51 protein-coding genes, 5 tRNA genes and 1 riboswitch (2 of these 57 cut by a window edge) are annotated in these 56483 nt (G+C 71.4%); of the genes, 26 read left to right on the top strand and 30 right to left on the bottom strand.

What is annotated here, in order from left to right; all coding sequences use genetic code 11:
* Positions 1-247: the 3' end of an exonuclease domain-containing protein gene (locus tag OJ997_RS09005; protein WP_270024739.1), read on the top strand. The gene continues 1451 nt to the left of window position 1, outside the view; 247 of the gene's 1698 nt are visible here — the last part of the coding sequence; the start codon falls outside the window, past its left edge; its stop codon occupies positions 245-247.
* Positions 248-670: 423 nt separating this feature from the next.
* Here OJ997_RS09005 and OJ997_RS09000 read toward each other — a convergent pair whose 3' ends face one another.
* Positions 671-1267: a 3-keto-disaccharide hydrolase gene (locus OJ997_RS09000; RefSeq protein WP_270024738.1), complete on the bottom strand. Its 597-nt coding sequence runs from the start codon at positions 1265-1267 to the stop codon at positions 671-673.
* Entirely contained in the window at positions 1267-1617 is a 351-nt protein-coding gene (locus OJ997_RS08995) for a response regulator (protein ID WP_270024737.1), read from the bottom strand. The genes OJ997_RS09000 and OJ997_RS08995 overlap by 1 nt, the downstream gene beginning before the upstream one ends.
* 133 nt (positions 1618-1750) lie before the next feature.
* Here OJ997_RS08995 and OJ997_RS08990 point away from each other — a divergent pair, with 133 nt between their 5' ends.
* Positions 1751-2281 (top strand): RNA polymerase sigma factor, encoded by a 531-nt coding sequence (locus OJ997_RS08990; protein WP_270024736.1) that lies wholly within the window; start codon positions 1751-1753, stop codon positions 2279-2281.
* Entirely contained in the window at positions 2278-3063 is a 786-nt protein-coding gene (locus OJ997_RS08985) for a hypothetical protein (protein WP_270024735.1), read from the top strand. The genes OJ997_RS08990 and OJ997_RS08985 overlap by 4 nt, the downstream gene beginning before the upstream one ends.
* On the opposite strand, the gene OJ997_RS08980 is transcribed toward OJ997_RS08985, so the two are convergent.
* Genes OJ997_RS08980 through OJ997_RS08970 form a run of 3 tightly spaced genes read right to left on the bottom strand, consistent with a single transcriptional unit; the run spans position 3064 to position 4658 of the window.
* Positions 3064-3549, bottom strand: coding sequence for a hypothetical protein (locus OJ997_RS08980; RefSeq protein ID WP_270024734.1), 486 nt, complete (start codon positions 3547-3549; stop codon positions 3064-3066).
* A gap of 37 nt (positions 3550-3586) precedes the next feature.
* The gene (ygfZ, locus tag OJ997_RS08975; protein WP_270024733.1) at positions 3587-4465 is read right to left on the bottom strand and encodes a CAF17-like 4Fe-4S cluster assembly/insertion protein YgfZ; all 879 of its coding nucleotides are present in this window, start codon (positions 4463-4465) and stop codon (positions 3587-3589) included.
* A 10-nt stretch (positions 4466-4475) separates the two neighbouring features.
* Positions 4476-4658: a hypothetical protein gene (locus tag OJ997_RS08970; RefSeq protein WP_270024732.1), complete on the bottom strand. Its 183-nt coding sequence runs from the start codon at positions 4656-4658 to the stop codon at positions 4476-4478.
* 21 nt (positions 4659-4679) lie between these two features.
* Between OJ997_RS08970 and OJ997_RS08965 the strand changes: the two genes are divergently transcribed.
* Positions 4680-5039, top strand: coding sequence for a hypothetical protein (locus OJ997_RS08965; RefSeq protein WP_270024731.1), 360 nt, complete (start codon positions 4680-4682; stop codon positions 5037-5039).
* Here the strand turns inward: OJ997_RS08965 and OJ997_RS08960 are convergent.
* Entirely contained in the window at positions 5033-5584 is a 552-nt protein-coding gene (locus OJ997_RS08960) for a hypothetical protein (RefSeq protein ID WP_270024730.1), read from the bottom strand. The two genes, OJ997_RS08965 and OJ997_RS08960, sit on opposite strands and share 7 nt — an antisense overlap.
* A gap of 20 nt (positions 5585-5604) precedes the next feature.
* Here OJ997_RS08960 and OJ997_RS08955 point away from each other — a divergent pair, with 20 nt between their 5' ends.
* The 4 genes from OJ997_RS08955 (at position 5605) to OJ997_RS08940 (ending at position 9260) form a co-directional block, all read left to right on the top strand.
* Positions 5605-7266 carry an alkaline phosphatase D family protein gene (locus OJ997_RS08955; protein WP_270024729.1) on the top strand — a complete coding sequence of 554 codons (1662 nt, stop codon included), beginning with the start codon at positions 5605-5607 and terminating at the stop codon, positions 7264-7266.
* 63 nt (positions 7267-7329) lie between these two features.
* Positions 7330-7890, top strand: coding sequence for an RNA polymerase sigma factor (locus tag OJ997_RS08950; RefSeq protein WP_270024728.1), 561 nt, complete (start codon positions 7330-7332; stop codon positions 7888-7890).
* Positions 7891-7985: 95 nt separating this feature from the next.
* Positions 7986-8309: a winged helix-turn-helix transcriptional regulator gene (locus tag OJ997_RS08945; RefSeq protein WP_270024727.1), complete on the top strand. Its 324-nt coding sequence runs from the start codon at positions 7986-7988 to the stop codon at positions 8307-8309.
* Positions 8310-8327: 18 nt separating this feature from the next.
* Entirely contained in the window at positions 8328-9260 is a 933-nt protein-coding gene (locus OJ997_RS08940; protein ID WP_270024726.1) for a response regulator transcription factor, read from the top strand.
* Between the two features lie 39 nt (positions 9261-9299).
* On the opposite strand, the gene OJ997_RS08935 is transcribed toward OJ997_RS08940, so the two are convergent.
* The 9 genes from OJ997_RS08935 to OJ997_RS08895 all read right to left on the bottom strand — a co-directional run bounded on the left by OJ997_RS08935 (position 9300) and on the right by OJ997_RS08895 (position 22709).
* Positions 9300-12611 (bottom strand): carboxypeptidase-like regulatory domain-containing protein, encoded by a 3312-nt coding sequence (locus tag OJ997_RS08935; RefSeq protein ID WP_270024725.1) that lies wholly within the window; start codon positions 12609-12611, stop codon positions 9300-9302.
* A 77-nt stretch (positions 12612-12688) separates the two neighbouring features.
* Positions 12689-13882 carry a methyl-accepting chemotaxis protein gene (locus tag OJ997_RS37470; RefSeq protein ID WP_270024724.1) on the bottom strand — a complete coding sequence of 398 codons (1194 nt, stop codon included), beginning with the start codon at positions 13880-13882 and terminating at the stop codon, positions 12689-12691.
* A gap of 388 nt (positions 13883-14270) precedes the next feature.
* Complete coding sequence (locus OJ997_RS08925; protein WP_270024723.1) at positions 14271-14882, bottom strand: recombinase family protein; 612 nt, start codon at positions 14880-14882, stop codon at positions 14271-14273.
* A gap of 126 nt (positions 14883-15008) precedes the next feature.
* Positions 15009-15959: a sugar phosphate isomerase/epimerase family protein gene (locus OJ997_RS08920; RefSeq protein ID WP_270024722.1), complete on the bottom strand. Its 951-nt coding sequence runs from the start codon at positions 15957-15959 to the stop codon at positions 15009-15011.
* A gap of 57 nt (positions 15960-16016) precedes the next feature.
* Positions 16017-18527 carry a putative bifunctional diguanylate cyclase/phosphodiesterase gene (locus tag OJ997_RS37465; RefSeq protein ID WP_270024721.1) on the bottom strand — a complete coding sequence of 837 codons (2511 nt, stop codon included), beginning with the start codon at positions 18525-18527 and terminating at the stop codon, positions 16017-16019.
* 132 nt (positions 18528-18659) lie between these two features.
* Entirely contained in the window at positions 18660-20318 is a 1659-nt protein-coding gene (locus tag OJ997_RS08910; RefSeq protein ID WP_270024720.1) for a S8 family serine peptidase, read from the bottom strand.
* Between the two features lie 120 nt (positions 20319-20438).
* Positions 20439-21170 carry a coenzyme F420-0:L-glutamate ligase gene (gene cofE, locus OJ997_RS08905; RefSeq protein ID WP_270024719.1) on the bottom strand — a complete coding sequence of 244 codons (732 nt, stop codon included), beginning with the start codon at positions 21168-21170 and terminating at the stop codon, positions 20439-20441.
* Positions 21167-21808, bottom strand: a complete 642-nt coding sequence (gene cofC, locus OJ997_RS08900) for a 2-phospho-L-lactate guanylyltransferase (protein WP_270024718.1) — start codon at positions 21806-21808, stop codon at positions 21167-21169. Before cofC ends, cofE begins: the two co-directional genes overlap by 4 nt.
* 7 nt (positions 21809-21815) lie before the next feature.
* Positions 21816-22709 carry a 2-phospho-L-lactate transferase CofD family protein gene (locus OJ997_RS08895; RefSeq protein WP_270024717.1) on the bottom strand — a complete coding sequence of 298 codons (894 nt, stop codon included), beginning with the start codon at positions 22707-22709 and terminating at the stop codon, positions 21816-21818.
* Between OJ997_RS08895 and OJ997_RS08890 the strand changes: the two genes are divergently transcribed.
* From OJ997_RS08890 to OJ997_RS08875, 4 genes are all read left to right on the top strand, one after another.
* Complete coding sequence (locus OJ997_RS08890; RefSeq protein WP_270024716.1) at positions 22618-23730, top strand: UDP-N-acetylmuramate dehydrogenase; 1113 nt, start codon at positions 22618-22620, stop codon at positions 23728-23730. The two genes, OJ997_RS08895 and OJ997_RS08890, sit on opposite strands and share 92 nt — an antisense overlap.
* A gap of 100 nt (positions 23731-23830) precedes the next feature.
* Positions 23831-24715 (top strand): hypothetical protein, encoded by an 885-nt coding sequence (locus tag OJ997_RS08885; RefSeq protein WP_270024715.1) that lies wholly within the window; start codon positions 23831-23833, stop codon positions 24713-24715.
* The gene (locus OJ997_RS08880; RefSeq protein WP_270024714.1) at positions 24712-26232 is read left to right on the top strand and encodes a thrombospondin type 3 repeat-containing protein; all 1521 of its coding nucleotides are present in this window, start codon (positions 24712-24714) and stop codon (positions 26230-26232) included. The genes OJ997_RS08885 and OJ997_RS08880 overlap by 4 nt, the downstream gene beginning before the upstream one ends.
* Entirely contained in the window at positions 26229-27737 is a 1509-nt protein-coding gene (locus OJ997_RS08875; RefSeq protein WP_270024713.1) for a thrombospondin type 3 repeat-containing protein, read from the top strand. Before OJ997_RS08880 ends, OJ997_RS08875 begins: the two co-directional genes overlap by 4 nt.
* Positions 27738-27999: 262 nt before the next feature.
* Here OJ997_RS08875 and OJ997_RS08870 read toward each other — a convergent pair whose 3' ends face one another.
* Positions 28000-28770: an enoyl-CoA hydratase/isomerase family protein gene (locus OJ997_RS08870; RefSeq protein WP_270024712.1), complete on the bottom strand. Its 771-nt coding sequence runs from the start codon at positions 28768-28770 to the stop codon at positions 28000-28002.
* A gap of 14 nt (positions 28771-28784) precedes the next feature.
* Here OJ997_RS08870 and OJ997_RS08865 point away from each other — a divergent pair, with 14 nt between their 5' ends.
* The gene (locus OJ997_RS08865) at positions 28785-29672 is read left to right on the top strand and encodes a hypothetical protein (protein ID WP_270024711.1); all 888 of its coding nucleotides are present in this window, start codon (positions 28785-28787) and stop codon (positions 29670-29672) included.
* Here the strand turns inward: OJ997_RS08865 and OJ997_RS08860 are convergent.
* Both OJ997_RS08860 and OJ997_RS08855 read right to left on the bottom strand, forming a co-directional pair.
* Entirely contained in the window at positions 29669-32632 is a 2964-nt protein-coding gene (locus OJ997_RS08860; protein ID WP_270024710.1) for a hypothetical protein, read from the bottom strand. The genes OJ997_RS08865 and OJ997_RS08860 overlap by 4 nt on opposite strands.
* Positions 32633-32717: 85 nt before the next feature.
* Positions 32718-33788, bottom strand: coding sequence for an alpha-hydroxy acid oxidase (locus OJ997_RS08855; protein WP_270024709.1), 1071 nt, complete (start codon positions 33786-33788; stop codon positions 32718-32720).
* Between the two features lie 22 nt (positions 33789-33810).
* On the opposite strand from OJ997_RS08855, the gene OJ997_RS08850 reads away from it, so the two are divergent.
* The 3 genes from OJ997_RS08850 (at position 33811) to OJ997_RS08840 (ending at position 36303) form a co-directional block, all read left to right on the top strand.
* Complete coding sequence (locus OJ997_RS08850; protein WP_270024708.1) at positions 33811-35187, top strand: amidase; 1377 nt, start codon at positions 33811-33813, stop codon at positions 35185-35187.
* A gap of 79 nt (positions 35188-35266) precedes the next feature.
* Entirely contained in the window at positions 35267-36031 is a 765-nt protein-coding gene (locus OJ997_RS08845) for an inositol monophosphatase family protein (RefSeq protein WP_270024707.1), read from the top strand.
* A 29-nt stretch (positions 36032-36060) separates the two neighbouring features.
* On the top strand, positions 36061-36303 hold the full coding sequence (locus tag OJ997_RS08840; protein ID WP_270024706.1) for a DUF6411 family protein: 243 nt from the start codon (positions 36061-36063) through the stop codon (positions 36301-36303).
* Between the two features lie 37 nt (positions 36304-36340).
* On the opposite strand, the gene OJ997_RS08835 is transcribed toward OJ997_RS08840, so the two are convergent.
* From OJ997_RS08835 to OJ997_RS08815, 5 genes are all read right to left on the bottom strand, one after another.
* Positions 36341-36423: transfer RNA gene (locus tag OJ997_RS08835), tRNA-Leu, on the bottom strand.
* Between the two features lie 18 nt (positions 36424-36441).
* On the bottom strand, positions 36442-37593 hold the full coding sequence (locus OJ997_RS08830; RefSeq protein WP_270024705.1) for a multidrug effflux MFS transporter: 1152 nt from the start codon (positions 37591-37593) through the stop codon (positions 36442-36444).
* A 65-nt stretch (positions 37594-37658) separates the two neighbouring features.
* Positions 37659-38507 (bottom strand): helix-turn-helix transcriptional regulator, encoded by an 849-nt coding sequence (locus tag OJ997_RS37460; protein ID WP_270024704.1) that lies wholly within the window; start codon positions 38505-38507, stop codon positions 37659-37661.
* The gene (locus tag OJ997_RS08820) at positions 38488-38955 is read right to left on the bottom strand and encodes a hypothetical protein (RefSeq protein WP_270024703.1); all 468 of its coding nucleotides are present in this window, start codon (positions 38953-38955) and stop codon (positions 38488-38490) included. Before OJ997_RS08820 ends, OJ997_RS37460 begins: the two co-directional genes overlap by 20 nt.
* A gap of 147 nt (positions 38956-39102) precedes the next feature.
* A complete protein-coding gene (locus tag OJ997_RS08815) occupies positions 39103-40797 on the bottom strand; it encodes a S8 family serine peptidase (RefSeq protein WP_270024702.1) in 1695 nt (564 codons plus the stop codon).
* An 83-nt stretch (positions 40798-40880) separates the two neighbouring features.
* Positions 40881-40960: riboswitch (cyclic di-GMP riboswitch) on the bottom strand.
* 100 nt (positions 40961-41060) lie between these two features.
* Here OJ997_RS08815 and OJ997_RS08810 point away from each other — a divergent pair.
* The 4 genes from OJ997_RS08810 (at position 41061) to OJ997_RS08795 (ending at position 45499) form a co-directional block, all read left to right on the top strand.
* The gene (locus tag OJ997_RS08810) at positions 41061-41876 is read left to right on the top strand and encodes a DUF3592 domain-containing protein (protein WP_270024701.1); all 816 of its coding nucleotides are present in this window, start codon (positions 41061-41063) and stop codon (positions 41874-41876) included.
* A complete protein-coding gene (locus OJ997_RS08805) occupies positions 41873-42556 on the top strand; it encodes a suppressor of fused domain protein (protein WP_270024700.1) in 684 nt (227 codons plus the stop codon). The genes OJ997_RS08810 and OJ997_RS08805 overlap by 4 nt, the downstream gene beginning before the upstream one ends.
* A 117-nt stretch (positions 42557-42673) precedes the next feature.
* Positions 42674-44911: a glycerophosphodiester phosphodiesterase gene (locus tag OJ997_RS08800; protein ID WP_270024699.1), complete on the top strand. Its 2238-nt coding sequence runs from the start codon at positions 42674-42676 to the stop codon at positions 44909-44911.
* A 48-nt stretch (positions 44912-44959) separates the two neighbouring features.
* A complete protein-coding gene (locus OJ997_RS08795; protein WP_270024698.1) occupies positions 44960-45499 on the top strand; it encodes a cupin domain-containing protein in 540 nt (179 codons plus the stop codon).
* Between the two features lie 11 nt (positions 45500-45510).
* Here the strand turns inward: OJ997_RS08795 and OJ997_RS08790 are convergent.
* Positions 45511-45592: transfer RNA gene (locus OJ997_RS08790), tRNA-Leu, on the bottom strand.
* 20 nt (positions 45593-45612) lie between these two features.
* Positions 45613-46212, bottom strand: a complete 600-nt coding sequence (locus tag OJ997_RS08785) for a hypothetical protein (RefSeq protein WP_270024697.1) — start codon at positions 46210-46212, stop codon at positions 45613-45615.
* 73 nt (positions 46213-46285) lie between these two features.
* On the opposite strand from OJ997_RS08785, the gene OJ997_RS08780 reads away from it, so the two are divergent.
* A tRNA-Trp gene (locus OJ997_RS08780) sits at positions 46286-46356 on the top strand.
* Between the two features lie 56 nt (positions 46357-46412).
* Positions 46413-48473 (top strand): serine/threonine-protein kinase, encoded by a 2061-nt coding sequence (locus OJ997_RS08775; RefSeq protein WP_270024696.1) that lies wholly within the window; start codon positions 46413-46415, stop codon positions 48471-48473.
* Here OJ997_RS08775 and OJ997_RS37455 read toward each other — a convergent pair.
* Positions 48454-49137, bottom strand: coding sequence for an FHA domain-containing protein (locus tag OJ997_RS37455; protein WP_270024695.1), 684 nt, complete (start codon positions 49135-49137; stop codon positions 48454-48456). The two genes, OJ997_RS08775 and OJ997_RS37455, sit on opposite strands and share 20 nt — an antisense overlap.
* A 165-nt stretch (positions 49138-49302) precedes the next feature.
* On the opposite strand from OJ997_RS37455, the gene OJ997_RS08765 reads away from it, so the two are divergent.
* From OJ997_RS08765 to OJ997_RS08755, 3 genes are all read left to right on the top strand, one after another.
* A complete protein-coding gene (locus tag OJ997_RS08765) occupies positions 49303-51366 on the top strand; it encodes a hypothetical protein (protein WP_270024694.1) in 2064 nt (687 codons plus the stop codon).
* 311 nt (positions 51367-51677) lie between these two features.
* A tRNA-Gly gene (locus OJ997_RS08760) sits at positions 51678-51748 on the top strand.
* Between the two features lie 27 nt (positions 51749-51775).
* Positions 51776-51849 (top strand) — tRNA-Pro (locus tag OJ997_RS08755).
* A 414-nt stretch (positions 51850-52263) separates the two neighbouring features.
* On the opposite strand, the gene OJ997_RS08750 is transcribed toward OJ997_RS08755, so the two are convergent.
* Positions 52264-52914 (bottom strand): TetR/AcrR family transcriptional regulator, encoded by a 651-nt coding sequence (locus OJ997_RS08750; protein ID WP_270024693.1) that lies wholly within the window; start codon positions 52912-52914, stop codon positions 52264-52266.
* A gap of 137 nt (positions 52915-53051) precedes the next feature.
* Between OJ997_RS08750 and OJ997_RS08745 the strand changes: the two genes are divergently transcribed.
* Positions 53052-53996, top strand: a complete 945-nt coding sequence (locus OJ997_RS08745) for an NmrA/HSCARG family protein (RefSeq protein WP_270024692.1) — start codon at positions 53052-53054, stop codon at positions 53994-53996.
* A gap of 93 nt (positions 53997-54089) precedes the next feature.
* Here the strand turns inward: OJ997_RS08745 and OJ997_RS08740 are convergent, their stop codons facing one another.
* From OJ997_RS08740 to OJ997_RS08730, 3 genes are all read right to left on the bottom strand, one after another.
* Complete coding sequence (locus tag OJ997_RS08740; protein ID WP_270024691.1) at positions 54090-56033, bottom strand: MDR family MFS transporter; 1944 nt, start codon at positions 56031-56033, stop codon at positions 54090-54092.
* A 21-nt stretch (positions 56034-56054) separates the two neighbouring features.
* The gene (locus tag OJ997_RS08735) at positions 56055-56270 is read right to left on the bottom strand and encodes a hypothetical protein (RefSeq protein WP_270024690.1); all 216 of its coding nucleotides are present in this window, start codon (positions 56268-56270) and stop codon (positions 56055-56057) included.
* A gap of 104 nt (positions 56271-56374) precedes the next feature.
* Positions 56375-56483: the end of a SulP family inorganic anion transporter gene (locus tag OJ997_RS08730; protein ID WP_270024689.1), read on the bottom strand. 1613 nt of this gene lie beyond the right edge of the window; the window shows 109 of its 1722 coding nt (coding positions 1614-1722); its start codon lies beyond the right edge, outside the window; it ends in the stop codon at positions 56375-56377.

Below are 56483 nucleotides of genomic sequence, written 5' to 3'. Positions count from 1 at the left end.
GCTGGTCGAGCGGTCGGCTCGGGCGTTCAAGGCGGCGCCGCCCGTGGGGCGGCTCGGGGGGTGGCTGTCCGCCGATGCGGTGAGTGAGGCACGGCTCGTGGGGGCGTGGGTGGCGTTGAACTCGCCGCCGATGTTGGAGCTCGGGCCGCGCGTCGGTGGAGCTCAGCTCAGTCGGTTCTTGGGTGCGCACGGGGTCGTTCTGCACCGAGGGGAAGGGGAGCGGAGTTTCGCTCCCGTGGCGGGGTAGGAGCGGCTCCGAGCTCCGCGTGGCGGGGAAGAAGCGCCGTGCAGGCCTACCGTCAAGTTACGGTCATCGAAGATCGTCCCTCGGCCGCCCCGCCCGGGCTCGTCGTGACCGGTTTCCGGTCGACGAACGGGCGTGGGGAGGGGGTGTGTCCCGAAACTCCCGCTATGCGGGAGTTTGTGACCACACCCCCTTTGTTCGGAGCGCGGTCCTGCGCGACCTTGGTCGACCGGACGTGGAGCGGACGAAAGCAACCACAACCGCTCCTCGGCTTCTCCGGTGCCCGTAACTTGACGGTATCCCGGCACGCGGGCACGAGGGAACACCGCGCGGAGCCCGAGCGAGCGCCCACCGAAGCCAGCGCGGGCGGCGCTGCAGCTCCCTTCCCCCTCGGTGGCTGGTGTACCCGCCCCGCACCACCACTTACTAGGTCCGGATCTGCACGTCGCGGTACTCCACGACGTCCGAATCACCGTGGTTCTGCAGCCCGAAATAGCCACCGCCCACACGAGCGGGGTCCGGAGCGACGAGCGTGTTGACGACCACGCCGTTCAAGCGCACCACCACGCGCCGCCCGACCGTGATGTCGAACGTGTTCCACCCGTCCCGCAACGCACGGTCCCGCCGCGCGACCTCAGGCGCCTGCACCCCGTACAGAGCACCCGTCGTGTTCTCAGGCACGTCCGTCCTGTCGATCTGCACCTCATACCCGCGCGTAATCGCGACCTGCGGATCATCGCCCGCTCGCGGGAACCCGATGAACACGCCCGAGTTCGAGTCACCGACCATCCGCCAGGTCGCCCGCACGGTGTACGGCCGCCGCAGCTTCCGATCCCACCAGAGCAACCCCATCCCGCCGCGCGATCGCAGCCGGCACTTGGAGGTCAACTCGAACGACCCCGGGCCCGCCTGCTGCCAGCGGCGGAGCGACTGCGCGGTGCCGTCGAAGGCCATCCGGTAGCCACGGTCGGGCTCGCGCGGGGCTCCCGCGCAGGCCAGGGCGACCGCGGCCTCGACGAGCACTAGGCCGCGATGGCCGCCAGTGCCGAGCCGGAGAGCTCGGCCTTGGGGACGAAGCCGCGGGCGCCGCAGTGGTCGAAGTGCGGCGGGTAGTCGGAGGCGTCACGGCTGGAGGTCAGGACGACCATCGGACCGCCGCGTTGTGCGAGGCGGCGCGTGACTTCGATGCCGTCCACGTCCGGAAGGCCGATGTCGAGGAGGACGACATCGGGCCGGAGGCGCTCGGCGGCGGCGAGACCCTCGCCGCCGGTGGCGCTCTCGCCGACTACGCGGTAGCCGTCCGCCTCGAGCAGCGCTCGCGCCGCGGTGCGGAACCCGGCGTGGTCGTCGACGATGAGGACGGTCTGTGGCATTGCGATAACTATCCCCCGGAAGGGCGGTGCTCAAAAGCGCGGTAGCCCGTGTCGCCGGAGCGGGCAGCCGCACCAAGCACGTGGGAGTACCGCCAGTGTCACACTCGCACTGGCTGGTGCAACTGAGGGGCCGATGGACGTTGACGCTCTCTATCAGCGCCACCGGGACGCGTTGCTCGTGTTCCTGGTGCGCCGCACGGCGGACACGGAGGTCGCGCTCGACCTGTGGGCGGAGACGTTCGCGCAGGCCGTCGCCTCCAGCCGGCGCTACCACGGCAAGACGGACGCGGAGGCCGCGGGCTGGCTGTACGGGATCGCCAAGCGCCAGCTGGCGCTCTACTACCGCCGCGGCCACGCCGAGCAGCGGGCGCTTAGCAAGCTCGGCCTCGAACGCCCGCCCGCGAGCGACGCGCTGCTGCGCGAGGTGGAGGAGCGAGCTGCGCTCGCCGACCTGCGCAAAGACCTCGCCGAAGCGCTCAGCGCCCTCTCCGAGCCGATCAGAGACGCCGTGCAGCTGCGGATCGTCGACGAGCTGCCCTACGCGGACGTCGCCCGCTCGCTGCGGATCTCCGAACCCGCGGCCCGTGCGCGCGTCTCGCGCGGGCTGGCCGCCCTCGCCGACTTCCTCGACCCGATCGCCATCCGGGAGGCGACCCTCACATGAACCTCGACACCTTCATGGACGACTTCGGCCGCGACCTGACCCGCGCGGCGAAGACCCGCTCCCGCCGCCGCCGACGGCTCGCGCTGCGGCTCACGCCCGTGATCCCCGTGGGCGCCGCGCTCGCCCTCGCGTTGACGCTGCTCCCCGGCGGCGGTGGGAGCGTCGACGCGATCGCCGCCGCTCGCGCGGCGCTGGCCCCCGACGGCGAGATCGTCCACATGAAAGTCCAGATGGGCTTCGGTCGCGGCGGGAGCCTGCCGCCCGTCGAGCAGTGGTACGCGGCCGACCCGAAGCGCTGGCGGACCCGCACCGAGGCGCTCGCCGTCCCGGGCAAGGGCCGGCTCCGGCCCACGCAGTTCGAGACCGCGTTCTCCAACGACCGGGTGCGCTTCTACGACCAGCGCCGCGACGTCGTGACGATCTGGCGCGCCGACCAGCACCCGCGGACGTTCGGGCCCGGCCTGCTCGGCGGGGACCCGGCGACCGACCTGCGCGAGCAGCTCGGCAAGGGCGGCGTGCGTGACGACGGCGTCGTCACCGTCGACGGCAAGCGGGTGCGCCGGCTCGTGCAGGACTCCGAGCGGCAGCGGTTCGTCTACTACATGGACCCGGACACGTTCGCGCCGGTCTCGGGCCACATCAGCCTCAAGCGGCCGGACGGCAAGCGCTTTCGCGGCCCGCAGTTCACGGTCGTGCTCTACGAGCGCCTCCCGCTCAACGAGCAGACCGAGCAGCTCCTGAAGTTCGACAAGACGCCGGAGACGAGGTACGTCTGGCGGTAGCTACGAGTGGCGCCCGCCCCACGCCAGCACGCTGAGCGGCCCGAGCGGGGCCCGCTCGTGCGCCGGGGCGGGCGTCGTCTCCACGTGGTCCTCCGGATCGTGCGCGACCACGTGCAGGACGGACACGCCGGTGTAGCGCGCGACCGCGTGCGGGAGATCGGAGCGGATCCACTTCGACGACTGGCCCGGCAGCGTCGCCACGACCACCTCGTCGTGGCGCATCGGGTCCCACACCTCTGACAGGGCCTCGAGCGGGTGCGGGTCGCAGACCATCCCGTCGCACTGCGTGATCCCCGCGTTGCGCCAGGCCATCAGCGCGCCTTCGAGCCGTTCCCGGGCGACCTCGCGCTCCGCCGTTCCGGGGCCTCCCGCCGGCATCACGAGCGTCACCACGATCGACCCACGCTCGGCGCGGTGGGCCAGCGCCTCAATCAGCTCAGGCGCCGCGGCGGTGCGGTTGGCGAGCACGATCACGTGAGCGGCCATCGGGCGGCTCCCTTCATCGGGTGCGGATTGCTACAAGTTACCGCGCGAACGGGATGTCGACGATGAGCGCCGACGCTTCGTCGAGCTGCACCGTGTCGCCCGGGTTCGCCTCGCGCCGCACCAGCGCGAGCCCGATCGGCCCGTGCTCGGGGGAGACGACCACCGAGCCGAGCTTGCCGACAACCTTCTCGCCGAGTCGCAACTCGCTCCCGGAAGGCGCCGGCTCGTCGAGCTTGACGCCCAGCAGGCGCCGGTTCGGCTTGCCCCGGTAGTAGAGCCGCGCGACCGTCTCCTGGCCGACGTAACAGCCCTTGGTGAACGACACGGCCCGCTCGTTCAAACCGGCCTCCTGCGGGATGACGGAGTCGTCGAGGTCCACGCCGTAGCGCGGGCGCCCGGTCTCCACGCGGACCACCTCGGCCTGCGTCTCGTCGCCGTCGGGGAAGGGCAGCGCCGCGCGCACCGCTTCGCGGTCCTCGGCCCAGCAGAACAGGTCGACGCCCAGGTCCGTCTTCACCGCGACCACGGTCTTGCCGCCGAGCTCCACGCGCGCGTTGTCGTGCTCGTCCGGGCCGGTCAGCACGGGCGCTTCCGGGCCGATCACGGACAGCAGCGCCATCTGCAGCGTCCGCTTGTGCAGCTCCACGTCGCGTCCGAGCTGCGTGCGGTGCAGCAGGTTGAACAGCGCCTGCAGCGCGACCCGCTCGCAGTCGATCAGCAACTCGTCCCCGAGGTCGAAGACCCGCAGGTCGCCGAGCATCTTGCCCTTGTTGGTGAGAAAGGCGGCGTACGCGCCGTGCCCGGGCTCGAGCGCGACGATGTCGTTGGTCACCTGGCCATGCAGGAAGTCCTTGGCCTCGGCGCCCGTCAGCGCGAGCTTGCCGCGCTCGGATCGATCGACGACGAAGGTGGTCACTGACGAAACGTTAGCGCTCCTCGAGGCGGGCCAGCCGCCGGCGCACCTCGCGCTCGAGCTCCTCGAGCACGCGGTCGCGCGCATAGCCCGCCGCGAGCGCGCTCCGGACGACCGCCGCCTCCTCGGAGCCATCCAGCCGCTCGAGCAGCGCGAGCAGCCCGTCGAGGTCGTGGGGGAGTGGTGCAGACGCCATCGGTACGCTCTCTCCCAGATCATGCCGCTTGTCGACGACTTCCAAGAGATCCTCGACGCTCTGCCGTCGGACTGGACCGACCTCGAGCTCGACCTGCGCGTCGACGAGGACCACTACGTCGATGCCGCCACGCTGCTCGTGACGTGCAACGCCCAGCCGTACTCCAACCACGACTGGCACTTCCACCTGATCGTGGCGCACCACTTCGGCCACGCGGCCGCTCCGGAGGTCGTCCGCGGCACGCTGCGCCTGCTCGACAACCGCGGGATCGCCGGCGAGCTCATCCTGCGCGAGTCGCGCGCCGGCCGCGTCGAGGTCACCCAGATGTGGGGCCGGCCCGAGTCCGTGCGGCAAGAGTTCCGCCGGATTCGCTCTCAGTGATCCTCGGCGGCGTCCCGCGCCACTGAGGAATCGCGGCCGGGGCCGCGCTCGATCGCCCCGAAGTACGGCTGCCCGGCGGTCCACACCGGCGCAGCCTCGTCCAGCTCCGCCGCCAGCGCGTCCCGGTCTGCGTCCGGCACCTCGGCGGTGATCGCGCTCAGCGCCTCCTCGGGCTCCTTCTGCGCCTGCGTGTAGCCCCGCTGCAGGGCGCGGGCGACCGCGAGCACCTTCGCGCGGTCGTCCTGCAGGATCACCTCGTCCACGCACAGCACGAGCCTGTCGGGCGGCACGATCGCCAGCACGGTGATGCAGCCGGACGGCGGCCTGTCCGTGATCCGGAAGTCCGCGTCACCTTCCCTTGACACGAGGAGCTCGACCCCTTCGCCCTCGTCGTAGGTGCGGTAGGTGGCGAAGTAGACCCCCGCGTCGTCGGCGCTGAGACGCTCCGGCAAGACGATCGGGACCTCGCCGAACTGGCTGGCGCTCTGGGTGCTTCCGCAGCCGGCCAGGATGAGAGCGAGAAGTGGGATGAGGGCGCGCGTCACCCGGGTATGGTGGCGAATCCATGAATCTGCATTTAGGCCCGCTCCTGCGGCACACGACACAGGACGAGGCCACGATCTGGGTTCAGACCGACGGGCCATGCCGCGTCGAGGTACGCCCGGAGGGCGTCGAGCCCAGCTCCGAGCAGACGTTCACCGTCGAAGGCCACCACTACGCGCTCGTGCACGTGACCGGGCTCGAGCCCGGCAGCACGACGCCGTACGAGGTCGCGCTGGACGGCCGGGTCGTCTGGCCCGAGCCCGACACCGAGTTCCCGCCAAGCGTCATCCGCACGCAGACGCCGCAGGACAAGGTCAAGGTCGTGTTCGGCTCCTGCCGGGTGGCCGCGCCGCACGAGCCGCCGTACACGCTGCGCAAGGACGAGGACGAGAGCGGCCGTGAGGTCGACGCGCTGCGCGGCCTGGCGCTCGAGCTGATGCACCAGCCGCCCGAGGAGTGGCCGCACGCGCTGGTCCTGCTCGGCGACCAGGTCTACGCCGACGAGGTGCACCCCGAGGTCGAGGAGAAGCTCGACGGCGAGCACGTCGAGACCTACGACGACTACGTGGACCTCTACACGGCCTCGTGGGGCGAGCCCGTCATCCGCTGGCTGCTGAGCACCGTCTCCAGCGCGATGATCTTCGACGACCACGACGTCCACGACGACTGGAACACATCGGTGGAGTGGCTGGCCGAGATGCGCCAGAAGGGCTGGTGGCGGCGCCGGATCGTCGCCGCGTTCGAGAGCTACCTCGTCTACCAGCACCTCGGCAACCTCTCCTACGACGACCGCGCCGAGTACCAGCTCTACCAGGACCTCCAGCACGGGGACGAGCCCACGGAGCGGCTGCGCGAGTACGCCCGCCGCGCCGACGCGGAGGTCGAGGGCACGCGCTGGAGCTTCTGCCGCGACATCGGGCCGGCGCGGCTCGTGATGGTGGATTCGCGGGCCGGCCGGGTGCTGGACCCCGGTCACCGCTCGATGGTCGACGCCGACGAGTGGGACTGGATCACCGAGCACGCGACCGGCGACCACGAGCACCTGATGATCGGCACCTCGCTGCCGCTGATCATGGGCCCGGCGATGCACTGGCTCGAGGCCTGGAACGAGGTCACGGCCGACGGCGGCTGGGGCAAGCTCGTCAAGAAGCTGGCCGAGAAGCTGCGCCAGGAGCTCGACCTGGAGCACTGGCCCGCGTTCCAGACCTCGTTCCACGCCGTGATCGACCACCTGCGCGCGGTCGGGGCGGGCGAGCACGGCGAGCCGCCGACCACGATCACCGTGCTCAGCGGCGACGTGCACCACGCGTACCTGGCCGAGATCGGGTTCCCGCCGGGCAGTGGTGTGCAATCCGCGGTATGGCAAGCGGTCTGCTCGCCGTTCCGCAACCCGCTCGACGCCAACGAGCGGCGGGTCATCCTCGGCGCCTGGACGAAGGCCGCTGGGCGCTTCACGCGGCTGTTCGCCAAGGCCGCGGGCGTGAAGGACCCCGAGGTCCGCTGGCGCCTTGCGCACGACAAGCCGTGGTTCAACAACCAGGTCGCGTGGCTCGAGTTCGACGGTCCACGCGCCAAGTTCGTGCTGGTCAAGGCGCTCCCGCCGGAGGATGGAACCGGCGACCCCATCATGGAGCGCGTGTTCGAGCGCTCGATCGAACCCAACCGCGTCTTCGCGAGGACTTAAGACACACACTTCGTGCAGGGGTCATGATCAGGTAGCGAACCGCTGGGAGCCGCTACGCACCACGTGACCAGAACCGATGCCGATCTGCTCGCCGCTGCGAGACAGGATCCGGCCGCCTTCCGGGAGTTCTACGACCGGTACGCGGCGTGGGTGCACTCGTGGTTCTCCCGCCAGACCGGGTCAGACTCCGCCGCGCTGGATCTCACGGCGGAGACGTTCGCCCAGGCCTGGAACTCCAGTCGGCGCTTTCGCGACATGGCCGACGGCTCGGGGGCGCCGTGGCTGTTCGGGATCGCGCGCAACCTGCTGCGGCAGTACCACAAGCACAACCGCATCGAGAGCGCCGCTCGCGAGCGGATGGGCATGCCGACGGCGTGGGCCGAGTGCGAGGACTACGAGGCCGTCGACGAGCGGATGGTCGCTTCGTCGCTGGCCCCGCTGTTGCGCATGGCGGTCCGTGCGCTGCCGGCCGAGCAGCAGCGGGCGCTGGAGCTTCGCGTCGTACAGCAGCTGGACTATGAGGAGGTCGCGGGCGCTCTGGGCTGCACCCAGAACGCCGCGCGGCTGCGCGTGTCCCGCGCATTGAGGGCGCTGGGACTCAAGCTGAGGGGAGCACAGGCATGACCACGACCGCATCGCCCCCGGGCGACCATACCCGCGCCCGCCGAGTCACCGAGCGAACGCGCTCGGCACGGCTCATACGGGACTCGATCGGCCTCTTGAGCTCCAAGTGGTCCGTCGACGTCCTGCTCGCGCTGGGCGACGGCACCCGCCGCTACCACGAGCTGCTGGAAGACCTCGCGCCGATCTCGGAGAAGGTCCTGACCCAGACCCTGCGCGCGATGGAGCGCGACGGCCTGCTCATCCGCCGCGTGCACGCCGAGGTGCCGCCGCGCGTCGAGTACGCGCTGTCGTCGCTCGGTGCGACCATGGCGCCGCCGCTCAAAGCGCTCGGCTCCTGGTCGCTCACGCACGGCAAACGCGTCGAAGAGGCGCGTGACCGCTTCGACGCGCGTGCTGCCGCGCGGGTACGAGCCGCTTAGCCAAAATATGGCGCGCCTATGCGCGCTTCTACGTTGGACCGGCTGCTCAGCCTGCTCGGGGACGTCAACGGCCTCGGGGACCTCGAGGCGTTCCGGTCCGGCCTGCTGAACGCGCTCCAGCACGCGGTGCCGTCGCGGTTCGCGTCCTACAACGAGGTGGCGCCGGACGGCGTCCACGCGTTCTCGGAGCCGGAGCTGCCGCCGGAGGCGCCGAGCCGGTGGGCGGCGCTCGCCGACCAGCACCCGGTGCTGGTGCACATGCAGCGCACACGTGACGGGCGGCCGCGGCGCATCTCGGACCACCTGAACGCCGACGCCTTCCACTCGACCGAGCTCTACCAGCGCTTCTACGGGCCGCTCGGGATCGAGTCGCAGGTCGCGTTTGGGTTGCCGGCGGCGGCGCCGACGGTGATCGGCGTGGCGCTGAGCCGGGACGAGCGCGACTTCTCCGACGAGGACGTCGAGCTGCTCGCCCGCGCCCGGCCGCACCTGATCCAGGCCTACCGCGCCGCGCAGGCGGTGACCGAGCGCGAGCGGGTGCTGGCGGCGTTCGAACGCGGGCTGGAGAGCGTCGGCCGGCTCGCGGTGGCCGTCACGCGCGAGGGGGAGATCGTCCACGGGAGTGAGCGGGCGCGCGCGGCGGTGGCGGCCTCCGCGCCGGACGGCCGGCGCGTGCTGCGCGGACCCACGCCGGGCGACCTGGACGTCGTGCTGCTGGACGCCCAGGACGGCGGGCTCACCGTCGAGCGGCTGCGGACGCTCGGCCTGACGGCGAGGGAGGCGGAGGCGCTGCGCTGGATCGCGCTCGGCCGCACGGGCCCGGACGCGGCGGACGCCATGGGCATCGCGCCGCGCACCGTCGCCAAGCACCTGCAGTCGGTCTACGCGAAGCTCGGCGTCACGACGCGCTCTGAGGCGGCGAAGACCGCCTGGGCCGCGGTCGGAACCTAACGTGAGCCTAAGGATAACCTAAAGGCCCTGGGGCTTTATCTAACCGGCCGGCGCGCGCAGCTCGTAGCCTCCGTCCCAGCGGACGCGGTAGTTGGACTTTGACGTGAAGGTCGAGCCCGCCTCGATGAAGCGCACGGCGCGGGCCTCGCCGTCGGGCGCGAACTGGACGGGCGGCGTGGCCGAGCGGGTGAACTCGTTGACCTTGGCGGCGAAGCTGAAGCTGCCCTTGTTGACCCACGTGGCGGTCTCGGGGTGCATGAGGCCGACGACCGAGCTCGCGAAGTCCTTGTAGACCTTCAGGCGCTCGGGGTCGGTCAGCGGGCGCCCGTCGGCGTGGGTGATCTGGAGCAGGTCCATGTCGCCGGTGACCGAGCGCCACTTGCCCTTGTAGGCGAACTCGACGACCTGGAACTCGCCCTTGGCCTCGGAGGAGAGCCGCATCCGGTAGAGCGTCCAGTCGTTGCGGCCGACCGTCGGGTCCATCGCGTTGTCCCACAGGTTCCACTTCAGGCGGATCTCCCTGCCGCGCGTGGAGACGCCGCCGGCCTTCTTGCGCAGCCACTTCACGTAGCCCTCGGCGCCCTCGCCCTTGCGGTACTCCTTGATCCGCGCGGCGTAGCGCTCGAGGACCGCCTGGTGGTCGGGCGTGCCCGCCTCGATCCCCGCGGCCTTCAGCCGGGCGCGGACGAACTTCGCGGTCGGTGGCCTGGTCTTGATCACGATCCGGCCGATGTCGGCCTTGCGGTAGCCGAGGAACTCGACGTCGGTGTGGCTGACGGTCTTGAGCTTGATCGCCTCGTGCTTGAGCACCGCGCCGCGCTTGGTCAACCAGTCCACGGACTCGGCCGCACGGTCACGGGCGACGATCAGCAGCTTGTTGGTCTTCGCGTAGCGCTTCAGGAACGCGACCTGCTCGCTCGTGTAGCCGTACATCCGGCGCAGGTGCGCGTTGGTGAGCTGGAACCCCGGCTTGACCTCACTCTTGAGCAACGCGAGCGACTTCGCGTAGGAGATGACTTTGGTGCAGCAGCCGTTCAGCGCCTTCGTGACGGCGGCGGTGAGCTTCGCGTTGGCGCCCTCCATCAGCGCGCGGCCCTTGGCGAAGCGGGCGAGCACGCCCGGCGCGACGGCCAGGCCGAGCTCGGTGCTCTCGGCCGTGAACTCCTGCAGCGCCGCGCCGTAGTCGCCGGCGTACCAGCTCTTCCACAGCCGCTCGTAGTGCGCAAGCACCGCCGCGTTGACGTTCTTGAGCAGCTCGCCCGCGCGGGCCTTGAGCGCCGGGGCGGCGTCGAACGCGCGCTGCGCCTGGAGGTGGATGGTCGCGAGGAGCTCCTGCTGGGCGGCCGGGTCGCCGCGCAGCGCGTTCCACAGCTCGGCCTGGAAGCGCAGGTAGGCCCAGGCCATGCTCGGCGCCTGCTTGGCGACCTTCCAGGCCAGCACCGGCAGCTCGTAGAAGATCCCGCGCAGCGTGCCCGCGGTGAAGTTGTAGAGGCCCTGGAGCGCCCCGACGCTGAACGCGCCGTACGCGATCGGGTACGCGAACGGCGGCGGCTCGGGCGCGGAGTCGTCGACGCCGACGCGGTACTCCCGGTCGCCGCTGACCGCGAGATCGTCCGTGGTCAGCGCCGCGCCGTCGGAGTCGTCGCGGTTGAGCAGCCGGCCCGTCGGGTCCTTCAGGACCGCGCGCGACTGCGTGCCGCTGACCGCGCCCGGCGCGCTGTCCACCCATGCGTCGCTGCGCATGGTGCGCACGATCACCGACAGGGTCTTGGTCTCCCGCGGCTCGAGCTGCACGTAGGTGGAGCCGGACGCGGCGTCCATCGCCTCGATCGCGGGGACGGCGGCGTCCGAGAGCTGGACGTGCCCGTCGAGCGCGTTCCCGCGTAGGGCGACGTCGATCGGGTCGAGCACGACGCGTCGCGCGTACGAGCGGTTGGCGACCTTGACGTCCACCCGCCAGTGGTCGCCGCCGGCGACGAGCCCGCCCTTGCCGGTGGTCGGGACGAAGCCGCGCGTGTACTCGGCGGCGACGAACCGCCCGGTGATCTTGATCGTGCCCCGGCCGGGAAGCGCGAGCGAGCGGCCGTCGTCGAGCATGGCCTCGGCCATCGCGTCGAGCTCGTACTCGCCGTCGCCGCTCACGCGCACCGGGATCGTGGTCGACTGCTCGCCGCCGGGCGGGATCGCGCCGAGCTGCGTCCGTGCCGGCGGGCCGTCGGCCTTGACCGGGATGAGCGGGTACAGCGGCGTCTCCTTCGTCCCGATCTGCAGGCCCTCGAGCACGCGCACCGTCGTCGCCGTGATCGTCCCGCGGTTGCGCACGGTGACCTTGACCGGAACGACCTTCTCCTCGCCGGCGATGAGGTCGATCCGGGTGTCCGGCGCCTCGACGATCGTCTCCAGGTCGGCCGCCGTCGCCACCGCGTCCACGGTCAGCTCGCTGTCGGACGCTCGCGCCCGCTGGTGCTTGGTGCGGGTACATGGCGAGACGTCGCGCACGCAGGCGTAGTGCGGGAACGTGACGTCCCACTCGCCCGCTCGGACCGGCACGTCGTAGCGGCCAGCGGAGCCGGTCCGGGTGCTCCAGCTCAGCGCGTCGCCGTCCGTGCTCGTGCCGCTGACCTGGACCGGCACGTCGGGCATTGGCGCGCCGCCGGACGCCGACAGCACCTGACCGACGATGTGCGGGGAGCGCTCGACGAAGTCGACCGTCATGTCGCTGCGGTAGAGCGTCACCGCCCGGCTGGTCGCGCATCCGCTCGCGCCGGCCACGCAGAAGCCGCCGGGGCCGGTGACCGTGTAGTCGCCGGCCGGCAGGTTCGGGAACGTGACCTTGCCGGCCGAGTCCGTGTAGCGGTTCTGCACGCTCGGCCCGGTCAGCCTGACCTGCACGCCCGCCGCGGGTGTCCCGTCCGCGAGCTTGACCGTGCTGGTGATGACCGGGTCGGGGAAGATCGCCTTGGCTTCAAGCACCTGCCAGGCGCTCATGTAGAACGACGTGGGATCGCCACAGCCCTCAGGCGGGTGCCCGCCGCCGCCGACCGTCCCGTTGAACTGGTGCGTGCCGGCGGGCGCGTCCCACACCGCGTCTCCCACGGTGATGTGGTCCGAGAACGTGGAGGCCGAACTGCCGGACGGGGTGATCGTGAGCCCGCCGGAGTACTGGAACTTGCCCCGGTAGCCGATTGCGCCCTGAATCGGCGAGAAGCGGAACACCACCGCGAACCGGCACTCGTCCGCGTCGCTGTAGGTCAGCACCATCTTCGTGATGGGCAGATCGACCTCGTACGCCTTGGCCGAGGGGACGAGCAGCGCAAACGCGAGAAGGGTCGCGAACCAAAGTCGACGCATCGGTCCGCAACCCTATGTCCCGGTTTCGGTCCGGGTAGACCCTCGACGTTCCCTCTACGCGGGAACCGCGTAGACGCTCAGCGGCGGAAGTTCTCGACCAGTCCGGCGAGCGAGGTCGCCATCTCGGCGAGGTCGGAGCTGGACGCGGCGATCTGCTGCGTGGCGGCCGAGGACTGCTGGGTCGCGGCGGAGACGTCCGCGGTGGCGGAGCCGGCGTCGCGGGCGATCTGGCCGACTTCGCTGGTGGCGTCGGCCATGCGGTTGATGCAGGTGGAGACGCTCGTGATGCTCTGGGACAGGCCGTGGAAGGCGGCTTCGGTTTCGCGCACCGTGCCGTTGGAGGACTCGGCGAGCTTGCGGACCTCGTCGGCGACGACGGCGAAGCCGCGGCCACTTTCGCCCGCACGGGCGGCTTCGATGGCGGCGTTGAGGGCCAGCAGGTTGGTCTGGTCGGCGATCGCGGCGATCTGGGTCGTCAGCGACACGCCCTGGTCGGCGAGGTGGGCGGCGCGGGCGGCGAGCTCGACGGCTTCGCGGTTGATGGCCTCGGCGTCGGCGATGCTCTTGATCTGACGCTCGGCGCCCTCGGCGACGGTCGAGGAGAGGCGCGCGATGTCCTCGATCGCGGAGCCGGTCTCCATCGTGGTCGCGGACATCTCCTGCGAGGCGCCGGAGACGCGCTCGGCGGTCTCGCTGATGCCGCAGATGATCTGGGCGACGCCCTCGCGGGTCTGGTTGTAGAGCTCGAGGCCGCCCTGGGCCTGGCCGAGCATGACGTTGAAGGTCTCGCCGAGCGAGCCCAGGTTCTGGCCGCGAGCGGTCTCGAGCGGGGTCGTCGCCGGGTACACGGCCACGGTCAGGTCGCCCTGCGCCATCGCGCCGAGGCCGTCGCCGAGGCCGGTGAGGCAGTGCTCGGAGAGGCTGTTGAGGCGGTCCTGCAGGCCGTCGAGGCACGACTGGTCGCCGAGCGCGGAGCGCATCGTCTCGCGGACGCTGTTGTAGCCGACCAGCGCGGCCTGCGCCTTGTCCAGCATCGAGTTGAACAGGTCGACCAGCTCTTGCGTCTCAGGGTTGTCCGAGCGCGTCGTGATCGGCTTGGTCGCCGGATCGACGCGCACGGTCAAGTCCCCCTGGTTCATCGCGTCCAGGCCCGCGAGAAGGTTGGTCAGGCAGTGGTCGTGCATGCTGCGCAGGCGGGCGCGCAGCTCTTCCGCGGCCGCGTCTGGCGTGGCGACCGGGGTGGCGGAGGGAGTGCGACGAAAGGGGGACACATCCTTCATTTCGGCGCGACGGCGCTCCTGGTTAAGTCGACCGATCAAGAACTGCTCATCTCGGGAGCTTTGAGCCGGGAATGTCCGATTTGGCTCATCCGCCCAGTCATGGTCTGAACGCCGGCCGATGCCCGCGTGTGAGCCGCCCGGATCCGCGTAAACGCAGGATCTCGTCAGCGTTCTTCGGTTGTCGCCACGTCGTGGGTGTAATCGCCGGCGCTCCCGGCAATGCCAGAAGTGCACCAGAGACCGCGCGCCGAGGGGCAATGGCGCGCACCGCGCATCGACCGGATTACTGGGGAGCGATCCGGCTCGCGCGCTCCGCGAGTTTCCTTGCCGGCGCCGGACCCCCGGTACCCCCGCGATGGTCCGGCGCCCCGCGGAGCTGTCAGTTGAGCTTGATGCCGCGCGCGCCGGACGGCCGCCGGTAGCCCGTCGCGCGCTGGACGCTCGACGGCCGCCACAGGGCGCCTCCGCGGAGTGTCGGCACGCCGTCGTCGTTGAGCGTGTCCGCGATCGCTTGGAGCGTCATCCCGCGCTCGCGCATCCGCGCGATCCGGTCCTGGAGCTCCGGGATGTCCGCGACCGACGTGCGGCCGCGGTCGTGGACCCGCGCGTTGGCCAGCGCCACGAGCTGGCCGCCCTCGGTGGCCGTGTCGAGGGCCAGGTCCAGCGCGATCAGCCGCCGGTGCTCGTCGTTGAACCACGTCAGCAGCGGCCGCAGGTTCGCGGCGTTCGCGGACAGGTCGTGCAGCCGGACGAGCACGAGCACGTCGGCGCGATGCTCGGCGAGCTGCTCGAGCGCCCACACGAGCGACGGCCGCTGATCGCGGCCCTCGAGGTCCACGTCGTGGACGACCTGGGCCAGGTCGAGCCCGTGCTCGGAGCAGCAGCGTTTGATCGCCACCCGCTCCCGCGCGAGCTGATCGTCGCCGGCCCCCGTCGCGCACACGTAGCCGAGCGCACGTCCCTGCCCTTGCCGAGCCGCACTGCCTGCCATCACTGCCACTCCCACCATTCCGTCTCCAGCAACGCAACGCCTACCAGCGGCGCCGCGACGGATCAATGAGCCGTACGCAACGCCCGCTGGTGGGCGACATCCAATGTCAGACAGCTGACACAGGATTTAGAAGCGGATCCGGCTCAGGTACGAGAAGCCGACCTGGGCGGTGTTGAGCGCCACGGCGAGCGCGTCGTCGCGCTCGACGATGTACTCGTGCTCGCGCGGGTCGCCGGCCGCCCGGAAGATGCGCGCGAAGTCGATCACGCCGGTCCCCGGGTCGGTGAACGTGGCGACGTGGCCCGGGTTGAACTTCATGTCCTTGACGTGGAACTGCTTGACGCGGTCGCCGAGCATCGCGATCAGCTGCACCGGGTCGCGGTGCGCGTACCACGCCCAGTACAGGTCGAGCTCGAAGTGCACGAGCCGCGGGTCGGTGTCCGAGATCAGGAAGTCGAAGCCCACGAGCGGCGTGTCGTCCTGCAGCGCCCCGAACTCCCAGTTGTGGTTGTGGAAGCCGAACCGCAGCCCGTACTGGCGCGCCATGTACCCGGCCTGGTTGAGCGCGGCGGCGTAGGCCTTCCAGTCCGCGGCGGTCGTCAGCAGCGAGGTGCCACCGCCCGGGCCGAACGTGGCCGGGCTGACGGGCGTGACGATGTAGCGCTGGCCGACCGTCACCGCGTCCTGCAGCTGCGTGCGCCAGGCGGCGGCGTCGAACGGCCACGGGACCGACTGGTGGCCGGACGTCGCCTTGATCCCCGCCCGCCGCAGCGCCGCCTTGAACTCGGCCGCGGTGCGCCCGTGGAAGCCCGCGTGCTCGACCGTCCGGTACCCGATCCGGGCGAGCGCCCGCAACGTCCCGTCCAGGTCGGCGGCCAGCTGGTCACGGACCGTGTAGAGCTGGATGCTGATCTGCTCGCGGGGGATGCTGCCGCCTCCGCCGTGACCGTGGTCACCACCGCCCTTCGCGACGGCTCCCGGTACGCCGAGCGCGCCCAGTCCCATCGGCACCGCGGCGGCGCCGGCCGCTCCGAGCAGGAAGTCGCGCCGGCCGAGCCCGCGCTGTTCATCGGACATGAACTGCTCCTCTCTGGCTGGAGCCGGCTCTCCCGACCAGCTCCGACGAACCGGAAGCTACACCAGTGCGGCGGACGCCGGAGCGGCGTGCCAGTCCGCGTCAACGTCCATTGGCGCGGCGAAGTAGTAGCCCTGGCCGAGGTCGCAGCCGATCTCGCGCAGCATGTCGAGCTGGGCGCGGGTCTCGATGCCCTCGGCCACGACCTTCAGGCCGACCGTCTTGGCGAGGCCGACGATCAGGCGCACGAACGCCGCGTCGTGGTCGCTGAAGGCCAGGCCCTCGACGAACTCGCGCGCGATCTTCAGCGTGTCGAGCGGCAGGTTGCGCAGGTAGGAGAGGGAGCTGTAGCCCGTGCCGAAGTCGTCGAGCGCGAGCTGGACGCCGAGGTCACGCAGCTGCTGCAGGGTCTCGGCGCCGCGCTCGGCGTCCTTGACGAGCAGGGTCTCGGTCACTTCCAGGACGAGCCGCTCCGGGGCGATGCCGCTGCGCCGCAGCACGTCCTGGATCGTCGGGATCAGGTCGGGGTGCTCGAGCTCGATCGCGCTCAGGTTGACCTGCACCAGCAGCGTGTCCGAGCGCTCGACGACCGACTGGACGGCCTCCTCGAGCACATAGCGGCCGAGCGGCACGATCAGGCCCGTGTCCTCGGCGAGCGGGATGAACTCGACCGGCGGGATGCGGCCGCGCGAGGCGTGGTTCCAGCGCACGAGCGCCTCGACCGAGACCGTCTTGCCGGTCTCGATGTCCACGATCGGCTGGTACTGGACCATCAGCTCGCGCTGCTCGATCGCGCGGGCCAGCTCCTCCTTGAGACCATGGCGGCGGACGATCGAGTCGCGCATCGCGGGGGTGAACACCGCGTGGCGGCGCTTGCCGCCCTCCTTGGCCTCGTACATGGCCACGTCGGCGTCGCGCAGCAGCTCGTCGGTCGCGGTGCGGTTGTGCTGGGAGGCGGCGATGCCGATCGAGAGCGACACGTTGAGCGGCTTGTCGCCGGCCTGGACGGGCGCGAGGAACGCCTCGAGCGTGCGCTCGGCGAGCTCCGCGGCACCCAGCTCGACGTCCTGGTCGCGCTGCACGAGCACGGCGAACTCGTCGCCGCCGAGGCGCGCGACGACGTCCTCCTTGCGGACGGAGCGCACGAGCCGGGAGGCGACGCCGCGCAGCAGCTCGTCGCCGATCGCGTGGCCGAGCGTGTCGTTGACGCCCTTGAAGTCGTCGAGGTCGATGAACATCACGGCGACCTTGTCCGCGCCGCCCTTTTCGAGCGCCTCGCGCACGCGCTGGGAGAACAGCGTGCGGTTCGCGAGCCCGGTCAGCGGGTCGTGGTGCGCCTGGTGGGTGAGCTGGTCCTGCAGGTCGCGCAGCTCGGTCACGGCCTGCTCGAGGCGGTCGAACTGGAGCGCGGCGGACGCGTTCGCGGCCAGCGTCTCGAACAGCGCGCGGTCGCCGCCGGTGAAGCCGCGGGAGAGCCCGTAGCGGTTGGCCAGCATGAGCGTGCCGATCACGCGGTCCTCGCCGCGGAGCACGCCGAGCATGCCGTGGCGGACCCCGCGGTCGGCGAGGTAGGCGGCGATCGTGGCCGGGTACGGCTCGGCGAGCGCGAGCGCGACGTCGTTCTGCTCAGCCAGGTCGCGCAGGGCGACCGCGGCGGCGTGGTCCATCGGCGCCATCGCCTCGCGGGCGCTGCCCGGGCCGAGGCCGGTGCGCAGCGGCGCGCCGCCGTCGCCGGCGAAGAGGATGACCTCGGCCTGCTCGGCCCGGAAGGCGCCGAGCGCGCGCTCGAGCAGCCCCTCGAGCGCGATCGCGACCTCGGGCGACTCCGACAGCGTGCGGTTGGCCTCGTAGAGGAACTTGACCTTCTCGTGGCCCTGGCGCTCGTGCACGTAGGCGCGGTAGCCCATGAAGGCGACGAGGATCGGGAGCAGCAGCAGCGGCGCGGCCTCCGGGCGCTCGATCCAGAGGATCGAGGAGACGAGCGCCATCGTCGTGCCGGTGAGCGTCACGAAGAAGTCCATGCCGAACATCTGGCGCACCTGCTCGCGCGAGACGCTGCCCTCGGTGAGGACGATCGCGGCGAGGATCTGCGCGATCGTGAGCACGCCGCCGAGCTGCGTGGCGGCGAGGACGGCGGCCCACGCGAGCGGGCCGAAGTCGTCGTCGATCCCGGACGCGAGGTGCACCAGGACGAGCATCACGTTCGCCACGAGCGCGATCTGGGCGACGTTGAAGCAGAACTTGATCAGCGGCAGGCGGCGCAGCAGCAGCGCGACCAGCGAGCCGCCGACGATCGCCCAGAAGGCGTGCGAGCCGGTCGTGAAGACGAGCGCGACCGTGAGCGGGATGTCGGTCAGCGAGAACGAGTGCGAGCTGCGGCGGAACTCGAGCTCGACCGGGAAGCGCTCGGTGAGCAGCACGAGCACCGCGATGACGTACCACGCGATCTCGGGCGTCTGCATCGCGTGGAAGTCCCGGACGAACGCGAAGTAGAGCACGACCGAGATCGTCGAGAGAACGGCGATGAGGCCCCAGATCGGCTCGATCTTGCGGATGGCACGGATACCCACGTCCCCTTGATCGGCCGCGAACGTGCCGTTTTGAGCCGTTAAGCGCCGCGAGCGGCCCTGTTTGGCCGCTCGCGGTGTCATCTCTACGCCGGGGGGTTCACTTACCGCCCCAGGTGGCGCGTTCGTCGAGGCTCACCATTCGACGCTCGACCACGTGCTGCGGGACCACGTGGACTTGCTCCACGTCGACTTGCTCCAGGTGGACTTGGTCTGGTCGATCCCGTCGCCGGCGCTCTCGCACGCGGCGCAGGTCCAGGTGGCGCGGGCCCACGGGGCGGTCGTGCCGGTCGCGCCGGCGGTCCACGTGGCCTTGGTCCAGGTCGCGCGGGTCCAGGTCGCCTTGGTCCAGGTCGCCTTCGTCCACGTGGCCTTCGTCCAGGTGGCGCGGGTCGGGTCGATGCCGGACAGCGCCAGCGCGTTGGCGACGGAGGTGTTCGGCGTCAGGCCCTGGTTGGCGCCCTTGGCGGTCGGCTGCGCGGCGAGCGCGGCCGGGATGCTCAGCTCGCCGCCGGCGTTGGCGGTCGCGTTGACGTTGGTGGTCAGGAGCTGCTTGACCTGGTCCGGGTTCAGGTCCGGGCGGGCCTGGAGGATCAGGGCGGCGGCGCCGGCGACGACCGGGGCGGCCATCGAGGTGCCACCGATGCGGATGTACTGGCCACCCTCGAAGATGCTGGTCGCGGGGGCGAGCGTGGAGAACGCGGAGCCCGCGGCGAGCGGGGCGACGATCTTCGCGCCCGGGGCGACGACGTCCGGCTTGTTGAAGCCGTCGAGCGTGACGCCGCGGCTCGAGAAGGACGCGAGCGTGTCGTCGGCGGGGTTGGCCGTCTCGGTCTCGTCGGTCGCGCCGACGGAGATCACGTACGGGTCGTTGCCCGGCGCGTACTGGACGGCGTCGGCCGCGTCGCCGCGGTTGCCGGCGGCGGACACGACGACGATGCCGGCGTGCCAGGTGAACTCGACGGCCGCGTTGAGCGGGTCGGTCAGGTAGGAGCCCGGCGTGTCCGAGGACACCGACAGGTTCACGACCTTGATGTTGAGCTCGTCCTTGTGGTCGACGACGAACTGCAGCGCGTTGATGACGTCCACGACGGTGGACTCGCCGACGTCGTCGGACGTCTTGATCGCGATCAGGTCGGCTTCCGGCGCGATGCCGGTGTACTTGCCCGCGAGGCCGTCCGTGCGGAAGGACGAGTTGCCGCCGACGATGCCGGCGACGTGCGTGCCGTGGCCGACGGGGTCACCCGCGGTCGTGGCGCCCGGGTTCGAGATCACGTTCGTGACGCGCGAGGAGCCGTCGGCGTTCGTGAAGTCCGAGATGTCGCCGTTGATGCCGGAGTCGATGACGGCGACACCGACGCCCTTGCCGGTGATGCCCTGCGCCCACGCCTGGTCGGCGCCGGTCGTCTTCGGGAAGTTGGTGGCGAGCAGCTCCGGGGAGAAGCTGGTCGTCTTGACCTTGCTGTTGAGCGTGACGTTCAGGACGCCCTTGACGCTCTTGAGCGCCTTGGCCTGCTTGGCCGGGAGCTTGACGGCGTAGCCCTGGACGGCGGGAAGCTTGTCCGTGATCTTGCCCTTGTGCGCCTTGACGATCTGCTTCGCCTTGGCCTCGGACACCTTGAACTGGACGATCGCCGTGACCGACTGGTTCGGGGACTTCTTCGCCGTGGAGGCGAGGCGCGCGGCGGCATTCGGCGCGGCATTGGCGGCGGTCGCCGCGGTCAGGGGTACCGCTACAGCTACTAGAGCCGCTACGGCGCTCCGGCGCGCGCGGCTTGAAGTGAATTTCGACACTGTCAGGGCACCTCCGTGTGCCTTGATTGGGGAACTGCTTGCCCCCTACATCGGCAAGTAAACGTTCGGCAAGGGGCGACTGGACGCCTGTTCGACAGGGGGAGACCCCATGTCCCTTGATCAGCGGAACAGGTCGTCTTCTAACTTGCGCACGAGTGGAGCAACCCCGGGTCCGTCGTCCGTCGTGATGTGTCTCTGTAGGCCACGAACACGGACGGCGGGCTCGCGGGAGTCCTTGCCTCGGACCAGGTCCGCCGCCGCGGCCGCCTCGTCGGCGATCGCGATCACGGTCGCGTGCAGCTCACGGCCGGCCGTGTCGGGCAGGCCGCGCCAGTCCTCGAGCGGCTTGAGGCCGGCGACGCCGATCGCGACTTCGCACTGACCCGTGCGCCAGGCGCGCCCGAAGGAGTCGGTGATCACGACCGCGGGGTGGCCCGGGAGCGCGGCGCGCAGCGCGCGGGCGGATGCGTCGGGGTCGATCGGGAGCAGGATGAGCTGGTCCGGCTCGGCCGCGTTGGACTGGTCGACGCCCGCGTTCGCGCACACGAAGCCGTGGCGGGTGCGGCAGATGAGCCGGCCGCCGTCGGCGCGGACGAGCTGCGCGGCTTCACTCAGGACCACCTCGACGTGGCGCGGGTCCTTGCCGTGGTCGGCGGCGAGCTGGCGGGCACGGGGGCCAGGCGTGACGTCGGCGAGGTCGACGAGCCGGCCCTCGGCCTTCGAGACGACCTTGTGGGCGACGACGAGCGTGTCGGCGCTGGTGAGCTCGGTGCCGGTGGCGATGATCAGCTGCGCGAGGTCGTCGCCGGGGCGCACCTCGGGGAGGCCCGGCAGCGCGAGGAGCTCGATCAAGCTGCGACGGCTTCGTCGAGGAGCGCGCGGGTGCGGACGGCGCCGCCCGGGAAGGTCGCCAGCGCGCGCTTGAGCGCGGCGAAGTCGTCCGGCGTGTCGACGTCGAGGCCGAGCGTCCGCACGTCCGCGACCTCCGGCTCGGTGCCGGCGGTGCGCGCGAGCCGCGAGTGGCGCTCGAACGAGCCCTCGCCGAACGCGGGCGTCATCACGTCGGGCGGGCTGAGCAGGAGCGCGTTGGTGCCCGTGCCGTGGCGGTCGGGGACGATCACGACCGGCGCGGTGCGGGCGAGCAGCGCCTCCACCTCTTCGGGGTCGAGCGCGGGGCAGTCGCCGGGGACGAGCAGGACGCGCTGCGCTCCGTCCTCGAGGGCGGCGGCGATGCCGCGCGCGGCGGCGTCCGACTGGCCGGACTCCTCGGGGTCGTGCACGACGCGCGCCGCCATCCTGCCTGCGATGTCGGCGGCGATCGGCTCGGCGGTCACGACGATCACGCCGTCCAGCGACGGCACCGCGGCGAGCGCTTCGAGCACGTCGGCGACCATCGCGGCCGCGAGCGCGGGACGGTCAGGGAAGGCGTGGCCCAGGCGCTGCTTGGCCATGCCGAAGGACTTGACGGGGAGGAGGGCGACGGTCCGCATCGGGCCGTCACGCTAGCGCGGCGGCGAACTCCAGAACTTCGCTCGCGACGCGGCGGCGCGACTCGGCGTCGCTCAGCTCCACGTCCGTCTCGAGCGTGGCGACGAGGTCCGTCCGCTCGTCGGCCACGAGGCCGGCGATGAGGTCGCCGTAGTGGTCGGCGATGCCGTCCGAGTCCAGCGTCTGGCCGGCCCAGGTGAGGCAGTCGGCGGTCGGGCCCTTGAGCACGGCGCCGCGCACGAGCGGGGAGACCGCGACGACCGGCGCGGACGCCTCGCGGATCGCGTCGCCGAGCACGGCGAGGATCGGGTCGATCGAGAGCACGGGGTTGGAGGGCCCGACGATGATCGCGCTCGCCTCGCGGATCGCCTCCAGCGCCTCGGCCGTCGGCTCCGGCGTCTGCTCGACCCGGTACTCGACGTCCTCGAGCGGGCCCTTGACGCGGATCATGAACTCCTGGAACGCGTGCCAGGAGCCGCTGCTGCGGATGAACGTGCGCAGCGGCGCGTCCGTCGGCACGAGCACGCGGGCGGGCACGTCGAACGCGCGCCGCAGCTCGTCGATCGCGTGCGTGAGCCGGCCACCGGCCGCGAGTCGCTGCGCGCGGTGCAGGCCGATCGCGAGGTCGCGGTCGCCGAGGTTGAACCAGATCTCCTCGCCGAGGGCGCGCAGCTGGTCCATCGCGTGGAACGTGTCTTCGGCGAGGCCCCAGCCACGCTCGTCGATCTGGTCCGCAAGCCAGAACGTGATGAGATCGGGGTCGGGGCTGACGTGCGCGCCGTAGATCTCGACGTCGTCGCCGGTGTTGGCGATGACGACCAGTTCGGGCCCGAGCTCGTCCAGCAGGCCACGGGCCAGCTTCGCGCCTCCGGTACCCCCAGCCAGGAGGACGACAGGTGCCACTGGCGGAGCACCTTATAGCCTGAGGCGGCGCATGCGGCTCGCCGCCCTCACCACGCTGCGCCTGGGCGGCTCCGCCGAGCGGGTCGTCACCGTCGAAACCGAGCCGGAGCTCGTCGCCGCCGTGCGCGAGGACCCGACGCTCGTGCTCGCCGGCGGCTCGAACGTCGTCGTCGCCGACGCCGACCTTCCGGGCACGGTCGTGCTCGTGCGCACGAGCGGCGTGCAGGATGAGAACGGGCTGATGATCGTGCAGGCCGGTGAGCCGTGGGACGCCTTCGTCGCGCAGGCCGTCGCCGCGGGGCGCCAGGGCGTCGAGTGCCTCTCCGGCATCCCGGGCTCGACCGGCGCGACGCCGATCCAGAACGTCGGCGCCTACGGGCAGGACGTGTCCGGGACCATCGCCTGGGTGCGCGTGTACGACCGCGAGCGCGACGCGGTGCGGACCATGAGCGCGGCCGAGTGCGAGTTCGACTACCGGCGCAGCGTCTTCAAGTACCGGACGCGCTGGACCGTGCTCGCGGTCGCGTTCCGGCTGCCCGAGAGCGAAGAGTCGGGCCCGCTGACCTACGCGGAGCTGTGCCGGACGCTGGGCGTGCCGGTCGGCGGGCGGGCGCCGCTGGCCGACGTGCGCGAGGCGGTGCTGGGGCTCCGGCGCGGCAAGGGCATGGTCGTCGACGAGGGCGACCCGGACTCGGTCAGCGCCGGCTCGTTCTTCACCAACCCGATCCTCAGCCACGAGGAGTGGGCGCGGATCCCGGGCGATCCGCCGGGCTGGCCGGAGCCCGACGGCCGGATCAAGACGTCCGCGGCGTGGCTGATCGACCGGGCCGGGTTCCCGAAGGGGTACGGAGACGGACGTGCGGGCATCTCCAGCAAGCACACGTTGGCCTTGATCAACCGTGGCGAGGCGACCACGGCAGAGCTGATGGACTTGGCGCGGGAGATCGCCAACGGCGTGCAGAAGCGGTTCGGCGTCGCATTGCACCCGGAACCGGTGCTTGTCGGTCACTCCTGGGAGTGATTGACCTCAGCGGCTGAGTGTGTTCGAGTGCGGGGCGATGCGCATCGCCCCGTCTTTCCTCGCCGCCGCGTTGTCCCTCGCGGCTTTCGCTGCTCCGGCCGTGGCCGCACCGCCGCCGAACGACCCGTATCTCGCCTCCAGCCCGATCGACCGGGCCGAGTTCACCACCACGGTGGACACCACCGAGGCCACGACGCAGCCCGATCTGTTCAACCCGAGCCGTGACGGCCTGCCGCTCGGCGGGGGCACGACCGAGAACACGGCGTGCAAGGGCACGATCTTCGGCAAGACCGTCTGGTACGACCTGCCGCCGAAGTTCTCCGGCGGTGTCGAGCTGAGCGCGACCGCCGCCTTCCCGGTGGCCGTCGCCGTCTACGAGTGGAACGACGCCTCGCAGATCACGCGCATGGTCGACTGCACGACCGCCGCGGAGCCGCTCCGGCTCGTGCTCGCCGGCAAGCGCAACTACACGATCCAGGTCGGCGGCGTCGGTGCCGTCGGCGGGGCGATCGCGTTCAAGGCCGACGTGTTCTTCGACAAGGACGACGACGGGGTCCTGGACGAGCTCGACAAGTGCCCGGACGTGCCCGGCGTGGAGCGCTTCGGTGGCTGTGCGCCCGAGCTGAAGGTCGCGCCGAGCCTGAGCTGGACGCCGGCGGGCGGCGGCATCGAGATCTCGCGCCTGGCGATCGAGCGCGTGCCCAAGGGCGCCCGCGTCGTCGTCAAGTGCAAGGGCTGCGGCTCCCAAGTCGTGACGGCCAAGAAGACCGGCCGGCTCGTGCTGACCAAGCTCGCGGGCAAGACCGTGCGGGCGGGGTCGAACATCGAGCTGCGCGTGACGTTGGGCCGCACCGGCCGGGGCGACTACCAGTTCGGCGCGACCGGCAGCTACTTCAAGTGGCCGGTCAAGTCGAGCGGGCTCGGGGCGCGGCAGACGCGCTGCATCCAGGTCGGGACGGCGAGCAAGCTCGAGTCCTGCAAGTGAGGCTCGTAGTCCTCGCCGTCCTCGCCGCGCTGGCCTTCGCCGCGCCGGCGCAGGCGGCGCTGGCTCCGCCGCCGACGGTGCTCGACTTCGAGGCGTTGGACCCCGAGGCCGAGGCCGTCGACGGCGCGTTCTACCCGGGCGTGACCATGACGACGTCGCTGGACTGCACGTCGGGGGCGGCGTCGTTCGCCGCGCCCGAGCCGCTGGCGTGCGCGGGCATCGGGTCGGGGCACGCGAGCGAGCAGGGCCTGACGGTGTTCTTCGCCGACCTCGACGTCGCGTTCAGCCGCCCGCAGACGAGCGTCGCGTTCTGGCTCTCGATGGACACGTCGTCGGAGTCGAGCCTCGAGGTCACGGCGCGGTCGGGGGACGTCGTCGTCGACGAGGAGACGTTCTTCGGGACGGGAGCGTTCGGCCGTGCGGTCGTGCTGACCGGCGCGGACATCCGCTCGGTGACCATCTCGTGCGGGTGCGTCTTCCGGGTCGACGACATCGCCTACAGCGACGTCGAGCAGCCGGACACGGAGATCCTGTCGTTCGACGGCTCGCGGTTCGTGTTCGTCGGCAACCAACCCGACACGGGGTTCGTGTGCACGCTGGACGGCGCGTCGTCGCCGTGCCGGGCGCCGTTCGTCGCGGGCGGGTTGCCGGTCGGCGATCACACGTTCACGGTCGCCATGCGTGATCCGTACGGACGCGTCGACGCGACGCCCGCGACGTACGACTGGACCGTGGCGGCGCCGCCGTTGCCCCAACCCGCGCCGGTGGCTCCCGACGGTGACGGCGACGGCGTGCCGGATGCGCGGGACAACTGCGTCTCCGCGGCGAACGCCGGTCAGGCGGACGGGGACTCGGACGGCGTCGGCGACGCCTGCGAGGTGGGCCAGCCCGGGACGCTCGACCCGGTCGCGGGCGAGCGCGTGAACCTCGACGTGGTCTCCGGCGAGGTGTACGTGAAGCTGCCGTCGTCCTCGCGGTCCTTCAAGCAGGCCGGCGACGGCTTCGTGCCGCTCAAGGGCCAGGCGTCGGTGCCGGTCGGCTCGACCGTCGACACCCGCAAGGGCACGGTCGCGATGGCGTCCGAGCTCAACGGCCGCGGGGCCGAGCGCAGCGCGAAGCTCTCGGCCGGCATCTTCCAGATCCGCCAGCAGCGCGCCAAGCGCGGCACGAGCGCGTCGGTCTCCACCGACCTCGTCCTGCAGTCGGCGCCGGGCGCCGAGGCGGCCTGTGCCCGTTCCAGTCGCTCCGGCCCGATCAAGGGCCGCTCCCGCAACACCGTGCGCAGCCTCACCGCGACGACCGAGAAGGGCTTCTTCCGCGTGATCGGCGGCGCCGCGATCACCACCGCCCCGGACGCCACCTGGGCCACCCGTGACCGCTGCGACGGCACCCGGACCGACGTCGGCAAGGGCCGCGTCGCGGTGTACGACCGTGAGACCAAGCGGACCGTGCGCGTGCCGGCGGGGCGGTCCTACCTGGTGAAGGCACAGCTGTTCGCGGCGCGGTCGGCGCGATGAGCCGCGTCGTCGTGCTGGTCGTGGCGCTGCTCGGCGTGTTCGCCGCGCCCGCGGCTGCGCAGTCGCCGTACGTCATCAAGTTCAAGGGCGGCCAGAGCGGCTTCTTCGAGGAGGGCGGGGCGTCCGTCTCCAGCGAGTGCGGCGGCACCGGCGTGGCCGCCGGCGGCTGGGACGGCGGCGCGTTCATGCCGGTGAAGTGCGGCTATCCATACATCCAGTTCCAGGCGCCGCAGGCCATCGTCGAGTTCTTCGTCCGCCTGCCCGCGGGCAACGCCGTGACCTTCGGCGCCTGCCCGATGGAGAGCGCGTGCGCGATCCCGGAGCAGACGATCAAGGGGCCGACCACCGGTTGGGTGCCCGTCGTGCTCGCGGACTTCGACGGCAAGCCGACGATCTCGACGGTCTACGGCAACCCCGCCACCGGCAGCGAGGTCTACGAGCTCGACATCGACGACATCGCGTTTTCGACCGTGCGCCAGCCGGACACCTCGATCGCGTCCGTCTCCGGCTCGACCGTCACGTTCGCGTCGACCGTCGAGAACGCGTCCTACATGTGCGCGATCGACAAGGGCGAGTTCGCGCCCTGCAAGAACCCGTCCTCGTTCGCCGGGCTCGCGCCGGGTGCGCACTCGCTGGCCGTGTTCGCGGTCGACGTGTACGGCGCCGCGGACAACCGCTCCCCGGCGCGAGCGGACTTCGTCGTCGATGCTCCGCCGCCCCCGCCGGTGATCGACCGCGACGGCGACGGCGTGCCCGACGCCACCGACAACTGCCCGGACGTCGCCAACAGCGACCAGGCCGACGGTGACGCCGACGGCGTCGGCAACGTCTGCGACGTGCTGCCACCCGGCAACGTGCCGCCCAAGCCGGGGGAGACCAGCGTCGTCCAGGTCGTGGCCGGTGAAGTGTTCGTCAAGCTCCCGACCCGCACCGCGCTCGGCTTCAGCGGCCTCCGAGCGCCCTTCCAGACGGGCACGTTCATCCCGCTCAAGGGCTCCGCCGAGATCCCGCTCGGCTCCGAGGTCGACACCCGCAAGGGCACGGTCAAGATCGAGTCGGCGGCGAACAGCTTCGCGGCCAACGACCGCCGCGCCAAGCAGCAGTCGGCGCAGATGAAGGCCGCGATCTTCCGCATCAAGCAGCAGCGCGCGAAGGCCAAGGCCGCCGCGATCGCGACCGACGTCGCGCTGCTCACGCCCCCGGGCGCGGAGTCGCGGTGCGTGGGGAACCCGGCGAAGGGAACGGTCGTGCGGTCGATCTCGATGGTCGTCAAGGGCTACTACCGAGCGTTGGGCGCGGCGAGTGTGGGGACGGCTCGGTCCGCCACGTTCAACACGACGGATCGGTGTGACGGGACGCTGACCGAGGTGGGGCGAGGGACGGTGTCGCTGGCCGTGAAGGGTCGCAAGCAGCCGGTGAAGGTGAAGGCCGGGAGGGCGTACTTGGTCAAGGCGAAGTTGTTCGCCGCGCGGAAGGGGAAGCGCTCTCCGACGGCCGTTCGCTGAGCGCCGGCGAACGGCGGGCACCGAGGAGGGTGGGCGCGAACGTGGTCGATCGCGCATCGGCCGGAAACGAGCGCAAACCACCGTTCGAGTTGGCGCGTTGGTGGGGGTGTGTCCGGAAACTCCCGCTCAGCGGACGTTTCCGGACACACCCCCTGTCCCTCGCTCGCGAGTTCGACCATCGCGCGCCCCCTTCCCGGCCGCGAGGCCCGTCTCACCCCTATCGGTGCATGCCTTAAACGCCCCGCACCCAGACCAGGCCCACTTACTCGCCGCGCCAAACGGGCGCCCGCTTCTCCAACGCCGCCGCAACCCCTTCGCGCACGTCCGACGTGCGCACGCACAACTCCTGCGCCGCCACCTCGAGCTCCAACGTCGTCGACAAGGCGGGCCGGGCGCTCGCATCGATCAACCGCTTCGCCAACCCGACCGCCACGGGCGCGCACCCGAGCAGTTCGTCGACCAAACCGCTTGCCACCTGCATCCCACCCACCCGGTTGACGAGCCCGTACCGCTCCGCGTCGACCGCCCCGATCACGCGCGACGTCAGGATCAGCTCCTTCGCCCGCCCGACACCCACCACCTGAGGCAGCCGCGAGGACCCGCCGACGTCGGGCACGAGCCCTAGACGCGTCTCCGGGAGCCCGACGACCGCGTCCTCGGCCATCACGCGCAGGTCGCAGGCCAACGCCAGCTCCAGCGCGCCGCCGAGACACACCCCGTGGATGACGCACACCGTCGGCTTGGTCATCTCCTCGCACAGGTTCCAGACCGACAGGCAATCCCGCCGGAACTCACGCAACCGGGACGGCTCGGCGCCGACGCGGCCGAGGGTGGCGACGTCCATGCCGGCCGAGAAGACCGGGCCGTTGCCGCGGAGCACGACCACCCGGACTCCCGGGTCGTCGGCGGCGGCGCGGAGCGCGACGCCCAGCGCGAGGATCAGCTCCTCGTTGAAGGCGTTGCGCTTGTCGGGGCGGTTGAGGATGACGTGGCGGACCGCGTCGCGATCCTCGGTGAGCACGAGGTCGGGCATATAGGCTGATTCTGATGAGCCTGCGCGACTTGTTGCGGCCCCCGCCGCATCGCGGGCCCCTGATCGCCGCGGGTGGGGTGTCGCTGGCGGTCGGGATCACGCTCACCGTGCTGCGCCTGCAGGAGACGCTGCCGATCGGCGTCGACGCGGCGCTGCTGCTCGTTCCCGGCGCGTTGCTGTTCTGGCTCGGCGCGCAGGCGCCCAACGAGCAGGGGGAGCCGCCCGCGTACCAGTCGGTGCTGCTGTGCACGGGCCTGCCGCTGCTCTATGGCGGGCTGCTGGTCGCGCTCGGCGGCGCGCTGGACGAGATCCCGCCGACCTGGGTGCTGGTGACGGTCTCGATCGTCGCGGGCGGCCTCGCGTTGTGGCCCGCGTTCGCGCGCAACAGCGCCATCTCGCTGCTCGTGGCGGCGATCCTCGGTGGGGTCGCGATCGAGGCCGTGGCGGGGGCGACGTTCGCGCGCTGGCTGCTGCTCGCCTACGCCGGAGCGCTCGTGCTGGCGGCGCTCGCGCTCCGGCTGACGGCACGCCGGCACGCCGAGGTGCTGATCGACGCCGCCGGCCTCGCGATCGCGTGGCTCGCGATCGCGTCCGGGGACGGCTTGCCCGGGTTCTTCGAGGTCGTCGTGCTCGGCGCGGGCCTCGGCCTCGTCGCCTTCGGGGCGCTGGACCGCTCACCCGGCCCCGCCTACCTCGGCGCGGCCAACCTGATCCTGTTCATCGTCGCCGCAGCGCGCGGCGAGACGCTCTTCATCTGGCCGCTGATCCTGCTCGCGGGCGGTGTGCTGATGCTCGCCGCCGGCCTGCGCCCGCGCCGCCCGCTCCCGCCCGAGCCCGATCCGTACCGCGCGGGTGAGGCGCCGCTCGCGGCCCGCGCGGAGCCGCCCAGACGCAGCGGCTAACGCGCGACGAAGCGCGTCTTGCCCGCGCGCACGGTGACCGTCTTGCCGGTCTTGGCGTTCCACACCTTCACGCTGCCCGCGTAGACCTTCGTCAGCGTCCCGGCGCAGGTGTCGATCGTGATCCAGCGCGCGCTGCCACCGGTGACCGTCGAGGAGGAGGCGCGCCCGACCACGGTCACGTTCGCCGCCGTCGCGACCTTCAGCAGCCGCCGCGCGCAGCCCTTCGCGCCCTGGGTGCGCAGCGTGATCGCGTTCCCGTGCTCGAGCGTGAACTGCCCGCGTGAGACCGTGATCCGCTCACGGCCCGCGAGGATCCCGAGGAAGCCCTTCGTCGTGTCGACGATGGTCGTCTTGGTGAGCACGGTGCCGTCGCGGAACACGCCGCCGCCCTTGATCGTCACGCGCCCGCCCGTCTTCGCGCCGATCACCGCGTCCGTGGCCGGCTTGGCGACCGGCGGAGCGGGCGTCGGCGCGGGCGGCTCCGGCGTGGGCGTCGGGGCGACCGGTGGCTCCGGCGTCGGAGTGGGTGCCGGCGGCACCGGGGCCGTGTTGGTGAACACGCAGCGCACCTGGTCACCCAGGGCGATCGGCACGTTGACCGGGCCGGCACCCGTGCCCGAGGCGACGACGGCACCCGCACCGTCGTGGTCACGGCACGCGTAGCTCACGCCGTACGCGGACGCGCCGGTCTCGCTGATCACGTAGGTGTCCGGCTCGAGGGCATGCACACCCGTCGCGACCGCGCCGCCGTCGACCGTGAAGCCGAACGTCCCCGCGTCACCCGCGGTGGTCAGCCGCAGCCGGCCCGAGGGCAGCTCGACGCGCCCGTAGCCGTGGACGGAGAGCGCGTTCGCCGTGGTGAACGCGCCGCCGATGGCGACCGACGCGCCGACGCGCGCGATCGTCTGCACGGCGTCGGTGACGTTCGTGTCCCAGCTCGGGTCGAGCGCACCCGACGGCAGCAGGCGCGCGAGGTTCGCGCGGGTGGAGCCGCCGATCGACGTGTACACGCCACCCGCGAGCAGGCGACCCGCGCGGTCGCTGGAGAGCGCGGTGATCTCCGCGTCCGGGGCCGGCGCCCAGCTGCCGTCGACCACGCCGGTCGTGGCCGAGAGCTTCGCCAGGTTCACCACCGGAGTCGTGAACGAGCCGCCCACGTAGACGGCGGCGCCGACGACGTGGATCGCGTGGACCGTCTCGCCGTCGTTGGGGTTCGAGCTGCCGAGCGCGGGCGTCCACGACGCGTCGAGGGTGCCGTCGACCGCGGAGACGCGCACGAGGTGCACGGCCACGTTCGGGTCGCTGACCTGGAACTGGCCTCCGTAGTACACGTGGCCCCCGGCCACCGTGATCGCGCGGATCGGGTAGGTGCTGCCGCCGAGCGGCCCCGTCGGCGGGTTCCAGCCCGTGTCCACCGCACCGGAGCCGTCGACGTCGGCACGGGCGAGCTGACTGCGTGACGCACCGCCGACGGTCGTGAAGTTGCCCCCGAAGTAGACCTTGCCGCCCGCGGCCGTGACCGTGAGGACCACGCCGTTCGCGATCAGCGGGTTCCACGGCCGCACGCTGGCCGTGGCGGCGTCGAGCTTCGCGATCCGCTGCTGCGCCTGGCCGTCGAGCGTGAGGAACGTGCCGCCGATGAAGACGGCGTCTCCGGCCACGTCGACCGTGTTGATCGGTCCGTCCGCCGTCGGCGGGACCCAACCGGTGTCGAGCGTGCCGTCGGCCTTCAGGCGCGCGAGGCCTTCGCGCACCGCCAAGCCCGCGCCGGCCATCTCGAAGGTGCCGCCCGCGTACACCTTCGAGCCGTCCACGGCCACGGCGTACACGAGGTCCGACGTGTTGGGGTTCCAGCTGTCGAGGGCGCCGGTGGTGGTGTCCACCCGCGCGAGCCGATTCCGCGCCGTCCCTCCGACCGCCGGGAAGCGGCCGCCGATGTACAGCGAGCCGCCGTCGAGCGCGAGGGAGTAGACCCACTCGCTGACGTTCGCGTTCCAGCCCGGGTCGGCCACGCCGGTGATCGGATCGAGCTTGACGACGCGGTTGCGGGGCGCGCCGCCGACGTTGGTGAACTGGCCGCCGGCATACACCGCGCCGGAGTCGACCGCGAGCGCGCGCACGGTGTTGTCGGCGTTCGGGTTCCAGCTCGTGGCCGTGCCGCTCGGGTCGAGCGCGGCGATCCGGTTGCGCGTCTGGCCGCCGATGCTGGTGAACGCGCCGCCGGCGTACACGGTCGCGCCACTCACGCTGATGGCGAAGACGGAGCTGTTGGCGTTCGGGTTCCAGCTCGTGGCCAGGCCGGTGGTGGTGTCAAGTGCGGCGATCCGGTTGCGCGTCTGGCCGCCGACGGAGGTGAACGAGCCGCCGACATAGACGGTCGAGCCCGAGACCGTCAGCGTCTCGACGACGCCGTTGGCGCTCGGGTTCCAGCTCGTGGCCAGGCCGGTAGAGGTGTCGAGGGCGGCGATCCGGTTGCGCGTCTGGCCGCCGACGAGCGTGAACGCGCCGCCGACGTAGAGCCCGGTGCCGCTGAGCGCCAGCGACATCACATAGTTGTTCGGACTCGGATCGAACGCGGGGTCGACCGTGCCGTCGGCGAGGATGTGCGCGAGGTTGCGCCGCGGGACGCCGCCGACGTGCGTGAAGAGCCCGCCCACGTACCAGCCACCGCTGCCGTCCGCGACGACCGCGCGGATGTAGCTGCCGGTGACGTCCGCCGAGCGCAGGTCCGGCTGGTCGTCCGTCGTCGTCAGCGCGAGGCCGTGACCGACACGCGGCCCGACCATCGAGAAGCCGCCCGCGAGGTAGCGGCGGCCTTCGGCGTCGACGGCGATGTCAGTGACGGACCCATCGGTGATGGATTCGGTTTCAGCGATGGGTGCGGCGGCCTGCGCGGCGGGCGCGAGGCCCAGCAGCGCGAGCACGACGACGCACACGGTGGTGATGGTCGAGCGGCTCATGTCCGGGTGAATCGGACGCGGGTCCCCCACTTTGAGTGGGATCCATCACTTCCACCGATCGGACTAACGCGTTAGGCCGATCGGGCTAACGCGGCGGCGTGGCCCAATCGGCCCGAATCACGTGCGTTGCGGCGACTTCGCCGGCGCAGGTCACGCCGAGCAGCGCGAGTGTGCGCTCCGTCTCGACGCGCAGCCGCCGCAACGTCTCGACCAGCGCGTCCTCGCCGCCCGCCGCCAGCGAGAGGCACAGCGCACGGCCGATCAGCACGGCCCGCGCACCGAGCGCCAGCGCCTTGACGACGTCATTCCCCCGCACGAACCCGCCGTCCACCGCGACTTCCAGCGCGCCCGCCGCCTCGACCACCTCGGCCAGCACCTCGATCGCTCCGGGCTGCGGATCGAGCTGGCGTCCGCCGTGGTTGGAGACGACGATCGCCGCGGCGCCGGCCTCGATCGCCCGCGCGGCATCCCCCGGATGGGTGATGCCCTTGAGCACGAGCGGGAGCGCGGTCTCGTCGGCGAGCCACGCGACCTCGTCCCACGTCACCGCCGCCTGCAGCTCGCGCCGTGCGCCGACGAGGTTCGGCTGCGCCTGCGCGGCACCTCGGTCGAAGCGCAGGCGCAGCTCGCGCTCGCGCAGCCCGTCGACCGGGCTGTCCACGGTCAGGCACAGCGCCCGGTAGCCGGCCGCCTCCGCGCGCCGCACGAGCTCCAGCGTCCAGCCCCGGTCGCCGCGGATGTAGTGCTGGTAGACCAGCGCCGCGTCCGGGGCGGCCGCCGCGACCTCCTCGAGGCTCGGCGTGGAGAGGATGCTGATGAACGCGGCGCTCCCGGCGCGCGCGGCGGCGCGGGCACAGCTCGCCGCACCGCCGGAGTCGAAGAGCCCGATCGTCCCGATCGGCGCGAGCAGCACCGGCGACGCGAGCGGGATGCCCAGGAACGTCGTGTCCGTGCGCACGCTCGACACGTTGCGCAAGACGCGCCCCCTCAGCAGGAGCGCGTCCAGCGCCGCGCGGTTGCGGCGCAGCACGACCTCGGTCCCCGCGCCGCCGTTGACGTACTCCCAGACCTCGTCCGGGAGCGCGGCACGGGCGGCGTCGGTGACCTCGTCGGCGGTGGCGAACGTCGGCATGCGGGCGGCGATCTTCACAGACATCGGCGGATAAGGTGCGACGGGCATGGAGCACGCCGAACTCGCTTTCGCCGGACTGACCCGCCACGTCGAGCTGATCGCCGCGGGGGAGGTCAGCTCCCGGGAGCTGACGGAGCTCTTCCTGAGCCGGATCGCGCGCCTGGACCCGGTGCTGAACGCCTACCGCGTCGTGCTGGCCGAGCAGGCGCTGGCCGAGGCCGATGCCGCCGACGCGCGGCGCGGGCCGGACGCGCCGCCGCTCAACGGCGTCGTGCTGGCGATCAAGGACGACATGCACGTCGCGGGCCAGGTCACGGCCTACGGCTGCGACGGTGACCCTCAGCCTGAGCTTGAGGATTCCGAGGTGGTCGCTCGCCTGCGCGCCGCGGGCGCCGTGATCATCGGCAAGACGCACGTGCCGGAGCTGATGGCGACGCCGTTCACCGAGTCGCCGACGTTCGGCGTCACGCGCAACCCGTGGGACCCGCACCGCACGAGCGGTGGCTCCAGCGGCGGCTCCGCGACCGCCGTCGCAGCCGGGCTGGCCAGCGCCGCGCTCGGCTCGGACGGTGCCGGCTCGATCCGCATCCCGGCCGCGTGCACGGGGCTGTTCGGTTTGAAGCCGCAGCGGGGCCGCGTGCCCAGCGCGCCCGACGTCGACGCGCACCAGGGCATGGCGGTGTTCGGGCCGCTCACGCGCACGGTCGCCGACGCGGCTCGCCTCATGGACGTGATCGCCGACGGCGGCCCGTCCTTCGCGGACGCGGCGAGCGCGGATCCCGGGCGCCTGCGGATCGCGATCTCGACCGGGCTCCCGCCGATCGGCGTCAAGCCCGACGCCGAGCAGCTCGGCGCCGTGGAGGCGACCGCGGTCGCGCTGCGCGAGCTCGGCCACGAGGTCAGCGTGCGCGAGCTCGACTGGGGCATGACGATGGGCAACCGGATCCTCGCCCGCTTCGTGCGCGGGATCGGCGACATGGCGACGGAGATCGGCCACCGCGACCGGCTGTCGCCGCGAGCGCGCGGGCTGGCGCGGATCGGCACCGCGATCCCCGTGGCCGTCGCGCGGTCGGCGGCCGGCCAGGCCGCCGCGGACGCCGAGCAGCTCAACCGCGTCTTCGAACACGCGGACGTCGTGCTCACGCCGATGTTCACGCGCCGCCCGCCACGCGTGCGCGAGTACGATCGGCGCGGCGGCCTGCGTACGCTGATCGGCATGACGCGTCTCGCGCCCTACAACGCCGCCTTCAACCACACGGGCCAGCCCGCCGTGAGCGTGCCCGCCGGCCTCACCCCGGACGGGTTCCCGCTCGCCGCCCAGCTGGTCGGGCCGCCCGACGCCGAGGCGCTGCTGCTCTCGCTCGCCGCGCAGCTCGAGGGCGTGCGCGACTGGGCCGCCAATCGTCCGGAGGTCGCCGCATGACTCGCGCAGAGCGCTCGCATGCTCCGGTGGGAACTCGCCCAGGGGCTCCTTCCCACGCCGAGTTGAGCGGTGAAATCGCATGAGCGAGCTCCGCCTCCTGGCCGAAGGCATCGCGCGTGAAGCGGGCGCGCTGCTGCGCCAGTCGTTCCGCGACCCGGACCTGCGCGTCTCCGCGAAGTCCACGCCGACCGACCTCGTGAGCGAGGCCGACCACGCCGCCGAGCACCTCATCCGCACCCGGCTCTCCGAGGCGCGCCCGGACGACGGCGTGCTGGGGGAGGAGGGCGGCGACGTCGAGGGCACGAGCGGGATCCGCTGGGTCGTCGATCCGCTCGACGGCACCGTCAACTTCCTCTTCGGCGTGCCGCAGTGGGCCGTGTCGATCGCGGCCGAGGACGCCGACGGCACGGTCGTCGGCGTCGTCTACGACCCGGAGCGCGACGAGCTGTTCTCCGCCGTGCGCGGCGGTCCGGCCACGCTCGACGGGCGCGAGATCACCGGCTCGACCAAGCAGGACCTGCCGACGGCGCTGGTCGGCACCGGCTTCGGCTACGACAGCGAGGTGCGCCGGTCACAGGCTGTGGTCGTCGCCAAGCTGCTGCCTGAGGTGCGCGACATCCGCCGCTTCGGTGCCGCCGCGATCGACCTCGCGTGGACAGCCGCCGGGCGCCTGGACGCCTACTACGAGCACGGCCTGAACCCGTGGGACCTGGCCGCCGGCGGGCTCATCTGCGAGTGCGCGGGGCTCGAGGTGCGGCACGTGCCGCCGGTCGGTGTCAGCAATCCGGGCGTGATCGTCGGACCGCCAACGCTTGTTGACGCCCTGGCGGGCCACCTGGCCTGAACGCCGCGGGTGTTGGGTATGGCGACACCATGCTCATCGCCGGTGTAATCGCCCTCTGCGTCGTCATCCTGATCCTGGCTTTCCTGGCCCCGCGGCTGTCGCAGCACCCCCAACGCGGGTCTCAGAAGGTCTTCGGGATGGGGAGCCGCGGCGCGAGCAAGGCCCCTGGCCGTCTCGGCCGCTGGTTCAGCAAGCCCTTCAACTCCTCGAGCAAGGCCGTCGGCAAGTCCGGCGCCGCGGGCCGCAAGGGTCGCGGGAAGATGCCCTTCTAGAGACAGAACGGGCGCGCCTCGCGGCGCGCCCGTGTAGTGCCCAGGGCGGGACTCGAACCCGCACGCCCTTTCGGACAGAGGTTTTTGAGACCTCCACGTCTACCATTCCGCCACCTGGGCTTCAGCGGCGCGCCTATCTTAGGAGCGCCGCGCGCAGATCGCGGCAAACGTGACGAGTGCGGCGATCGTCACCGCCATCGGGACCGCGGTGTGCTCGCCCGCCAACCCGACCAGCGGAGCCGCCGCCGCGCCGAGCAGGAACTGGCTCGTGCCGAGCAGTGCTGAGGCCGCCCCCGCGTTGCGCGGATGATCGGCGAGCGCCAGCGCCGTCGCGTTCGGGCTCGTCAGCCCGATGCTGGACACGACGAGGAAGAGCGCGGCGAGCAACACGCCGACGGGTGCGTCGGCGAGCACCGCGGCCAGCAGCGTCGCCGCGCCAATCGCCCCCATCGCCACGCCGGCCGACAGCAGCTGCGCGGGCCGCACGCGACCGATCAGCCGGCGCGACGCGAACGACGCGCCGAGGATGCCGAGGCCGTTGACGGCGAACACGAGCGAGTACGCCTGCTCGCTCAGCCCGTGGATCGTCTGCAGCACGAACGGTGAGCCGGCGATGTAGGCGAACATCGCGGCCATCATCAGCCCGCTGCACAGCGCGAGCGCCACGAAGCGCCTGTCCCGCAGCAGCCCGCGCAGGTCGGCCCGTGCCCGCGGGCCGGGCGCGAGCGACTCCGGCAGCGCGATCGCCGCCGCGAGCAACAACAGCACGCCGACGACGGCCAGCACGACGAACACGCCCTGCCAGGTCGTGAACGCGAGCACCTGCGCGCCCCACACCGGCGCGAGGATCGGCGCGATCCCGCCGACGAGCATCAGCGACGAGAACAGCTTCGCCGCGGCGTCGCCGCTGTAGAGGTCCCGCACGACCGCGCGGCCGATCACGATCCCCGCCGCCCCACCGATCCCCTGCAGGAAGCGCAGCGTGATCAGCACGCCGATCGACGGCGCGAACACGCACGCCAGCGAGGCGGCCGCGAACAGCGCCGAGCCGATCAGGACGGGCGTGCGGCGGCCGACCCGGTCGCTGATCGGGCCCGCGGCGAGCTGCCCGAGCGCGAGCCCCGCCAGGCAGGCGGTCAGCGACAGCTGGGTCGCGGAGGCCGACGCGCTCAGGTCCCGCCCGAGCTCCGGCAGCCCCGGCAGGTACATGTCGAGCGACAGCGGCCCGACCGCGGACAGCCCGCCGAGCAGCAGCGCGAGGCTGAGCGTGGATCGCGTCTGCACGGACATCGCCCATCACTATCGGGACGCGCGCGGCAGGTTGGTATGGCGCGCCCGGACCGATGTATGGACTTTCAGCCGCGCTGCCGCGCGCGGTACGCCGTGGGCGCTTCTCCGTACGCGCGCCGGAACGTGCGCGAGAAGTACAGGCGGTCGTCGAACCCGGTGCGGAACGCGACCTCGCCGACCTCGAGGTCGCTGAAGCGCAGCAGCCGCGCGGCCTCCAGCAGCACCCGCTCGCGCACCAGCTCCTTCGTGCCCTTCCCGGTCACCGCCCGCAGCGCGCGGGTGAGCGTCCGTTGCGGAACGGCGAGCGCGTCCGCGTAGTGCACGGCGTCGTGGTGGCGGGCGAAGTCGCGCTCGAGCACGGTCGCGAAGCGCCGGAACAGCTCCGTGTCGGCGTCGTCGCGCTCCGCGGTGTCCGCGTCGTACCAGCGCTCGAGCCACAGCAGGAGCGTGAGCAGCAGGTGGCGGGTGATCTCGTCGCGGCGCGGATCGGGCGGGTGGCGCGTCTCGGCGGCGAGCGCGGCGACGACGGCGTCGACCGCGCCCGCGGCGTCCTCGGGCACGCCGATCGTGCGCGTGCCGCGCCGGGCGAGCAGCCAGCCCGGATCGGCGCGCGCGCCCGTGTGCAGCAGCTCGTCCCCGAAGCGCACGACCGCGCCGTGCAGGCCGACGGCGCGCTCGAAGACGTGGACCTGCCCGCGGCCGACGATCGTCACCGTGCCCGGCTGGACCGGGAACGGCTCGCCGTCGATCAGGTGGTGCCCGACACCCGCGTGCGTCCAGAACAGCTCGTGGAAGTCGTGCCGGTGCGGGTGGCGCGGGACCACGACGTTGTGGTCGTGGAAGCGCTCCACCTCGAGCGCGGACGGGCCGAGCGGGTCGAGGGCGATGCCGCGCTCAGACGGGCGCTGCTTCACGCCGGCGCTCGACCTCGACGTTCCACTGCTGGCGGAAGCCGATCATCGCGCTCAGCACCAGCGCGAGCTGCAGCGCCACGAGCAAGACGCACAGCAACCCGAGCACGTCCGAGGCGATCGCCGGGTCGGTGAAGCCGTCCTTCGCGCGGTCGAACCAGGCGGGGGCGGCGACCGTGCCGAAGATGCCGAGGATGATCGCGAGCGCCGCGATCATCGGCAGCGCGCCGCGGCTCCAGCGCGCGACGAACAGGGCGAAGACGACGTACAGGACGATGTAGAGGACCTGCACGGACTTCGCGCCCTCGATCGTGTCCCAGCCGCCGAGCGACACGATCAGCACCACCGCGGCGGAGACCAGCAGCAGCACGATGACCACGAGGCGGGCGAGCTGCGACGACGCCTTGCGGCGGTTGGGATGCTCGATGACCACGCGGTCTTCGTCGGCCATGACGGCGCGACCATAGCGCGAGGGGCGGGCGGCTTGCGCCGCCCGCCCCTCATGCGGTGGAGTTGGAGTTACGGAGCTACGGGCGCTGCTTGCGGCCCCAGCTGGCGCGGCTGCAGGAGCGCCAGGTGGCGCGGTTCATGGCGTTGCTCACTGGACCACCTCGGGAGCTTCGTCGGTGGTGGGCGTGGGTGCGGTCGCGTCGTCGGCGGGCAGCTCGGTGGCGTCGGTCGGGATCGGCGCGTCGAGCGAGCCGGTGTCCTCGGCCTCCTCGGCCGGCTGCACGTACTGCGCGGCCTCGGCGCTGGCGTCCTCACCCGCGCTGGACCAGGTGCTGCGGCTCCAGGTGGAGCGCTGCGGGTCGATCGCGCCGCCCATGGCGGTGCAGGTGCCGCACGACCAGGTGGAGCGAGCCCACGAGGCGCTGAACTGGCCGGGCGCCGAGCTCCAGGTGGAGCGGGTCCAGCGGCTGATGTCGACGCCCGCGCGGTTCGCGTAGTCGATCAGCAGGTTCTTCGCGAGCCGCACGTTGACCGCGGGGACCGCGTTGAGCTGCGTGTAGAGCGCGCGCTCGACGTCGATCAGGCCGGCCGTCGGGGCGTTGCCCGTGATCGGCTTGTCGGTGCCGGCGAGCAGCGCCTTGACCTGGTCGGGCGTGAGCGTCGGACGGGCCTGCAGGAGCAGTGCGACGGCGCCGGCGACGACCGGGGCGGCCATCGAGGTGCCGCCGGCCTTGAAGTACTGGCCGCCGAGCGAGCAGTTCGGGCACATGATCTGGAACGCGCTGCTCGGGGCGAGCACGGAGACCATGTGGGCGCCCGGGGCGACGACCTCCGGCTTGGCGATGCCGTCCTGCGTGACACCGGTCGAGGACCAGTCGGCGCGACCGCCGCGGCCGTTGTTGGCGCTCTCGTCGATGCCGCCGACGGAGATCACGAACGGGTCGTTGGCAGGGGCGTAGCGGACGGCGTCGGCAGCGGTGCCACGGTTGCCCGAGGCGACGACCACGACGATGCCCTTCTGCCACGCGTACTCGACGGCCGCGTCGAGCGGGTCCGTCTTGTAGGACTGCTGGGTGTCCGCGGCGAGCGACAGGTTCAGCACGCGGAGGTTGAACTGGTCCTTGTGGTCGACGGCGAACGCGATGCCGTTGATGACGTCCAGGACGGTGGAGTTGCCGGCGTCGTCGGAGGCCTTGATCGCGATCAGGTTCGCGCCCGGGGCCATGCCGACGTACTTGCCCTTGAACGGGTCGCCAACGGGACGGTGGCTGGAGTCGCCGGCGATGATGCCCGCGACGTGCGTGCCGTGGCCGAAGCCGTCGCCCGGCGTCTTGGCGCCCGGCGAGGTGATGACGTTGGCGACGATCCGCGAGTTGCCCGCGGCGTCCTTGAAGTCGGGCTGGTCACCGGCGATGCCGGTGTCGATCACGCCGACGCCGATGCCGGCGCCCGTGATCCCGCGCTGCCAGAGCTTGTCGGCGCGCGTGGTCTTCGGATAGCTCGTCGCGATGCGGTTCGCGTCGAGGCCGGTGCTGTGCACGCGCGAGTTGAGCGTGAGGCCGACGACGTGCGCGTCCTTCGCGAGGACCTTCGCCTGCTTGGCCGGCAGCTTGACGGCCAGGCCGTGGATGAACGGGACCTTGCTCGTGACCTTGCCGCCGTGGGCGCGGACCAGCTTCGTCGCCGCCTTCTCGCTGAAGGTCGGCTTGAACTGGACGATCGCGGTGACGGTGCGATTCGGCGTCTTGGACGCCGCGGTCGCGAGGCGCGCCTGGGCCGTCGGGACGGCGTGCGCGGCGGTGCTGACGACCGCGAACGGTAGGACTGCGGCAACTGCCGCCACTGCCCACCGGCCAGGCCGGCGGTACTGCATGAGTTGGGACATTCAGGGCACCTCCATGTGCCACTTTCAAAGTCAATTTGAAAGTTGGCGGCCGAGCTATCTCCCTCCGTGGAGACCTCTAGCTTTGCGTCCCCGCCTCGCGACGGGTTTGCCTTTATCAACCCTGTTGAACCGTGTTGTCGGCACGGGGGTGCTGCGACTTAGGCCGAATGGACAGTCGTTCTAGTCCTCCGATCGGTGTAGGGTCGCTCATCGGCTTCGAGATGGGACCCGGCCTGCTGCGTCGCGCCCCGCGTGGGTGGCTGCCGGCCCGTGCGATTTCGCTCAAGCACAGCGTTCGCTCCCACCACTACGGGAGCGAGGGTGCGCCGGAGATCGAGACGACGTTCGCGCTGAGAGTGCGCTGGCGGATCGAGGTGGCTGGGCGCGAGCCGTACGAGGTCGAGGAGCAGCGCGACGGTCCCGCCTGGCTCGCCGGCGGTGGGGTCGGCGGCGGCAACCGCTGGTACAAGGTGCGCGTCCGCCCGCAGTACGGGCTGATGAAGGACGTGCCGGTGCCGTGCTTCGTCAACCCGGCCGACCCGTCGGACCTGTGGATCGACTGGGACGCGGCGTACGACGCCCACGAGGGCGCGTGGGAGCGCGAGGCGCGGATCCGGCGCGCGGTCTCCGACGCCTCCAACCCGTACGACAAGGTGGTCGGACGCTTGACGAACCCGTTCGCCGGGCGCGTGCGAGCCGAGGATGAGGCCGCGGAGGCGGAGGCGCGGATTGAGCGCGAGAAGCCACCACCGCCGGCGGCGCCCGGTCCGCCCGGGCCGTTCGAGGTCAGGCTCGCCGAGCTGGGGCGCATCAAGGACACGGGCCGCAAGACGCGCGCGACCGTGATGGCCCACACGGCCACGCCACGCTCGATGTTCGGCATGCCCGTGGTCATGCTCACGTTCTTCGTCGAGGGCCGGACCGTGGAGTTCGAGCACTGCTACGGCCCCCGCCATCTCAAGCACTACAAGGTCGGCCGCGAGGTCGACGTGTGGATCGACCCCGACAACCCCGACGCGCTCTGCCCAGGACAATGACGGACATTCACCGCTACGACGACGTCGAACCCGACCACGGCCTGCGGGGCGACCCGCTGCACGTCGCGATCATCGAAGCGCACATCGACAAGCACTACGGGCCGGACTCGAAGGTGTGGCGGCACCCGGTCTCTGAGCGGGAGGGCTCGCCGCTCCACCTGCGGATCGTCGAACCGACGGCGGAGCGGCCCGCGATCACTGCGATCACCGTCGGCATGAGCGAGCGGCCGATGGTCACGCCGGACGGCGAGGAGCTCTCCTGCGAGCTCGTGCTCGTCTTCCCGCCTTCGTGGAGCTTCGACACGGAGATCGACACGTGGCCGCTGATGGCGCTGGACCAGCTCGCGCACTTCCCGCACGAGTACAGCACGGTGCTCGGCTTCGGCCACACGATCCAGAACCCGTTCCCGTGGAGCCCGAGCGGGCTCTCCGGGGCGCTGATCGGCGACCAGGTGCTCGCGCCGTCCGAGGAGGCGACGAGCCTCGAGTGGGAGGGCCGCACGATCCACTTCTACGGCGTGTGGTTCCTCTACGAGGACGAGCTGCAGGTCAAGCTCGACCACGGCGTCGAGCGCCTGTGGGACATGTGCGTGGATGCGGGTATCACGGAAGCCGTAGCCGCCGACCGGCCGAGCTTCGTCCCGCCGCGCAAGCGCCGCGGGCTCTTCCGCCGGCGATGACGACCTCGTAACGAGTCGGCGGCGCGGCGCGACTAGCTTCGCCCGCCGTCTGCCATCGACGAGGGGAACCAGTTGAGAAGATCCGCTCGCGCGCTCATCGCGGCGCTTGCTGTTGCCATGTCCCTGCCCGCCTCCGCACTCGCTGCCGACCCCGTCGTCGACGAGCACTTCGACGCCGGCGTCCTTCCCGCCGGCTGGACTGCGCGTGAGGGCACGTGGAGCGTCACCGACGGCCGCTTGGTCGGTCGTTCGACCTCCTCCGCCCAGATCTCGCGGCTGACCTTCGGGCCGCGGTTGGAGAACTACCGCTTCGAGGCGACGGTGCGCTTCGAGTCGCTGGTCAACGGAGACGGGACGCGCTGGACGGCGCTCGGCCTCGACATGCCGCTGGACGGCTCCACGCCGTGGTGGCACGCCGCCATGCGCTCGAACACGACCGCCGCGAACGGGACCGAGCTCGCGCAGCGCACCACCGCCAACGGCTGGAACGTGCCGTCGACCGCCGCCGCGCCGACCGCCGCCGGCACCGGGCGCGACGTGAAGGTCAAGATCGAGGTCTTCGGCGCGAAGGCGCGCTGGTTCTTCAACGGCGTGCTCGTGCAGGAGGCGAAGGTCCTGCAGCGCAGCGCCGACGGCCGCCTCGGCTTCGTGGTCAACGGCGCGGTCGTGTCCTTCGACGATGTCGTGGTCACGCCGCTGGACGCCGAGCCGCTCGTGCGCCCGAACGACCGCACGACGACGCCCGCGATCATCGCCCACCGCGGCTACTCGGCGATCACGCCCGAGAACACGCTGGTCGCGATGGACGCCGGCTCGCGCGCCGGCGCGGACTGGGTCGAGATCGACGTGGCCACGAGCACCGACGGCGTGCCCTACGTCCTGCACGACGACACCGTCGACCGCACCACGGCCGGCACCGGCGCGCTGAACACGTTGACGTCCTCCGTGCTCGACACGCTCGAGGCGGGCGAGTGGTTCTCCCCGGCGCACAAGGGCGAGCCGCTGCCGCGCTTCTCCGCCGCGCTCGACCAGACGCAGCGGATGGCCGCCGACCTGCTGCTGGAGGTCAAGGGCCCGGAGACCCGTGCCCAGATGGAGACGATCATCGGCATGATCAAGGCCCGCGGCCTCGTCGGGAAGGTCCTGCTGCAGAGCTTCGACGAGCAGGTCCTGCGGGATGCGTACGCGATCGAGCCGCAGCTGCGTCTGGGCTTGCTGCGGGGGTCGATCGACGCCGACCCGGTCGCCGTTGCCCGGGGGCTGCACGCCATCGCCTACAACCCGGACTGGAACGCGCTGTCCGCTCGTCGTTCGGTAGTGGCGGACCTGAACGCGGCCGGGGTCGCCGTGATGCCGTACACCGTCGACAGCCCGGACACGTGGCTGCAGATGCGTGACGCCGGCGTCGACGGCATCATCACCAACAAGCCCGGCACGCTCGACGGCTGGAACGCCCGCTACCGGCAGGGCGGTGTCCCGAACGCGCCGAAGGCCGTCATCTCCGCACCCGTCGACGGCGCGGTCCTGACCCGCGGCGAGGTGCTCTCGCTCGCGTTCGACACCTCCGACTCGGTGGCGACGGCTCTGCTGGACGGCAAGCCGGTGGTGGAGGGCGCGGCGCTCCGCGCCGACGAGCTCGCGCTGGGCGCGCACGAGGTGAAGCTCTCCGCTCGTTCCTCGTCGGGTGAGACGGCCGAGGCCGTCGCGCGCTTCACCGTCGTCCCGTCCGCGACCGGTGTCGCCTCGGTGGTCGCCACCAAGCGCGGCATCCCGAACGTCCAGCGCGTCCTGCTGCTGGAGATGGCGTTGTCGCACAGCTGGAAGCGCCTGCTGGATGCGGTCAAGGCCCACGAGTCCGAGCTGGGGGAGACCGTCGCGGCGCTGCTGATCGCCGACGCGACCGCGCTCCGCGCCGCCGAGGGTGACGGCCCGAGCACGCCCGGCGAGCCGATCCAGGGGCCGCCCGGCCCGGTCGGTCCCGCCGGTCCTTCCGGCACCGACGGCGCGCCCGGTCCGGTCGGCGCTGCCGGTGCGGCCGGCCCGGTGGGTCCCCTTGGCCCGGTCGGCCCGCAGGGTCCGAAGGGCGAGAAGGGCGACACGCTCGACGTCAAGGTCACCTGCGACTTGAGCAGCGACGGCAAGTCGATCGTGTGCACGATCAAGACCGTCGTCCCGACCTCGACCTTCAAGGGCACCGCCCGCCTCCAGGGCACCAAGGCCGCCAAGCAAGTGAGCGGGAAGGGCTCGACCAAGTTCCGCCTGAAGTCGGCGAAGCGCCTCAAGAAGGCCCCGAAGGTCGTGTTGACGCTCAAGAGCGGCACGCGCTCGAAGGCCGTCACGGTCCGCGCCCGCTGACCTGAACCACCGGTGTGCCGGCGCTGCCCATTCAGGTAGCGTCGGCACATGCGCGTCCCGCCCGCCCACATCGAGACCACGCCGCAGGGCAAGGTGCCCGTCGACGGCGGCTGGTTCATCCTCAACCTCGGCGAGATGGCCTGGGAGGCCGCCCCGGGCTTCGGCGCCTGGCGCGCCTTCGACGCCCCGGACGCCGACCCCTCCCAGCCCGGCATGGGCCTGCACGTCCACGTCTTCCAGCCGGGCGAGTCCAACGGCTTCTACCACGCCGAAGCCGCCCAGGAGGGCTTCATCGTCCTCAGCGGCGAGTGCCTCGCGATCGTCGAGGGCGAAGAGCGCCGCATGCGTCAGTGGGACTACCTGCACTCCCCGCCCGGCACCGCCCACATCACCGTGGGCGCGGGCGACGAACCGTGCGCGATCCTGATGTTCGGCAGCCCCGACCCGAGTCGAAAGGTCGAGTGGATCGCCGACGAGACCGCCGCCCGCCACGGCGTCAGCGTCGCCACGACCACGAGCAACGGCACCGAGGTCTACGGCGACCTGCCCGAGATCCAGCGCGTGCCGGCGCCGAGCCCGTTCACCTGACAACCCCGAAATGCGGGCGGAGGGACTCGAACCCCCACACCTTGCGGCACCGGCACCTAAAGCCGGCGTGTCTACCAATTCCACCACGCCCGCGGGGCCGACCATGGTACGCGTCATGCCTTCGGGCCCACGTGCTCGTCGAGCAGAGCGACGCTCGTGCGGTGCGAGATCGAGATGTTGCGGCGGTTCGACTTCGTCCAACGGAGGCCGAGTTGGTCGCAGGTCGCGCAGAACAGGCCGCGGATGTCGGCGGAGACGTTCGAGAAGAAGTAGCGCGTGTAGGAGTACTCCGCGACGCGTCCGCTCGGGAGTTTCGTCTTGAACGTGTTCGTCGTCCGGCAACCGTCGGAGTGGATGAGGCCGCGCAGGAACTCCCAGGGGTACCTCGCGACGATCGCGAGCTGCCAGAGCTCCAGCGCGATCGGCCGCTCGTGCTTGCGGCCCCGGGCATGCTGCGGGAAGGCCTCCGGCCAGTTGACCCAGCCCGATTCGATGCGGACAAAGTTGTGCGTCTTGTGCGGGCGGACGCGCGCACGGCGTCCGGGAACCGCGGCCTCGAGCGCGCGGGCGCACTCTTCGATGATCGCGGGGTACCGGCTGTCGCACGTGATCACGAGCTGGTACGCCCGCCCGACATCCGAGACGCAACCGTCGCCGAGGTACCACCCGAAGAGGTACGCATACGCCGCCTTGTCGCCCGGTTCCCATGGCACGAACGTATGTTCGCATGGGCCTCGGATGGAACCGTCTCGCGAGGTCACTACAATGGGCGCCTGGCTAGTCCGAGGGGGACTGGTGTAACGGCAACATCATGGTCTCCAAAACCATTGCTCGAGGTTCGATTCCTCGGTCCCCCGCTCTTTAGCGCGTACCTGCGCCACCTTTGTTCGCCCCGTCCGTTACGACGGGGTGGATGCTGGTTCAGGGCGACCGCTCGATATACCTCACGCCGATGGCAGGAGGAGAGCTGCAACCGGGAACCGTGTTCGCCGGCCACCGGATCGAGACGGTCGCGGGGCGGGGCGGCATGGGTGTCGTGTACCGGGCGACGCAGCTCGCGCTCGACCGCACGGTCGCGCTGAAGGTCATCGCCGGCGGCCTGCTGGAGGACCAGACGGTCCGGGCGCGGTTCGTACGCGAGTCGAAGGTCGCGGCGAGCATCGACCATCCCAACGTCATCCCGATCTACTACGCGGGCGACGAGAACGGGATCGCGTACATCGCGATGCGCTACGTGGCCGGCGACGACGTGCGGAGCCTCGTCAGACGCGAGGGCCCGCTCGCGCCGCAGCGGGCCGCGCACATCACCGCCCAGCTCGGCAGTGCGCTCGACGCCGCGCACAGCGCCGGGCTCGTCCATCGCGACATCAAGCCCGCCAACGTCCTGCTCGGCCCCGAGGACCACGTCTACCTGACGGACTTCGGTCTGACCAAGCACGCGCTGAGCATCGCCGGCTCGACGAAGCCCGGCCACTGGGTCGGCACGCTGGACTACGTCGCGCCCGAGCAGATCCGCGGCGAGCGGATCGACGCGCGCGCCGACGTCTACGCGCTCGGCTGCCTCCTGTATTTCACGCTCACGGGCGAGGTCCCGTTCAAGCGCGAGGGCGACGAGGCGCGGCTGTGGGCGCACCTGAACGACCCGCCGCCGAAGCCGTCCGACCACGGGGCACCAGAGCCGTTCGACGTCGTCGTCGAGCGCGCGCTCGCCAAGGACCCCGAGGAGCGCTACCCGTCGGCCGGAGACCTCGGCCGGGCCGCCCGAGCCGCCGCCGCCAACGAGCAACCGGCACTAAGAGAACGCTTGGTCGCCAAGGGCGCCGCCGCGCCCGTCGAATCACCCACGGTCAGCGCCGCGAAGCCGCAGCCGAACGTCATAGCTCAACCTCAGGATGAGGCTGAGACAAACTACCTCGATCGCTCGAATCCAGGCGGAAAACGCCGCAGCGCCTTGCTCGGTGTCGCGCTGCTGGCCGCGGTGGGCGTCGGGATCGCCGCGGCGGTCGCCTCCGGCATCGGCGACCCCGAACCGTCCGCCACGCCGACGCCCACAGCGACGAAAACCGCCACCGCCACACCCACGACCGAACCCGGCGAGCTCCGGGTCGCGGACGAGTTCACCGTCGGCCGTCGCCCCAACGTCGTGCGCGTCCACGAGGACAACGTTTTCGTCGGCTCCTTCCGCCAGGAACGCCTGCGCATCGTCTCCGCCGAGACGGGCAAGGTCCGCTCGTACTCGCCGAAGATCGGCCTCGGGGTCGACGACGGCGCGTTCGGCTTCGGCTCGCTGTGGCTGAGCGTGGCTCGCGCGAACCGGCTCGTCCGGCTGGACCAGCGCACGGGCAAGCCCCAGGGCGCCCCGATCACCCTGCCCTTCTCGCCCGCCGCGGTCGAGACGGCCAAGGACGCCGTGTGGGTGGCGGTCGTCCCCGGCAACGACGCGCCGGATCAGCTGCTGAAGATCGACCCGACGACCGGCGAGGTCCTCGAGACCGTCGCGTTCCCGTGGGGGATCATGTCGATGACGAGCAGCCCGAGCGCGCTCTGGGTCGCCGCCCGCCGCCGCGCGCGCGTGCAACGCGTGGACCTGGACACGGGCGAGGTGGAGAAGACGATCCGCGTCGGCAACCACCGCAGCGAGGATCTCGTCTACCGCGACGGCGCGCTGTGGGCGGCGGCGCCGCAGGACAACGTGGTCTACAAGATCACGACGGCGACCGGCGACGTGATCCCGATCAGCGTCGGCCAGCAGCCGCGCCAGCTCGCGATCGGCAAGGGCGTGATCTACGTCACCAACTACAGCTCGAGCGACCTCTACACGATCGACGCGGAGCGCTCGCAGGTGGTCGGCGACCCGCTGCGGCTCAGCGTGAACCCGTTCTCGCTCGCGCTCGACAAGGACCGCGACACGCTGTGGGTCGGCAGCCAGCCCGAGAACACGCTCAGCCGCGTCCTCACAGGTCGCGGCGGGTGATCACGCCCGTCCGCAGCGCCTGAAGCGCCAGCGAGGCGCGCTTCTGGTTCTGCGGGAGCGCGTCGACGCCGAAGACCTCGAACAGCGCCCGCAGCGTCGACTTGACGGCGTCGACGCTCACCACGAGCTCGTCCGCGATCTGCTGGTTGGTCGCGGGCGTCGCGTACGTGGAGTCCTTGAAGGGCCGGCACAGCGCGACCAGCACGCGGCGCTGAGCCGGCGTGAGCAGCTCGCCGACGTGCGGGCCCATCGCCGTGACCGTCGGCCGCGACATCGACTCACCGCCGGGCGCGCGGAACGCCAGGGCGACCTCGCCCACGGTCAGCACGTCGCCGTCCTTCAGGCGCTGCCGTGAGGTCACGCGCGCGCCGTTGAGGTAGGTGCCGTTGTGGGAGAGCCCGTCGTCGACGACCGTCCAGTCGTCCCCCATCCGCTCGAGCGCCGCGTGCACGCGTGAGATCTCACTGTCCCAGTCGAGCACCACGTCGTTCGTCGGCCGGCGCCCGATCGTGAGCTGCTCGCCGCCCGGCGCGAGCTCGACGATCACCTGCAGGTCGTTCGCGTCGCGGTAGACGAGGAAGGGCGTGCCGCGGCGCTCGGCGGCGATCCGCTCCTTGAGGTCCTGGGGCGTGGCGACGTGGGCGTCGAGCGGTGAATCGGGCACGTGACGGAGCGTAACCGTGAGCGCCCCGCGAATGTGGGCCACCAAGGGGTGGGAGCGGGGTCCACCTCGGGGGTGTGCGGTCCCACCCTTGGCGCGTAGGCGACATGCCGCCGGTCCGGGAACGTCTGGGTCACTCCCCAGGCAGACCCCGAAAGGCCCCTCAAAGTGAAGCGCTCCCTCCTCGCCGCGGCCGCCGCGGCGCTGATCCTCGCTGTACCCAACGTGGCGTCCGCCGCCGACTACGACGACGCCGCGTACTTCCAGTTCGCCGACCGCATGGAGCAGACGCTCGACAAGCGCTGGGACGGCGATGCCGGCTACTACAAGCTCGGCGGCGGTGGTGTCGAGCCGATGGCGAACTCGATGCTGCTCCTCACGCACGCCGTGGCCGCGATGAAGGGCCACGAAGGACCGTCCCGCAACGATGCGCGCGCCCGTGCGCTCGCGGCTCGTCTGGTGCATCCCGGCGGTCCCTACGTCACCAAGCCCACCGTCGGGCAGATCCACGCGCCCGGGTGGGTGAACTCCATGAGCGGCCGTGGCTTCCAGCACCTCGTGTTCGACGCCGAGGTGGTCGACGGGCTCGTCTACGCGTACCGTGCGCGCAAGGAGCTCGACCTGCCCGAGTCGACCGTCGAGGGCATCCGCGACGCGATCCACCGCACCGCGCGCGGCAAGTTCTGGCGCTACCCGACCATCCGCCTGAACCAGGTGAACTGGTACTCGCTGATGTACGCCGCCGACGCGGAGGTGACCGGCGACAAGACGCTGCTGCGGCGTGACATGTCCCTCCAGCTGCGCCGCTTCTTCAACGAGGCGCGTGCGGGCAACGGCCGGATCGGCAACTTCGGCCCCGGCATGCGCTTCCACTACCTCCCGCACCTGCCGCTCAACGTCGACAAGAACGTGGACAGCGCCGAGTACGCGAACATCGTCCTGACCTTCACGCGCTTCTACGACCAGGCCCGCCGCGCCGGCATGCCCGCGCTGCCCGCCGGCTCCCGCTCGCTCGCGCACGAGTGGATCAAGCGCGTGATCAGCGGCTACTGGACCCACAGCGGTTACATGAACTGGGACTCCGGCCTCGGCTTCGACCGCTGGCACCAGGGCAAGAAGTTCGGCCTCACGCAGGAGGCGCTGATCGGCGTCGCGACCGGGGCTCAGTCGCTGCTGCCGGGCGCCGAGTGGGCGCGGTACAGCAAGTACATGCTCGACCGCGGGTTCGACTTCTACGCGCGCGTGGCGGGTCGCTCGTCCGGCGGTGTGCCCGACCCGTTGTTCTTCGACGTCAACAAGGTGCCGCAGGGCGTCGGCTCCGCCCGCTTGGCCGTGGCGCGCGTGATGGCGAACGCGGCGCGCGCGATCGACGCCGGCATGGGCTCGATGCGCGGCACCGAGCCGCCCGCGCTCTACGCCTTCGATCCCGACATCGGCCGGCTCGCCGTGACGACCCCGAAGTACAACACCGCGATCGTCGCCGTCAACCAGAACGCGTTCCCCTACGGCGGGCTCGATCTCGCGCGGCTCTTCGACGGTGCGCAGGAGGTTGCCGCGAACGTCGGCGGTCGTCCGCCCGCGTCCTTCGGCCTGATGGTGCGGGACGTGGCCGGACGCCGCGTCGCCGCCTCGCAGGTCGGTCGTTCTCGCGTGGTGCCGGGTGTGCGTCCGTTGACGCTGCTGAAGGCGCCGCGTGGGGTGGGCGCGGTGTCGTCGGCGTCGGTCGGCCGCGCCTACGCGGGCGCGTTCACCGACCTCCGCGCGACCGGAGCCGTGAGCGCCCGCGGGCTGTTGATGCGGGTCACGCATCGCTTCACGCGCGACTTCATCCAGACGGCGTGGACGGCGACACGTCGGAGCGGGTCCGCCCGCTACACCGCGGACGTGTTGTTCCCGTCCTACGGGGGGAAAGCGGCGCGGATCGTGGCCGTGTTGCGTGACGGCTCGTCCGTCGCGGTCGGCTCGAAGCTGGTGCCGCTAGCGTCCGTGAAGTACCTGTGGGTGCGGAGTGAGCGCTCCGGCTACGTCGTCGTGCCGGTAGGCACGCGTCCCGCCGGCGCCGGTGTGCACACGATCCGCGCGGCGGCCCAGTCGTCCGACCCGCGCCCGGGCCCGACCGCCGCCATCCAGATCGCCCGCGCGAAGAGCTTCAGCCGCGCCGCCCTGACCGTCCGCATCACGCCCGTCCACGACGAGCAGGAAGCGGCAGCCGCGGCGGCGCGACTGGACTGACCCGACCCCGAATCAGTGATGGAGCGAAGCCTCCCGCAGCTCCTGCCCGGACTCACCGAACGTCGTCCCCCTCCTCCATTGGAGGGCGACGACGGCGTCCGCTCAGCGCTGCGGCGGCTCGACGAGAACCAGCTTCCCCCGATTCAGCATCTGCGCGATCGCACACGCCTTCTCGATCTGTCCGTACGTGTACCGGACGGGGTTATGCAGGGTCTCGATATGGACGCCAGGGATCTGCATGAAGAGATGATTCCCCGAATCCGACCCCGACCAACCCGATGCGGCGATATCATGGCGCCCGGAGTCGGCCCGCGGGCGAAGTGTTGTGGTTGCACAGGAGCCTTCCAAGCTCTTAGGGCGGGTTCGATTCCCGTCGCCCGCTCTTCACCAACGGACGACGACATAGCCACGGGGAGTGGCGCAGTCTGGTAGCGCACCCGGCTGGGGGCCGGGCGGCCGCAGGTTCAAATCCTGTCTCCCCGACTACACGAAAGGCCCGCTACGGCGGGCCTTTCGGCGTTCTTGGGCTGACCTGAGAACGGCGACGGGCCCAATACGGGCCCATTTCTCGTGCGGGTGCCCATGGCCGCGCATGAAGCGTCCCTACGGCTCCGGCCAGATCTACGAGAAGTGGGGCTCCTACTACGCGCGTTGGCGCGGCCCCGACGGGAAGCGACACAATCGCAAGTTTGGCCCGAAACGTACTGCGGGCAACGCTGACGGCCTGACGCGCTCGCAGGCAGAGCAAGCGCTGCGGCGGGTCATCGCCGAGCGGCCAAGCAGCCAACCGAGCGCCGCGTCGTCATCGACCTCGCCCACGAGCTCGCCGCCACCGGCGGCAAAGAGTCGCCCTCCGTCCAATACGCACGCTCGCGGAGTCGAAGCCGGCCGGAAGGCTTAGCCGGTGGGGGTGCCGTCAATGAGGGGCAGCAGCACCTGGTCGACCATCCGGGCGATCCCCTCGACGTCGAGAACGGCGCCGAGCAGCTCCTCCTGCAGGAGGAGCACCGCGACGGCGGCGGCGATCTCCAACCTGTCCGGCTCGAGTAGGCGCTCGACGCTCTCCGCCGTGATCTCGCCGCGTGCTTGGGCGCGGTGCAGGCTGGAGACGATGGCCTCGCGCTGTCCGGCGATGTAGCGCTCGCGCAGGGTGTCGGCGATCTGCGGGTGGGAAGCGGTGGCGGCGGCCAGTACGGCCGTGAAGCGACGCCTATCGGGCTGCAAGCAAGCGGAACTGTTGGTGAGCGTGGCGATGAGGTCCTCGCGCAGTGTCTCGGCGGCCGTCGCCGCGGCCGGGGGTGCGGGGAGCATGAGGCTTTCCAGGGCGTCGGCGACCAGGTCCTCGCGGGAGGCCCAGCGGCGATAGACCGTGGCCTTGGCCACGTCCGCGCGCGCGGCCACCGCGCCCATGGTGAGGTCCGCGTATCCGCTCTCGACGATCAGGTCCAAGACCGCTTCGATGATGCGCGCATTGCGCGTCTCGTCGCGGGCGGGCCCGAAGGCGCCGCTGGGACGTTGGCGTCCAGCGGGGCGGGTCGTCCTGGTCATGCGCACGACGGTACCGCATCCGCTTTCTGGGACTGACAACCAGATACATACGCGACTCGATACGCTAGAGTCTCTAGTCGCGACGGGGGCATGTTTCCCCGCCGTCATGACGTGAGTAGTCGATCTTCGGAGCAGCAATGACGAATGCCAACACCAAGCGCAAGTACCTGATCACCGGCGCCACCGGGATGCAGGGTGGCGCCGTCGCCCGCGCACTGGCCAGTCGCGGAGAGCAGGTGACCGCCCTGGTCCGCGACCCCGCCTCCGACGCGTCGCGCGCCCTTGCGAGCGAGGGCATCACGCTTGTCGTCGGCGACCTGGAGGACCCTTCCTCGCTGCGGGCGGCGGCCGAGGGTCACGACGCCGTGTTCTCGGTGCAACTCGCCGTGCCCGACTCAAAGGACACTGAGCTCCGCCACGCGCGCAACCTGATCGCCGCCGCCCGCGAGGCCGGCGTCGCGCAGTTCGTGCAGACGACGGTCTCCTCGACGGGGTGGCGCGATCGTCCTGGCGTCGCCCGCAAGTCGCGGGACGACGACTGGTACTGGGACGCGAAGGAGGACGTCGAGGCCGCCGTACGAGCGGCCGGCTTTGCGTCCTACACGATCGTCAAACCCGCCTACTTCATCGAGAACTTCACCAGCCCGCATCACTACACGTTCCAGTGGCCCCACCTGGTGTCATCGGGCGAGCTCGTCACCGCATGCGCCCCGAGCACGCAGCTCGCCCTGCTCCACGCTCCCGACTTCGGCAACCTCGTTGCCGACGTCCTGACCGCGGCGCCGGACCGGTTCGCCGGCGTCGAGATCGAGTTGGCGTCCGACCGACGGACCTTCACCGAGATCGCCGCCGCGCTGAGCGACACCCTCGGCCGCCCGGTCACCGCCCGCCAGGCGCGCCCGGGCGACGACCTGCACCCGTTGCTGCTGCCCGGTCAGATGTGGTGGGCCGAGGTCGGATACGCGGCCCGACCTGAGGACGCAGAGGAGCACGGCCTCGCCATGCCGACCAAGCTCCCGGAGCTCCTGAACGACCACCGCGACGACCTCGCCTGGATCGCCGGCACTGCCGACCCTGCGTAGAAGCACGCCGTCGCAGGCAGATGACCCCGACAAAACGGATATCGGCCTGGGCGGCATGCGGCCCTGACGGCGAGGTCGCTAGCGTCAGCGAACCTATCTGGGTGTCGGGGTCTCGCGTGCGAGCTCGTGGGCGAGGCGGCCGATGGCGTCGTTCACGCGCGGGTCGTCGTCTGGGGTCCAGTCCGCGATGAGCGCGATGAGGGACTCACGGCGTGCCTCGACGAGGCGTTCAACCGCGTCCCGTCCTTGTTCGGTGACGTGCTGGCCGTCCAGGAACCCGCGCTCGTTGAGCACGGCCAGATGGTCGTGTACCCACGTCGTGTCGAACGGACGACCGCGCGCGATCGCCTCGGCGTCGGTGAGGTCGGCGCCGTAGTGGGTTTGGATGAGCAGCCAGGCGGCGCCGCGAGGCAGGTCGACGCCGGCTTCGTCGATCGTGCGCTCGATGAACGCCTGCGCTCGTGGACGACCGACGAGGCGGGCGAGTTCGCGCAACAGCTCACGCAGCGAGTCGCCGCTGGAAGGCGTGGCGAACGCCTCACCCATGCCGGCGGTCTCGACGGTCTGGCGGAGCGGGCGCTCCTCGACCAGCCAGGAGAGCAGGAAGGCGATCGTGATGATCACGGCCGCGACGATGAAGACGGTGGAGAGCGCGTCGCTGAAGGCGCCGGTGTAGATGTCGCGGATCGTCGCGGGGAGTTGTTGGATGGCGCTCGGGTTGGCCGAACCTTCGCCTACGGTCGCGGCAGGGGTCCCGGCCAGTTCGTCGGCGAGGCGGGCGGTGAACACGGCGCCGAGGATGGAGGTGCCGAGCGAGCCGCCCATCGAGCGGAAGAGGGTGGCTCCGGAGGTGGCGACGCCGAGCTCCTTGTAGTCGACGGCGTTCTGGACCGCCAGCACGAGTACCTGCATGACGAGGCCGAGTCCGAGCCCCATCACGAACATGGCGGCGGACGCGTAGAGCGTGGAGGTGCCGGGGTCGAGGCGGCTGAGCAGGAGCATGCCGACCGCGGCGAGTGCGGTCCCGGCGATTGGGAAGACCTTGTAGCGGCCGGTGGCCGTGATGACCGCGCCGGAGCCGATCGAGCCGATGAGCACGCCCGCCATGACGGGGATCAACTGCAGTCCGGATTCGGTCGGCGTGGCACCGTGGACGACCTGTTGGAACAGCGGCAGGTAGGTGAGGGCCCCGAACAGTGCGAAGCCGATCACGAAGCCGATCGCGCTGGTGACGGCGAAGACGCGGTTGCGGAACAGGGCCAGCGGCAGGATCGGCTCGGCGGCGCGCGACTCGGCACGCAGGAAGGCGGCGAATCCGACCAGCGCGAGCACCGCGAGCAGGGCGATCTGCCCGGAGATCCAGTCGTACTGGTTGCCGCCCCACGTGGTCAGCAGCACGAGCGCGCTCAGGCCGACCGCGAGCAGGACGGCGCCCGTATAGTCGATCCGGTGTTGCACGCGCTCCTTGGCCGTGGGCAGCGTGATGGCGAGGGCGATCATCGCAATCACGCCGAGCGGCAGGTTGATGTAGAAGATCCAGCGCCAGCTCAGGTGGGTGGTGAAGAACCCGCCGATCAGTGGCCCGGCGACCGACGAGACGCCGAAGACGGCACCGAACAGCCCCGTGTAGCGGCCGCGCTCGCGTGGGGAGACGACGTCGCCGATCGCGGCCTGTGCGCTCACCATCAGCCCGCCGCCGCCGAGGCCTTGGATCGCGCGGAAGGCGATCAACTCGGTCATGCCCTGCGCCAGCCCGCACAGCACGGACCCGAGCAGGAAGATCACCAGCGCGGCTTGGAGCACGAGCTTGCGCCCGTACAGGTCACCGAGCTTGCCGTACAGCGGCGTGACGACCGTCACCGCGAGTAGGTAAGACGTGACGACCCAGCTGATGTGATCAAGACCGCCGAGGTCACCGACGATCGTCGGCAGTGCGGTCGACACGATCGTCTGGTCCAGCGAAGCCAGCAGCATCACCACCAGCAGCGCGCCGATGACGAGTCCGACACGCGGCTCCGATTCCCGGTTCTCGCTCACGAGGGTTGAGCCCGTGCTGCGCTAGTCCGTCGTGCCGCGGCGGTCACGGCTGAAGGCGTGACCGTCATGGCGACCCATCCACAACGCGACGACGCCGCCGGCGAGGGCGATCACGGCGATCGCGGCGAGCACGTACTGGACCTCACGCGCGAACCACCCGATTGCGGGGCCGCCGACCAGCAACGTAAGCAGGGCGAGGACGGAGAGGCTGAGCAGGATCGCGGCCCAGATCGGCACGCGTTCAGTCATCGTCGCGTTGGGCGTTGAGAGGGACCATGGAGACAGTTGTGCCTTCCCATCGGGTGAGTGGGCGTCATCCGACGAGGACGAGAAGGGACTGATCATCGGGGATCGGGGTCGTTTCCTGCCGTTCCGTGGGACACCCAGTGCTCGGCCTCGTCGTTTGCGCGGCGGATCGTCTCGCCGACCCACTCCGTGCCTCGCAGGACG

The organism is Solirubrobacter phytolaccae (genome assembly GCF_027587195.1).
Lineage (GTDB): Bacteria > Actinomycetota > Thermoleophilia > Solirubrobacterales > Solirubrobacteraceae > Solirubrobacter > Solirubrobacter phytolaccae.
The sequence above is the reverse complement of the archived record's forward strand: the minus strand, read 5'-3'. Positions and strand labels throughout refer to the sequence as shown.

What these genes read in the sequence shown, in the direction of transcription:
- OJ997_RS08995 (WP_270024737.1), bottom strand. Translation starts at nt 1,617, where the DNA reads ATGCCACAGACCGTCCTCATCGTCGACGACCACGCCGGGTTCCGCACC.
- OJ997_RS08990 (WP_270024736.1), top strand. Translation starts at nt 1,751, where the DNA reads ATGGACGTTGACGCTCTCTATCAGCGCCACCGGGACGCGTTGCTCGTG.
- OJ997_RS08985 (WP_270024735.1), top strand. Translation starts at nt 2,278, where the DNA reads ATGAACCTCGACACCTTCATGGACGACTTCGGCCGCGACCTGACCCGC.
- OJ997_RS08980 (WP_270024734.1), bottom strand. Translation starts at nt 3,549, where the DNA reads ATGGCCGCTCACGTGATCGTGCTCGCCAACCGCACCGCCGCGGCGCCT.
- OJ997_RS08970 (WP_270024732.1), bottom strand. Translation starts at nt 4,658, where the DNA reads ATGGCGTCTGCACCACTCCCCCACGACCTCGACGGGCTGCTCGCGCTG.
- OJ997_RS08965 (WP_270024731.1), top strand. Translation starts at nt 4,680, where the DNA reads ATGCCGCTTGTCGACGACTTCCAAGAGATCCTCGACGCTCTGCCGTCG.
- OJ997_RS08955 (WP_270024729.1), top strand. Translation starts at nt 5,605, where the DNA reads ATGAATCTGCATTTAGGCCCGCTCCTGCGGCACACGACACAGGACGAG.
- OJ997_RS08940 (WP_270024726.1), top strand. Translation starts at nt 8,328, where the DNA reads ATGCGCGCTTCTACGTTGGACCGGCTGCTCAGCCTGCTCGGGGACGTC.
- OJ997_RS08935 (WP_270024725.1), bottom strand. Translation starts at nt 12,611, where the DNA reads ATGCGTCGACTTTGGTTCGCGACCCTTCTCGCGTTTGCGCTGCTCGTC.
- OJ997_RS08925 (WP_270024723.1), bottom strand. Translation starts at nt 14,882, where the DNA reads ATGGCAGGCAGTGCGGCTCGGCAAGGGCAGGGACGTGCGCTCGGCTAC.
- OJ997_RS08920 (WP_270024722.1), bottom strand. Translation starts at nt 15,959, where the DNA reads ATGTCCGATGAACAGCGCGGGCTCGGCCGGCGCGACTTCCTGCTCGGA.
- cofC (WP_270024718.1), bottom strand. Translation starts at nt 21,808, where the DNA reads ATGCGGACCGTCGCCCTCCTCCCCGTCAAGTCCTTCGGCATGGCCAAG.
- OJ997_RS08890 (WP_270024716.1), top strand. Translation starts at nt 22,618, where the DNA reads ATGACGACCAGTTCGGGCCCGAGCTCGTCCAGCAGGCCACGGGCCAGC.
- OJ997_RS08875 (WP_270024713.1), top strand. Translation starts at nt 26,229, where the DNA reads ATGAGCCGCGTCGTCGTGCTGGTCGTGGCGCTGCTCGGCGTGTTCGCC.
- OJ997_RS08870 (WP_270024712.1), bottom strand. Translation starts at nt 28,770, where the DNA reads ATGCCCGACCTCGTGCTCACCGAGGATCGCGACGCGGTCCGCCACGTC.
- OJ997_RS08865 (WP_270024711.1), top strand. Translation starts at nt 28,785, where the DNA reads ATGAGCCTGCGCGACTTGTTGCGGCCCCCGCCGCATCGCGGGCCCCTG.
- OJ997_RS08860 (WP_270024710.1), bottom strand. Translation starts at nt 32,632, where the DNA reads ATGAGCCGCTCGACCATCACCACCGTGTGCGTCGTCGTGCTCGCGCTG.
- OJ997_RS08855 (WP_270024709.1), bottom strand. Translation starts at nt 33,788, where the DNA reads ATGTCTGTGAAGATCGCCGCCCGCATGCCGACGTTCGCCACCGCCGAC.
- OJ997_RS08850 (WP_270024708.1), top strand. Translation starts at nt 33,811, where the DNA reads ATGGAGCACGCCGAACTCGCTTTCGCCGGACTGACCCGCCACGTCGAG.
- OJ997_RS08845 (WP_270024707.1), top strand. Translation starts at nt 35,267, where the DNA reads ATGAGCGAGCTCCGCCTCCTGGCCGAAGGCATCGCGCGTGAAGCGGGC.
- OJ997_RS08840 (WP_270024706.1), top strand. Translation starts at nt 36,061, where the DNA reads ATGCTCATCGCCGGTGTAATCGCCCTCTGCGTCGTCATCCTGATCCTG.
- OJ997_RS08830 (WP_270024705.1), bottom strand. Translation starts at nt 37,593, where the DNA reads ATGTCCGTGCAGACGCGATCCACGCTCAGCCTCGCGCTGCTGCTCGGC.
- OJ997_RS08820 (WP_270024703.1), bottom strand. Translation starts at nt 38,955, where the DNA reads ATGGCCGACGAAGACCGCGTGGTCATCGAGCATCCCAACCGCCGCAAG.
- OJ997_RS08810 (WP_270024701.1), top strand. Translation starts at nt 41,061, where the DNA reads ATGGGACCCGGCCTGCTGCGTCGCGCCCCGCGTGGGTGGCTGCCGGCC.
- OJ997_RS08805 (WP_270024700.1), top strand. Translation starts at nt 41,873, where the DNA reads ATGACGGACATTCACCGCTACGACGACGTCGAACCCGACCACGGCCTG.
- OJ997_RS08800 (WP_270024699.1), top strand. Translation starts at nt 42,674, where the DNA reads ATGTCCCTGCCCGCCTCCGCACTCGCTGCCGACCCCGTCGTCGACGAG.
- OJ997_RS08795 (WP_270024698.1), top strand. Translation starts at nt 44,960, where the DNA reads ATGCGCGTCCCGCCCGCCCACATCGAGACCACGCCGCAGGGCAAGGTG.
- OJ997_RS08775 (WP_270024696.1), top strand. Translation starts at nt 46,413, where the DNA reads ATGCTGGTTCAGGGCGACCGCTCGATATACCTCACGCCGATGGCAGGA.
- OJ997_RS08750 (WP_270024693.1), bottom strand. Translation starts at nt 52,914, where the DNA reads ATGACCAGGACGACCCGCCCCGCTGGACGCCAACGTCCCAGCGGCGCC.
- OJ997_RS08745 (WP_270024692.1), top strand. Translation starts at nt 53,052, where the DNA reads ATGACGAATGCCAACACCAAGCGCAAGTACCTGATCACCGGCGCCACC.